Source organism: Nocardia sp. NPDC019219, assembly GCF_040632645.1.
GTDB classification, from domain to species: domain Bacteria; phylum Actinomycetota; class Actinomycetes; order Mycobacteriales; family Mycobacteriaceae; genus Nocardia; species Nocardia sputorum.
This window is the reverse complement of the sequence record NZ_JBEYCG010000004.1, coordinates 114,161-171,348: the sequence shown is the minus strand read 5'-3', so window position 1 is coordinate 171,348 and position 57,188 is coordinate 114,161. Positions and strand designations below refer to the sequence as shown.

The window sequence follows — 57,188 nt, the reverse complement described above, 5'->3', positions numbered from 1 at the left end:
TGGCCAAGTACGTCAGCGAGACACCGCTGCCCGCGTCGCTGCGGGTGAAGATGGCGGATGCGGAGCTCTACCCCACCATCTACGAGAAGTACTACGACCGCCCTGGCGTCGGCATGGTGCGCAACGACAAGGACATCGTGGACCGGTTGGTCAGCCTGTTCGACGGATTGCGCAACGCGGCGTTCGGTCTGGCCGTGCTGCAAGCGCTGGCGGCGGTGATGCTGATCGCGAACATGGTGCAGATCGCCGCGTTCACCCGGCGCACCGAGGTCGGCATCATGCGATTGGTCGGCGCGACCCGCTGGTACACCCAGTTGCCGTTCCTGCTCGAGGCCGTGGTCGCCGCGCTGGCCGGTTCGGTACTCGCCATGCTGGGCTTGCTCATCGCCCGCCCGCTGGTGATCGACCGGGCCCTCGGCGACCTGTTCGCCAGCAAGGTGTTCCCCCGCATCACCGGCGACGACATCGCGATGACCGCGCTGGTCATCGCCCCGGTCGGCGTCGTCTTCGCGGCCATCACGGCCTACGCGACGCTGCGGTACTACGTGCGCGAGTGATCGGCCGGGCCGGTGGCCCCAGTGCCACCGGCCCGCCCGCACAGCGGCCGACCCGATGGCGACTCACAACACAAGGTCGGTCAGTTCGTCCCAATCGAGTTGAATTCGGATCGGCAGGTCGACGGCGAACGCCGTCTGCGGCTTCAGGACACGGGCGAGCCGGTAGTGACCGACGCTGTGGTCGAGGCCGTAGGTCTCGATGACGGTCACCTCGGTGTCCGACACACTGACCAGCCAGTACCACGGAATTCCGGCCGCCGCGTATTCGCTCATCTTCTCGAGCCGGTCGGTTTTGACATGACTGGGCGAGATGATCTCGACAGCGATCTTCAAATGGCGCGCGGGCATCGGCCGGACATCCGCAGGCACGCACTCGAACAGTGCGATGTCGGGGCGACGAATAGTCGCCCGGGGCACTTCCCAGAGCACCACGTCGAAGTCATGGTTGGCGTCCAGGCATGCCGACGGATCTTCGGCCATGTATTCGCGAGCGGCCGATTCCAGCATTGCCAGTAGTCGGTGGACGGCTTTCTGATGTGCCCTGCTCGGAGACTCGCAACGGACCGCATCCCCGTTCACCACCTCGACCAAGCGGCAGAACTCTTCGGGCAGCTCGCGCCAGATGTCGACTGTGATCGGCTCGGGCTGTACGTTGTCCGGCCTGGCCCAGTCGAAGATCGCTGACATGCGTCGGATTGTAATCACGGCAACACCGCCACCCGGCCTCCGTCGGCATCCCTGTCGCCACCATGCGCGACCGCGCCGCTGCCCATGGCACCGGCGCCGTGTTCGAGCCTGCGCCGGGCCGGGCCGCATCGTTCACAGCCCATTCGTGGGACGGGATCTGCCCCTGCCGGATCCATAACGGTTCTGCATCGATCACCGCCATAGCCTTGGAGCGAGGCGAACATGCGGCGGTGAATCCGGCTATCCGGCCCGACACGTTCGTCCGTTTTCCCGAAAGCGCAGCTCATCGCGACGGGAGGCATAGCACGACGCGCGGCGGGGAAGCCTACCGACCCCGGGACGCAACTTTGGGCACTTGTCCAGCAAGGTGTGGATTCCGGGCGTATGCTGCACCTCGACGCGCTTCTTACTCGGCAGTAAGATAGCCTTACTCCGGAGTAAGATAGCTGGGGACAGACCGCACCAACCCATCCGAGAAAACAGGTGATGATGAGCACTCGAGACAGCGCGACGAAGCGACGTCCAGATACGTCCGCGGTCGGCCTGAACCAACCCAAGCGGGATTGGATGGGCGCGGCGATGCGGGTCATGACGACTCTCACCGGGTCGGAACTGGCCGAGAAATACAACCTGCGCAAGCCGATCGAGCGCGTCACCTACGAGGGCACGAAGACCGGCTTCCGCACGCTCGGCGCGGCGACCCGCGCGTTCGCGAAGGTCGCGGGCACCGGCGCCCCCAAGCGCCTGGCGGCCAACGAGGCGAAGAACAAGGACTTCTTCGACCTGACGCCGACCGACGAGCAGCAGATGATCGTCGAGACGGTGAAGGAATTCGCCGCCGAGATCCTGCGTCCGGCTGCCTACGAGGCCGACAACGCCGCCAAGGCGCCGCGCGACCTGCTCGAGCGCGCCGCCGAACTCGGCATCACCTTGATCAACGTGCCCGAGGAACTCGAGGGTGCGGCCTCCGAGCGTGGTGCGGTGACCAACTCGCTGGTCGCCGAGGCGCTGGCGCACGGTGACATGGGCTTGGCCCTGCCCATCCTGGCGCCCAGCGGCGTCGCGGTCGCGCTCTCGCAATGGGGCAGCGACGCACAGCAGAAGACCTACCTGCCCTCCTTCACCGGCGAGAACGTGCCGCAGGCCTCGGTCGTGATCAGCGAGCCGCGCGCGCTGTTCGACCCGTTCGCCCTGGAGACCAAGGCGGTGCGCTCGCCGAGCGGCTACCGCATCTCGGGCGTCAAGAGCCTGGTGCCCGCCGCGGCCGACGCCGAGCTGTTCCTGATCGCCGCCGAGCTCGATGGCCGTCCGGCGCTGTTCATCGTGGAGTCGGACGCGCCCGGCCTGGTCGTGGAGGCCGACCCGAGCATGGGTCTGCGCGCCGCCGGCCTCGGCCGGCTGATCCTGGACAACGTCGCGGTCGGCGCCGACGCCGTCCTGGGCGACGGTGACGCGGCGACCCGCGCCGAGGAGTACGCCGATGCCGTGCGCTTGGCCCGCCTCGGGTGGGCTTCCCTGGCGGCGGGCACCAGCCGGGCGGTGCTGGACTACGTGATCCCCTACGTCAACGAGCGTGAAGCGTTCGGTGAGCCGATCTCGCACCGCCAGGCGGTGGCGTTCATGGTCGCCAACATCGCGATCGAACTCGACGGCCTGCGGCTGGTCACGCTGCGCGGCGCTTCGCGCGCGGAGCAGGGCCTGTCCTTCGGCCGGGAGGCTGCGCTGGCCCGCAAGCTCGCCACCGACAAGGGCATGCAGATCGGCCTCGACGGCGTGCAGTTGCTCGGCGGTCACGGCTTCACCAAGGAACACCCGGTCGAGCGCTGGTACCGCGACCTGCGGGCGATCGGCGTCGCCGAAGGTGTCGTGCTCATCTAAACCGGCTCGTTCCGTTCTCCAGGAGACCTTCCCCATGATCAACCTCGAACTCCCCAAGAAGCTGCGGGCCAGCGCGAATCAGGCGCACCAGGTCGCGCAGGAGATCTTCCGCCCGATCTCGCGCAAGTACGACCTCGCCGAACACGACTACCCGGTCGAGCTGGACACCATGGCCGCCATGGTCGAGGGCCTGGCCGACTCCGGCACCCAGAAGATCGGCGGCGCCGCCGGTGGCCGCTCCGACGACGGTGACGCCGACCGCCACGCCACCGAGCTGCTCGGCAACACCAACGGCGGCAACATGTCCGCACTGCTGAACGCGCTGGAGACCTCCTGGGGCGATGTCGGCCTCATGCTGTCGATCCCCTACCAGGGCCTGGGCAACGCGGCCATCGCCGCCGTGGCCACCGACGAGCAGCTGAAGCGCTTCGGCAAGGTGTGGGCCTCGATGGCCATCACCGAGCCGTCCTTCGGCTCCGACTCCGCCGCCGTGTCCACCACCGCCGTGCTCGACGGCGACGAGTGGGTGCTCAACGGCGAGAAGATCTTCGTCACCGCCGGTCAGCGCTCGACCCACATCGTGGTGTGGGCGACGGTGGACAAGAGCCTCGGCCGCGCGGCGATCAAGTCGTTCGTCGTGCCGCGCGACGCGCCCGGCCTGTCGGTGGCGCGGCTCGAGCACAAGCTCGGCATCAAGGCCTCCGACACCGCCGTGCTGCTGCTGCAGGACTGCCGGATCCCGAAGGACAACATCCTCGGCAGCCCGGAAGTCAACGTGGAGAAGGGTTTCGCCGGGGTCATGCAGACCTTCGACAACACCCGTCCGCTCGTCGCCGCGATGGCGATCGGCGTCGCGCGCGCCGCGCTCGAAGAGCTGCGCTCGATCCTGACCGCTTCGGGCGTGGACATCTCCTACGACGTCCCGGCCAACAATCAGCACGCCGCCGCCGCCGAATTCCTGCGGATGGAAGCCGATTACGAGTCCGCCTACCTGCTCGCCCTGCGCGCCGCGTGGATGGCCGACAACAAGAAGCCGAACTCGCTCGAGGCGTCCATGTCCAAGGCGAAGGCGGGCCGCACCGGCACCGACGTCACCTTGAAGGCCGTCGAACTGGCCGGCGCCATCGGCTACTCCCAGCGCACCTTGCTGGAGAAGTGGGGTCGCGACTCGAAGATCCTGGACATCTTCGAAGGCACCCAGCAGATCCAGCAGCTCATCGTCGCCCGCCGCATCCTGGGCAAGACCAGCGCCGAACTGAAGTGACGCTGCGTTAGACGATCGACGACGAAATCCGGTGCGAGCTTCTCGGTCTCGCACCGGATTTCGTTTCCGCACCCGGCGACGAAACGAATGACGTGTCCTGAAACACATTCGGCGAGAATGGGCTATGGATTTCGTACCGGATGTTCCGTACCCTTCGCGCACATGTGGAGCATTGTTCTCATTTCGGTTGTCAGTTGTTTCGTGATCGCGGCCGGATTCGCGTGGGGGTTGCCAGGCGACTGAGGAAGCCTCCTCCGCGCCCTCCGAATAGTTCAGTTCGGCGGGGTCGACGTCCGGCGGGCGAGCCGGGCGGCGGTGACGTCGGCCGTCCACAGCGGCTGGAGCATGTGCCAGTCGGCGGGGTGGGCGGCGATGCCCGCGGCGAATCGGTCGGCCAGCGCCTGGGTGGTCTCGCGCACGCCACGGCTGGTGTCGACGGGGGGACTCACGTGAAATCCCCAGCCGTCGGGGGTGTACCAGCAGTGCACGGGAAGAAGTGGCGCGCCGGTGTCGATCGACAGGCGAGCCGGACCGGCGGGCAGCCGAGCGGGCTCACCGAAGAAGGTCACCGGTACGCCTGTGCCGGACAAGTCGCGTTCACCGAGCAGCCCGACTATCCGTCCCTGCCGGATCCGGGCGACCAGCTGGGGGAACGGCGGCGTCGCGGTACCGGTGAGCGGGATGATCTCGAATCCCAACCGTTCACGGAAACGGACGAAGCGCCGGAACAACGATTCCGGTGCGAGCCGCTCCGCGACGACCGTCGGCGAGCCCACGCGCTGCACCAGCCAGACGCCCGCCAGGTCCCAATTACCGCTGTGCGGTAGGGCGAGCACCGCACCGGTGCCGCGTTCGACCGCCTGGTGGATGTGTTCGAGCCCGGTCGCCACGGATTCGATGGTGTCGGCCAGTCGCACCGGATCCATCGACGGCAGCCGGAAGGCTTCGCGCCAGTAGCGGGCATAGGAGCGCAAACTCTCCCGGATCAGCGTCTGCGGCACCTGGTCCGGCGCTGTGCCCAATACTCGAGACAGGTTCCGGCGCAATTGATTCGGACCGCCGTTGCGGGCCGCTCGTTCGGCGCCCGCGTCGAAGAGGCGGACCGCCAACGGTTCCGGCAAGGCGCGGACCAGCCGCCAACCGGCGGCGTAACCCAGGTCCCATACCCGGCCGGAGGGGTGCACTAATCGCCGCCGGACTCGACCGGTCCCGCTTCGTCGGTCACCGCGGACGGCGTCGCGACGACGAGGTCACTGAATACGGGCGTGCGAACCACTCCGACCGCGGGTGCGCCGACCTCGGAGGGTTCATTCGGATGGCTGAACAACGGGGACCGGTCACTTCGATGCATTTCTGGATTCTCCGCTCACTCGCGATCGATGACGCCCGAATGGGTGGCGCACCGTATAGATACGGTCACCGCCGCCGCGGATTCGGCGGTCGCCTCGAGACCCACACTACCCTCGACCGGACCATACGGAACGGTTTATCGAGAAAGCGCTGTTCAGGGCCACGGTCGGCAGCCCGACGCTTGCGCCGGGACCTGACAAGCACGCCGTTGCATCGATGAGTCAACGACACGATCACGCCATTCGGCGTTCCCCTCTGGACAGGCGCGTAACTGACCGGGCAGCCTATCGCCCTGTCGCTGGATCGACCAATCAGCGGACGTATTTCACTCGCGCAGTACCAGAGAACTTCGAGGAGAACTGGTTATGCAACGACTGAGTCTTACGCGTCGCCTCGCCACCGCCGTCGCCGCCTCCGCGGTGTTCGTAGCACCGTTCGCCGGGCACGCCGCCGCGCAGCCGGCCGCGGTGGACTGGACCGCCGCCGCGCAGCAATTGCGTGCCGCCGCGGCCGGGAATCCGGCAGCCGAGCAGGCCGTGGATCGCCTGATCGCCTCCGGGCAGCTCGCGAAGGCCGAGCAGGTGGCCTTGCCCGCGCAACCGTTCCAGATCCCGGCGCAGTCGGACATCGGACGCGGTGAGGGCCCGGGCGTGTACGGGTCCGGAATCGCCCTGGGCATGGACGGATTCCGCCTCGGGTTCTTCGGCGGGCCGGGCACCATCTCGCCCAACCAGGGCGGCGCGAAGCTCGAGGTGCTCTGGATCAACCTGGCCAATGGGCGCAGTGGCACCGAGCTGCTCTACGAGCACAACGACGTTCCGGTGGACACCACCATTCGCACACGCGCCCTGGACACCGGCGCGGGCCCGGTGGTCGCCGCCGTGTACGGGTCGCTGTGGCACCGCTGGTCGGTGCCCGTCAGCGACGAGAACCCGGACGGGTACGCCTACCGGCTTGGCACCATCTCGGTGCCGTCGTTCGGCGCGGTCTACAACTGAGGGCGGCGGCTCCGGCTCCCGCCGCCACGGAGCCGGAGCCGTCGGTTTGTCGGACATTACGTAGTTCCGTAGCTTGGGGATTCGTGAGTCTGGAAGACCGAGTCGCCGAGTTGGAGCGGCGGCTCAGCGCGCTCGAAGAGAACCTACGGCCCGAGAGTCTCCCGCCGGGCACCGACGAGTGGGCGGTCGAGCGCCTGCGGGAGGAGTTCGCGGCGGCCGACGAGCCCAACGGCGGCGTCGTCTTCGCCGGGTCGGTCCGCTTGCCCAACGACCAGCAGCGCGAGTGGCAGGCCCGGTTCACCACCGGCGACCTCATCGAGGACGACTGGGCCGAGACCGCGGAATGCCTTGCGGCGCTGGGAAGTCCCGTCCGGTTGCGGCTGCTGCGCGAGATCATGGGCGGGCGCAGGACCGCGGCCGAGCTGGCCGGGGTGGACGGTGTCGGCAGCTCCGGCCAGATCTATCACCACCTGCGCCAGCTGGCCGCGGTGGGCTGGCTGCACACCGCGGGCCGCGGCCGGTTCGAGGTTCCCGCCGCCAGGGTGGTTCCGCTACTGGTCGCTCTGGCCAGCGCCCGGCGCTGATTCGGGGGGCACGCCGGCGGCCACGTATCCCGCGGTGGCGAGCATGCCACCGATCTGCTCGTACGTCGCCCGCTCCCGGGGCGCGACCGTCGCCAGGCCGTCCACATAGCGGTTGAACATGCAGAACGCCGCGGCGACGAGGACGGCGTCGTGGATGTCCTCGTCCTTGGCGCCCGCGGCACGTGCGTCCTCCACGTCCTCGGCGGTCACTTCGAGCCCCGACCGGCGCACCTTGTCCGCGATGCGCAGCAGCGCACGCAGTTTCGGCTCGATCGCGGCGGACTCCACGTCCTCGATGACGGCGTCGATCACGTCGCGGCCGCCGTCCACCAGCACCGCCGCGGTCGCCGCGTGCGACTGCGTGCAGAAATACGTTTCGTTGCGCGAGGAGACGTAGGCGGCTATCGTCTCGCGCTCCCCCGGCGTCAGTGGAGAAGTCCCGCGCAACAGGGTCTGCGCGAATTCGCTGAGCGCGGCTCCGGTTTCGGGCTTGAAAGCGAACAAACCCCGGATGCCGGGCAGATCGCCGGGAATGTCGATGAACGGTGCACGGTCCTTCGGATCGGACATCGGCCGCGTCTCCCTTCGAGCGGTCTCGAGACGCTGCGAGGATAACCCTACCGACCGGTAGCCGAGAGCGGAAAGGCCGGAATCGGCCCGCGGACGGTCTCGACCTGGGGCGGACGCAACCGAACCGAGACTGATTTGTCCGTTTCAACTGTGACCTGTCACACTCCGCACTGCTACGGTGGCAAGTCAACACGCCGTACCGGTTCGCTAGGTCGAGGACCGACGCGAGGGTTTTGTGGAGGTAATTCGACATGAACTTGGCCCACACGCTGGAGGCCGTCAAGGCGCTAGGGGTGCTGCGCAGCCGGGGTGTCACCGACCCCAAGAAGCCGCTGGAGACGCTGCGGACGATGAAGGAGTCGCGCATCCTCGGCCCCCAGGCGACCCTGATCCGGCACTCCGCGCGCGTGGCGCCGGACGCTCCGGGCATCGTGGACGAGGCGGGCGAGCTGACCTACCGCGAACTGGACGACCGGTCGACGGCCGTCGCGCGCGGCCTGCAAGCGGCGGGCATCACCGAAGGCCAGGTGATCGGGTTGCTGGCGCGCGACCACCGCGGGCTGATCATCGCCATGGCCGCCGCGGGCAAGCTCGGCGTGCGAGTGGCGCTGATGAACACCGGGTTCGCCAAACCGCAGTTCGCCGAGGTGTGCCAGCGCGAGAAGGTCAAGGCGGTGCTGCACGACAGCGAGTTCCTCGGCCTGCTCGACGCGCTGCCCACCGACCTGCCGCGCTACCTCACCTGGGTCGACGAGGGGACCGCGCTGCCGGAGGGGGCGCAGACGCTCGACGACCTGGTCGCCGCGAACTCCACCGAGCCGCTGCCCGCACCGAGCAAGCCGGGTGGCTTCATCATCCTGACCAGCGGCACCACCGGCCTGCCCAAGGGCGCCCCGCGCACCAAGGTCACTCCGCTGTCGACGGCGCAGATGGTCGACCGGATCCCGTTCCCGCGGCGCGGCACCCAGGTGATCGTCTCGCCGATCTTCCACAGCACCGGCCTGGCCACCTGGCTGGTCGGCGCGGCCCTGTCCAACAAGGTGGTGGTGCGCCGCCGGTTCGACGCCGAGGCGACGCTCGCGCTGGTGGCCGAGCACAAGGCCGACATGCTGGTGGCGGTGCCCACGATGCTGCACCGGATGGTCGAGCTGGATCCGGCGATCCGGGCGAAGTACGACACGTCCTCCCTGAAGGCGATCGTGCTGGCCGGTTCGGCGCTGTCGCCGGAGCTGACGATCAAGGCCACCGAGGCGTTCGGCCCGGTGCTCTACAACCTCTACGGCTCCACCGAATGCGCCGTCGCGACCGTGGCGAACCCGGAGGACCTCGCGCTCGCGCCCGGCACCGTCGGGCGCGCGCCGATCACCTGCGAAGTGCGGCTCTACGACGAGAACGACCAGCGCGTCACCGCGATCAACACCACCGGGCGCATCTTCATCCGCAGCGGCGCGCCGTTCGAGGGCTACACCGACGGCAGGCACAAGCAGATCATCGACGGCTACATGTCCAGCGGCGACGTCGGCCACTTCGACGAGAACGGCCTGCTCATGGTGGACGGCCGCGATGACGACATGATCGTGTCCGGCGGCGAGAACGTCTTCCCGCAAGAGGTGGAGAACCTGCTGCTGGAGCGGCCCGACGTCTTCGACGTGGCGGTTGTCGGCGTGGACGACGTGGAATTCGGTAAGCGCCTGCGCGCCTTCGTCGTTCCGGAGCCGGGTCACTCGCCCGACGGCGAGGAGCTCAAGGCGTACGTGAAGAACAACTTGGCGCGCTACAAGGTGCCGCGCGAGGTGGTCTTCCTCGACGACCTGCCGCGCAACGCGACCGGCAAACTGCTGCGCCGCGTGCTGGTGGAGTACGAGGTCAAGGCCTGATCGACGGCGGGCCGGGCCCTCGTGCCCGGCCCATTACCAGCGGGTATGGACCCGATGAGATACGTGACACAACCAGTTACACACGCTTGCTAGTGTTAGCACCAGCACTGGGTATATCGAGTTGCGGTCCGCACCACCCGGAGGATCACCGGGTGACACCGCCGGAAGGTTGTCGTCGATGTCTCTTTCCCTCCCCGCGCTGGGCGGTACCGCCCGCAAGGCGGGCGATCTGGCCCTTGGCGTGAACGTGATGGTCAAGCGGCGGCTGTTCAATCCGCTGCGGCCCGACCATGCGGCACGGTCTGCCTTCAATATCTTGAAGTTCGGCCCGTTCGCGGGTGTCGTCATGCACGCCGCGCAGACCAGGCCGCACGCCGTGGCGATCGTCGACGAACGCGGGGAGTTGACCTTCGGCCAGCTCAACGAGCAGTCCAACGCTCTGGCGCGGGGCTTGCAGAGCAGTGGCGTCGATCCCGGTGATGTGGTGGCGATCCTGGCCCGCGATCATCGCGGCATGGTGCTGAGCCTGCTGGCCACGGGCAAGCTCGGCGTGCGCGGGGTGCTGATGAACACCGGGTTCGCCAAGCCGCAGTTCGCCGACGTGGCCGAGCGGGAGAACGTCAAGGCGGTGCTGCACGACAGCGAGTTCATCGACTTGATGAGCGCCATCCCCGCCGCGATCCCGCGCATTCTCACCTGGGTGGACGAGAAGGACGGCGCCGATCCCGCGATCCCGACCGTCGACTCGCTGATCAGCGGACAGTCCGGTGCCGCGCTGCCCGCCCCGGCCAAGCCGGGCGGCATCGTCATCCTGACCAGCGGCACCACCGGCACCCCGAAGGGCGCCCCGCGCGACCGGGTGAGCCCCTTCGCGTCGGCCCAGTTCATCGACCGGGTGCCGCTGCCCAACAACGGCACCATGATCATGGCCGCGCCGATCTTCCACGGCACCGGCCTGTCGCAGTTCACCCTCGGTCTCGCGCTGGGCAACCGGGTGGTCTTCCAGCAGCGCCGGTTCAACCCCGAGCAGACGCTGGCGAACATCCAGAAGTACCGGGCGGATTCCCTGGTGGTCGTCCCGACCATGCTGCAACGCATCCTCGACCTGGACGCGGACGTGCTGGCGAAGTACGACGTCAGCAGCATCAAGGTGATCTTCGCGGCGGGCTCGGCCATCGCGCCCGACGTGGTGACCCGCACGCTGGATCACTTCAACGACAGCCTTTACAACCTCTACGGCTCCACCGAGTGCGCCGTGATGACCGTGGCGACCCCCGAGGATCTGCGTAAGGCCCCGACCACCGCGGGCAAGGCTCCGGTCGGCATCCGGATCGTGCTGCTGGACGAGAACCGCAAGCCGATCACCGAGCCGAACGTCACCGGAACCATCTTCGTGGACAACGGTTTCGCCTTCACCGGCTACACCGACGGCCGCACCAAGGAAATGGTCGACGGCATGATGTCCAGCGGCGACGTGGGGCATTTCGACGCCGACGGCCTGCTCTACATCGACGGCCGCGACGACGACATGATCGTCTCCGGCGGCGAGAACGTCTTCCCGCTCGAGGTGGAGAACCTCATCGCCGGCCGCGACGACATCTTCGAAGCCGCTGTCGTCGGCGTGGACGACCGTGAGTACGGCAAGCGGCTGCGCGCGTTCGTGGTGCCCGGTCCCGAGTGCAAGCGCGACCCGCAGGAGATCAAGGACTACGTCAAGGCGAACCTCGCCCGCTACAAGGTCCCGCGCGAGGTGATCTTCCTGGACGAGCTGCCGCGCAACGCGACCGGCAAGCTGCTGCGCAAGCCGCTGATCGAGATGGAGATCGACGCGGGCTGAGCGGTTCGCGTCCCGGGCCTGCCGGGCGGTGCGCCTGCCGCCCGCCCCGGGAGGCCGAAGTGAATTCCGGTCCGAAGCTGCGGCTTCGGTGCGATCCGATGCGGTCGGACCCGTGCAATCGGTCCGCTATCATCAGCGGGTGAGTTACGAGTTCGACCGGTCTGCCGCGGGACGTCGCGGCGCCGTCGCGCGGGTGCGCGGTGGCTCGGCCGGTGCGATCTCGGGGGCTATTTCGGTCGCGGCGCACGGCTGGGCCTCCGGCGGCATGCTGCCGGACACCACCGCGCTGGCGCTGCTGGCCGCCGCGTCCGCCGTGCTCGGCGCGTCGGTGTCGGGTCTGGCTCCGCTGCGCAAGACGTCGTCCGGGCTGGTCGCGGCGCTGGTCGCCGGGCAGCTGCTCGGGCACTTCACCATGGGGATCGGCTCGGGACACCTGCATCACGGTGACGCCCAGCTGACTCCGGCCATGCTCGTCGCGCACGTGTGCGCCGCGTTCGCGGCGGCCGTCGTGATCCGCGGCGCGGAAGCCGCGTACCGGATCGGAACCGCGGTGCTGCACCGCGTGCTCCCGCTGCGGCACACCCCGCCCGTAGTCGCGGACCGCGCTCCCCTGCGAACGCTCCACCGCGACCGGGTCGTCCTCCGTGTGTTCGCCGCCGAGGCGCTGCGCACCCGGGCCCCGCCTCTCGCGGTCGTTCTCTGAATTCTTCCTACACCCGGTGCACCCGCGCTGTGGCGTGAGTTGTCGCTCAGCGTCACGGTTTTCCGTGCAGCGCGGTGTCGCCGCGCACTCTCGTGCCCACGCCTGAGCGTGCCGACGCGACGCCGTCGTCCGGGTCGCAAACCCATCCTTCGGCGGTGTGATCGCCTTCGTGACGGGGACGGTCGACGCTCCGTGGCGAACGTCCCCGCGCGAGGTAGGTGCTTGTCGCCCGTGCCCTTCGGGACGTGGTTTGTGCCCCATCCGGGTTTCCGCCGTCAGAAACGAAACGACCGTGAGTACAACAGAAACCATTCCCGACGCCGACTTATCGGAGCCGTCGGACTCCCCCGGCCCACGCCGGACCACCGCGCGGAACAGCCTGTACGCGCTGGCCATGCGGCTGCACTTCTACGCCGGAGTGTTCGTGGGGCCGTTCATCCTCATAGCGGCCGTCACCGGCGCGCTCTACGCGATCTCGCCGACGTTGGAGTCGATCGCGTCGCGTGACCTGTTGACGGTCACGCAGAGCGGAACGCCGAAGCCGCTGTCGGAGCAGGTCGGCGCGGCCGTCGCCACCCGCCCGGACCTGTCGCTCGTCGCCGTCGCCCCGGCCGCGGGCGCCGAAGACACCACCCGGGTGCTGTTCAGTGACCCGTCGCTGGGCGAATCCGAGCGGCTGGCGGTGTTCGTGAACCCGTACACCGCGCAGCCGGTGGGCGATGCCGTCGTGTACGGCAGCTCGGGGGCGCTGCCGATGCGCACTTGGATCGATCGGTTGCACCGGGATCTGCACCTGGGCGAGCCCGGCCGGCTCTACAGCGAACTCGCCGCGTCCTGGCTGTGGATCGTCGCGCTGGCCGGACTCGTGATCTGGGTGCGCCGGGTGCGCAGCCGCCGGGGCCGCAACGGCTGGGGCTGGCTGTGGGCGGCCGATCGGTCGCAGCGCGCACGGGGCCGCACCCTGAACTGGCACGGCGCGGTCGGTATGTGGGTGCTTCCGCTGGCGCTGCTGCTGTCGGCTACCGGCATGACCTGGTCGACCTACGCGGGCGAAAACATCACCGCGTTGCGTGAGCAACTGAGCTGGACCACACCGGCGGTCAGCACAGCCCTGCCCGGAACCGCTGCCCCGAGCCACGATTCGAGTTCCGATCACCATGGCGGCGGCCATACGGAGCACGCGCCCGCGGACCCGGCCGACCGGATCGCCCAGTTGGATCGGGTGTATGCGACCGCCCGCGCCGAAGGCATCACGCAGGCGGCGGAGATCGCCGTCCCGGCCGCGCCGGGCACAGCGTTCGCGGTGAAGGAACGCCGGATGCCCGGCACCTACACCGTCGACTCCGTCGCCGTCGACGGTGCGACCGGCGCGGTCACCGACCGGCTCGCCTACGCCGACTGGCCGCTGATGGCCAAGCTCACCAACTGGGGCATCCAGTTCCACATGGGCCTGATGTTCGGGCTGCTCAACCAGTTGCTGCTGCTCGCGGCGATGATCGGCCTGATCACCGTGATCGTGCGCGGCTACCTCATGTGGTGGCGCAGGCGACCCACCCGGGGCGCGGGCCGGTTCGTTCTCGGCCGGGCTCCCCGGCGCGGCGCGTTGCGTAAGACCTCGCTGTGGCTGGTCGTGCCGTTGGTGGCCGCCGCGCTGGGGGTGGGCTGGTTCGTCCCGCTGGTCGGGGTGAGTCTGCTCGTCTTCCTCGCGATCGACGTGCTGCTCGGGCTCGCCGGACGGTTCCGCGCGGCCGCTTAACCACACATCCACGGGCGAAGGCCCGTTACTTCCACGACCTACCGAACGTCACTGGTATGGCCGTCGCTCCGCCATGCCTCGAAAACCAAGGATTCTCCATGCAGATCACGAAACTAGCCCTGGCCGCCGCGTTCACCACCGCTGCCGTGAGCATCGCCGCGGGCACGAGTTCCGCCGCTCCCGATGTCGCTACGGCGGACAGCACGTCCGTCGAAGCCACGTCCACGGAGGCCGCCGAGGCCATCGGTTTCACCACCCACGCCACCGAGACCGCCAGCATCATCACGATCGATTCCGGTTCGCTGGTGGTCGAGGACCAGGTGCTGAAGATCAAGGCCACCGACGGCACCGTCGTCGCGGGCACGCCGCTGACCTTCCTGGTCGACGAGTTCGAATTCCCCATCACCGCGGAGATCTCCGAGCGCACCGCGACGCTGACCCCGCAGTTCGACCTGGCGCACGCGACCTACAAGCCGGTCGCCCTGCCGTTCGAGGACAAGGCGCCATGGAAGACGGAGTACGACCGTGAACAGGCCGCTTGGTCCCGGATGACCAGCACCCTCTCCATGGGCGCCACCATCGGCACCCTGGTCGGCGGCATCGGCGGCGCGGCGGTCGGCTGCGTCCTCGGCGGCATCGCCGGAGCCACCGTCGCCGCCGCCACCATCGTCGGCATGTTCGGCCCGTTCATCCCGGCCGCCGCCGTCGGCTGCCTCGGCGGCATCGTCGCCGTCGGCGCCCTCGGCACGGTAGCGGGCCAGATCCTGGTGACCGCCCCGGTCGCCATCGGGGCGGCGATCATGTACTTCTCCACGATCAACTCGCCCATGCCCACTCCGCAGAAGTGATTCCAGGCCCGGCATCGGGAGCGGCTACCCGATGCCGGGCTTCCTCGGCGGTGTGAGCCGACAGGTGAGCCAGCTGTTGCGGCAGCAACCCGTTGTCGAGTGCGTGCTCCACGCTGCCGATCCTGTTATCCGGGCTGCTCCCTGCCCGCGTCGGTCCGCCGCGCGACGCGAACCGCATCACTAATGAGGGGCCGACCGCACTGGGAACGAGCGCGGGCGGTCATCGGTCGCGGGCTACTCCCCGTGAGCGGCCTTGTCCTCGTCCGGTGCCGCCACGCTCAACGCTCGGCGCATGACCAGGCAGCTCTCGCACGGCCGCTTGCGGGTGGGTCGCCTGGCCCAACCACACGAGTCTTTCCACCTCGGACAGACGCCCTTTCTCGTCCAACTCCTTGAACGCGGCGTCCCGCGCCTGGTCCTGCACTTTGATCGCGGCCTCTCGCTCCTTCTCGGCCGCTGCGCCGGCCGCTTGTTCCCCGGTGTCGGCGGTTTCGCGTTCCTGATACTGGCTGGGCATCGGGAATTCCTGCGCCACTCGTTCGGCGGCCTCTCGTTCGATCCGCGCACGTTCGGTTTCCGGCGTCTGGTGTGCTTGCCTGGCTCCCTCGGCCTCTGCTCGGACCTGCCATTCGCGTTCGATCTTCTGTGGCGCATCTGCCCGGCCACGTGCGACGGCTTCCCGGAATTTCTGCATCTTCCGGAACTTCTCGGCTCGGTCGCGTGCCTTCGCCAGCTCTGCGATCTTCTCCTGCCGCTTCGCCTTCTCCTGCTGTCGCTGCTGACGAGCCTTTTCGCCGACGCCGGGCAATTCGAGTTGTTGGCCCTGCTCCAACGCGCGCCCTCGCGCCCAAATCTCGCGGGCATCGGCTCGCGCTATGACTTGGTGTATGAACTGATCCGGGAAGTCTCGAAGCAATCCGACGATGAGTTCCTGCGCTTCCTTCGATATCGACTCACCTTGCACGGATCGCAATACATGCTGGTGGTTCTTATTCTTATCAAGAAGCTCTCGCACCGCTCTGAGTTGCTTTTCGTCTTTTCCTCCCCGGATTCTGCCCGACTTTTCTTCGATGGTGTAGGTGATACCGCGATCTTCCTTGATCTTGTCGAATTGAATCCGATCTTGCCCGACTTCGTAAGTTCGAGAGTGGATGACGTACCCATTCTCCCGGTCGCGGAAGAATCGATCGGCACCATTCTCGAAGATTCGCCCCCGTTCATTGTTATCGAATCCGTTGCGATCACTGTCATAGCCGTCACCAGGCAATCCCGCCCCCGAACTTACGAAGCAAATATCAATGTGTGGGTCACATGAAAGGAGGATGGCCCGAGAAGTTGGTGCTCAACTCGGACAACAATGGGGTGCTGCCCTTACGCAGTCTCCAGAACGCAACGGACACCAGTTCGATTATGTCTATGAACTCATGTTCTATAACGAAGTTCACAAGCAGTTCCGCGGTGCAGGTCTTCCAGTGCTGAAATTTGAAAGCTATACCCGGCTTGATGTCGTCGTATATGGAGAAATCTTCGCAGTCGTTGTAGCCGGGCGGCATATCGGCCAGGTCGAGCCATCGCGCATCGAGATACCGGATGAACCATTCTCCAATGAAGCACACCAGTTGATCGACGTTGTCTGCATTTTCGGGGAGCGTTACAGCCTTCACATCCGGAAACAGCTCCGCGATCTTATCGCTGATCTGGTCTGCTTCGTCCGATTCGAAGTCCCATGGTTCTTGCGGCAATGCAGGCAATCCGGCGCGATCGAGAAATTTCCGCACCTGTGCCGCATGCCGGTCAGGGGCAACCCATATACCCCACTTAGTCTGCTCGACGGGTACGCCGAGATCCATGATCATCTGCTCGTCATTCCCCACGTCTACCTCCTTCTCGTCATGATCGAAGCACTACAGTTTCGCGCCCCCGGACGACGGCCACAGGCGGCATGTCGCGATCGTGGGATGTCCTCCGGAATCATCATCGCTCTACATACAGCCGTTCACCGGGCAATCTCGGTAGGCGGTCGGATGCGTCACCAGCCACCGACACCCCGTCTGTGCGGTGCCGTACCCCTTCGTCCTGGACGAAGATCAAAGCGGCAGTGAGGCATGCCGCATAGTGCAGGTGGTAGCCGCGCAGCCGCACGACCAGGTGCACATCCGGCTCGTTCGGTAGCGGGGATGTCATCACATACCCCGCTTCGTACTGGGAGTGTGCATAGGCGGACCTTCCGCGAAAGGTAGTCACGCGGATAGCGATCGTTTTGTCGCTCAGTGTGTTTGAGGCGGATCGGGGGAAGGCTGGCGGCGCGTTCGGTTGGGCATACCGATGCGGAGTCCCGTTCGCGCAGCCTTCCCCCTTTCGGGTGCCCCGGCATGTGGGTGCTTCCCTGTGGCGCAAAGGGGGACCAGGGGCGCGTGGCGTGCCGGGGCGGTCTGTCGAGGTCGTTGTCAGGTGCCGATGATGTGCTGGCCGATGATCGCGGGTATCAGCAAGTCGAGAAGGGTGATGTCGTCAGCGGCGGGGATGTTCTCGATGATCGGATCGAGCACCGGCGCGGCATACAAGCGGCCGGTGTGCGGCGCCGCGGCATTGCGGGCGCTGCTGATCAGTTCATAGATCACCATCGCCATCACGCGAACACGGGTGGTGTCGCTCATTCCGTCCCGCACCGCGTCCGCGGTGGCGGCCACGAGGGTGCCGATCACATCGGTGAGGACGTCGAACTCGGCGTCGGCGCGCTCGGCGTCCTGGTCCCCGGTCACCGACCAGCCTGCGGCGGCGGGGCAGGCTGGGCGGCGAGGTCGGGATAGCGGGTGGGGTCGAACACGACGCGGATACCGATCCACGGGCATTTCTGGCCACCGAGCGCGATATCCATCGGGGAATCGTGGTCGGCCATGCGACCACGAACCACCTTCACCATCTGCCCGAAGCAATTCATCGACGGGCATTTGACCGACAGCACGTCCCCGGTCTGCTGGTCGAAGGTGAACAGACCGCACTGCTCGACGGTGATCCACGGCCCACACGCCGGACCACACCCGAACGGCACCACAGCGTTGGGTTGTTCAGGCATACGCCATCACCCGCCCTCGCTGCCGCACACGCTCTGCGACGCAGCCCCGGATCGCCTCGACCACCACCCGTCCCGAGGGCCGGTAGGCATCGCGAGGCGGATGCACCCACGCCCGGAACAAACCAGGCCGCTGACCCGGACCGGGCAACGCGATCTCCCCCGCACGAAGGATCGACACACCCAACCGCGACATCTCCGCGAACAACCGAATGTCCTCCGGCAGATCCGGCCCGGTCAGGAACGTCCAACGCTGCGAACGCGGATGCGTCAGAACCGGCCCGGACTGCTGACCGGTGCGGTGCATCCAGGCTTTGACTTCCGAGCCGATGAACGCGGGCATCATGACCCCGCACACCCGGCCCGCGCGTAGCGTTATGCGGCCTAGATGCGGTGGGTGAACTTCGGCGGGCAGGTCACACACGTGGCGGTAGAAGTGGCACAACGACAACGGCGTGTGCCCAACGTGTTTCGATGAATCCACAAGCGTCTCCCCTCGCTCGAACGATTGGCGTGCACCCGACGTCGAGGCTCAACCGCCGGCCGTCCATCATCGGGCGACCAGCAGGGCCGGGATGAGGAACTGGCGGCACCCGGCGTCGGGGCTGTCTATGAGCGTGGTTCATGGCCAATGCGATCGGAACACGCGGAGTGCTACGGAAGCGCTACGCTCGTCTCCACCAGGGACCGGTGTGCACGATTGGACGGATGCGATGATCGTGACCAGGTGGACGGGTGTTGAAGTGCAGCTGCTGCGTACTGAAGCGCTTCGTCTCACGCAGAAGGAGCTTGCGGCACTGTCCGGGTTCTCTCTAGCTGCCGTTCGAAAGTGGGAGCGTCGCGGACCAACCATCACGCTTGCGAGTGAGTTCGCCGAGGGGATGGACACCTTGCTGCAACGTCTCGATGACCGGCAGCGGGCGCGCTTTCTGTCTGCGCTCGCCAACGTGCGAGACGGCAATCGACCCGCGGTGAGTTCGGGCGACGAAAGTGACAGCGTGCACCGCACTGCTTCTGCCGAGAAATTCGATGTGACCACCATCGAGCTTATCCGAGGTCACATCTACGATCTCAACGCGTCCTATGACATCGAGCCTTCGACATCTCTTCTCGGGCAAGCTGGACAACATCTCGGACATGTCAGATTCTTGCACAATCAGGTGACCACTGAATCTGCCCGGAAGAAGTTACTTGCCGTGGAAGCGCAGGGCGCGACACTCATGAGCCGTCTTGTCTGGGATGCTTCTCAGCGACGGGACAATGCGACGGCGAACTATTACCTCGACCAATCAATCGCGGCAGCGCAGGAGTTGGGCGATCCCATTACGGAAGGGCAAGCGCTTCTGCGGAAGATCTACGTATCGCTCTACGGCGAAAAGAACCCTTCCCGTGCATTGAGCTTGACGATAAGGCTCCTCGCTACAGTGGAGAAGTTCAGTCGAGAGCTGGCGTTTGTAGCGTTGCTTCATCAAGCCGAAGCCTTCGCGATGATGGGTAGGAAGATCGACTGCGAACAGGCTTTGAGTCGTGCCGATGGTGTGCATCGTGCAGTTTATGAAGAGGAAGTGATCCTTGGTATAGATTTCGTGGCGGAATACAACAGACTTGCTGGATCATGCTATCTCTTCCTTGGGCAGCAGAAGCGTGCTCAGGCAATTCTAGAGGAAGTGCCGTGCATGGTTGGGAAGAAGCCCAAGACCGATGCCATCGTCATGGGAAATCTGAGCCTGGCCCAAATTCGGCAACATAAATTTGAAGAAGGTGCACACTTCCTCAATAAAGCAATTGATTCCGTGGAAAAGGCCCGTGGCGGCGCGGGGCTGAACATCGTGTTCAACGCATGTCGGGAGCTTAGGCCTTACCGTAATTCTGCGGTTTTGCGTGAAGTGTACGATCGCGTTCTCGAGCTGATGACGAGATAGGAGTGGGCGCAGTGACTACCGAGCAGCGGAAGCAGGCATTCCGCGAACAAGTCTGGGATTTGCTCGAACGCGAAGGAGTCACGCGCCAGGGCGCACCTCGCCACATTCCCGCATTCTCCGGCGCAGAGGCTGCCGCTGAACGCTTGGCCGGTCTGGACGAGTGGAAGTGCGCCAACGTCATCAAAACAGTTCCAGACACCGCACAATTACCGGTGCGAGTTCGCGCGCTCAGCGAGGGGAAAATAGTATATATGGCCGTCCCGCGCCTGAATGCGCCGAAGCCTTTCTACTTTCTCGATCCCGCCACGTTGGATGAGCCCCCCGAACGCGCGGCTCAGAAGGAAATCGCATCCGTGATCGGCCGAAACGTTGAAGTTGATGAGATACGCCCGGTCGACATGGTAGTAATCGGCAGCGTTGCAGTGAACCGCAGTGGCGCTCGCTTGGGTAAGGGCGCAGGATATTCCGACATTGAGCTTGCACTTCTGCAAGAAGGTGGCCGCATCGGTCCAGACACAGTGATCGCGACAACCGTACACCGACTGCAAGTGCTCAGTGAGTCACTTCCCGAGGGCGAGCACGACTTCCGCGTCGACTTGATCGTCACGCCGGAGGATGCGATCTGGTGCGACGAACGTCGCCGTCCCGCTGGAATTATCTGGGACTCACTGCCACAAGGAAAAATCGCGGCGATCCCAGCTCTCGCGGCCCGACAGTCGGCGGGGGCGAGGCTGGATTGAGGCTTGAACACGTGGGCACATGAGCGGTTCATGTCGAAACCTTTGAGTACGCCGTCCCACTGATGGACGAGATCGTGGGGTGAAGGGCTGAGCCGATGGAAGAGACGAACGCACACCGCAGCCCGGTACTGTACGCGCTCGTGACGGGTTCACCCGCTGCGCGCGATGTCGGCAAACTGGTCGAATTGGCTCAACGTGACGGCTGGGATGTCTGCGTCATCGCCTCCCCGGACGGTCGGCGATTCATCGACGCTGATGGACTGGCCGCACTGACCGGTCACACAGTTCGCAGCGAGTACAAAGACCCCGACGCGCCAGACGTGCTGCCACCTCCAGACGCGATGATCGTCGCTCCGATCACCTGCAACTCGCTGGCCAAATGGGCCGCAGGGATCTCGGACACACTGCCGCTGGGGCTGCTGGTCGAAGGTGTGGGCAAGCAGCTGCCCATCGTCGCAATGCCGTTCTCGAACTGGGCACAGATCAGGTTTCCTGCGGTACAGGAAGCGATGGCAAAGCTCGAACGATGGGGTGTAACCGTTCTCGTCGGCGACAACGTATACCGCCAGCACGATCCTGGGACGGGAGAACGGTACATCGACCAGTTCCCTTGGGCGCTCGCATGGAAGACCCTCGTCGACAGGTGGTCGCGGACACGCTGACTGCCCGCCACTGTTGACGAGCGGGGGCCTGTTCGCGATGCGAGTCCCCGATCGATCCGTCGGATTCCGGTCGGTGATGTGGACCCGCTCTAAATGCCTGTTCACCCGCACGGTGCATCCATGCCATACCGGCTGTAGCTGGCGCTAATCCTTCCACGCTCTGCCGAGCCGGGAGATGATCGCGGTATGGGTGTGGGCGAGTTGATCCGTGAGCTTCGGAAGGCTCGGGGATGGTCGCAGGGGCGGCTGGCGGACGAGCTGGCCGCCCACTCGGGGGCGAGTATTTCTCGGGGGTACATCTCGAGGCGTTGGGAGAACGGAGACACGGTGCCCAGCCGGTTCTGGCTACGCCATCTCTCGGCCGTGCTGGACGTGCCTCTGGCTGTCTTCGAGGACGATGGCATGAACAGACGGAAGTTCTTGGCTCAGGTTGCCGCGACCAGCATCGCGCCGGTGGTGGCATCCGATCTGCTGGCGGCTGGATTCTCGGCGCGGTTGGCTCATGCCGGGCCGAATGTCGAGGCGTGGCAGGCGAAGCTCAGCGCCTATGGCACAGACTACATGTCGTTGGGTGCGGCGGATATCCAACGACGCCTGGCCATCGACCTGGCGATCCTGCAACAGCAGTTGGACAACCCGCGGATGTGGGCTGCGGCAGCGCGGCTGATGACTCTGTATGCGAAAACGTTTCCGGGGTCGGACGGCACGAAGGCGGTCACCTGGTATCGCATGGCCGCTGAGGCCGCAGACCGCTCCGAGGACGAGCAGACACGAGTATGGGTGCACGGGCGTGCCGCCATTGCCCTCGGTTACGAAGGTGCGGCGCTGCGGGTCGCGGATGTCTTCGCTGACCAAGCACTAGCACTGTCGGACAAGCCGAGCCTGGGGCGTCTCAACGCGATTATGGGCAAGGCGCATGCGGCAGTGCTGCGCGGAGACCACGGGGCGGGGCGTGCTCTCGTGGAAGAGGGACGCCGGGTGTTCGACAAGTCCGGCTCGTATGAGCAAACCTCCGACTACGCCGTCCCCTGGTGGCGCATGAACGTGTTCCTCTCCTTGCTGGCCGCACGGCTCGGGGACGAGAAAGCAGCGGTGGCAGCGCAAGAGCAAGCGCGAAGAGAACTTCCGGCCGAACTGCCGCGCTTCGCGACACATCTGGAGATGCATCGGGGTCTGATGCTGGTGAGAGCCGGTGATCGAGCCGAGGGTGTCCGAGCGGCGCGTAATGCGTTGGACGCGCTTCCGCCCGAGAAGCACTCACTCACGCTGCGGATGTTGATGGACGAGATCTCCGGAACAAAGGACACAGTAGCCGGTGTCACGCGCGGGTAGCCCATGCACTAGCTAACGCATGGTGCGGGCTTGGGCTCCCGGGGAGGTTGCTGTGCGGCGCTGAGGATATTCCCCTATAGATAACCATCTATGTCACATTGACAGGTTAGATTTATGCGGACACCCTTAACCACTGAAAGATGTTTGAAGGGTTATAGGAGGGACATGAGGCGCGAAGCCGGGTCGGCGACATCCGCTGCCACGACCGACCCCGAGTGTCCGTTCGATGAACACGACCAGGAGAAACACGATGAACGCAGTGCGTCACAACACCGTCGAGGTCCAAGGGCTGCCGGTCTTCTACCGGGAGGCGGGAGATCCGAGCAAGCCGACGCTTGTGCTGCTGCACGGCTTTCCGACGAGTTCGGCGATGTTCCGCAATCTGCTGCCGGAGCTGGCCGCAGACTATCACCTGATCGCGCCGGACCATATCGGGTTCGGGCAGTCGGCCATGCCGTCCGTGCTCGCCTTCGACTACAGCTTCGAGAAGCTCACCGAGGTCACCTCGGAACTGTTGGACGTCTTGGGCGTGCAGCGGTTCGCCCTCTACATCCAGGATTACGGTGCACCGATCGGGTTGCGCATCGCCTCCCGCAATCCGGACCGTGTCACCGCGATCATCACCCAGAGCGGCAACGCATACCTGGAGGGCTTCACCCCCTTCTGGGAGGTGCTGTTCGCACATGCCAACGACCGGGCGGCACACGAGCCCGAGGTGCGTAAGCTGCTCGAACTCGACGCCACGAAATGGCAGTACACCCACGGCGTCCCGGCCGACCGGCGGACGCGGATCAGCCCCGACACCTGGACCTTGGATCAGCACTACCTGGACCGGCCAGGCAACAAGGAGATCCAACTCCAGCTCTTCGCCGACTACAAACTGAACCTCGATCGCTACCCCGAGTTCCAGAAGTACTTCGCTGAGCACCGGCCTCCCGTCCTGATCACCTGGGGCGAGCACGATGAGATCTTCGGAGCCGACGGCGCGCGCGCCTACCTGCGCGATCTGCCGGACGCCGAACTGCACCTGCTGAACACGGGCCACTTCGCCCTGGAAACGCACGGCACCGAGATCGCCGCACTAATCCGCGACTTCCTCACCCGCACGCTCGGCTGACCGGCCCAAGGCCGAGCCGGGCCGACAGCGCGCTGGAGCGAAACCGCACTGAGCCTCGAAAAGCGGACGGGGTATGCCCGGGACCGGACATACCCCGTCCCGCGCCGGGGTCCACGTCCAGCTCGTCGAACCGATGGCATCATCGGTTGCCGATTCTGTCGGGCCTGGCCGACGAGGGTTGGACCGTCGGCATGCGGTGAGATCCGGTGAAACAGCCCGGCGACGCGACGAAGCGCTGCCGATGGTGTCGGACACTGGTGCCAGACTCGGGGACGTGAGGTGGGCGGTGGCGGAATCGGGCGAGGGGGGCGCGTATCTGTGTCCACTCGATCCGGACGGCCGGCCCGCTGGGGCGGTGGTCTACGAGCCGTCGATCGCCGAGGCAGTGCGTTCCCGCCCCGAGGTCGAGCGGTGGGTGTGGCGGTCCACCGCCGAGATCTACCGACGCCTGCTGGCGGCGGGCGTGCGGGTCGAGCGCTGCTACGACGTGGAGGCCGCGGAGGCATTGCTGATCGGGTATGAGGAGGGGCAGTCGGGTCAGCCTCGTTCGCTGGCGGCCGCTTGGGCTCGCCTGCACAACCTGCCCGTTCCGCCGGATGCCCCCGCACGGGCCGCCGAGAGCCAGCCGTCGTTGTTCGAGTCGGGCCCGGTGCCGCTGCCGGCCGGTACGAATGAATTCACCGCCCTGTTGCAGGTCTACGCGGGTCAGATCGCCCGGACGGCGGCCACCGAGCATCCGGAGCGGATGCGACTGCTGCTCGCCGCCGAATCGGCGGGCATGCTGGTTGCCGCGGAGATGTCGCGGTCGGGGATCCCGTGGCGCGCGGACGTCCACCGCGAGTTGCTGGACACACTGCTTGGTGAGCGCTACCCGGGCGGGTCGGAACCGCGCCGGATGGCGGAGTTGGCCGAAGAAGTGTCGCGGGCTTTCGGCAACGGAGTGCGGGTCCGTCCGGACTTGCCCAACGACATCATCAAGGCCTTCGCCCGCGCCGGAATCGAGTTGTCTTCCACGCGGAAATGGGAACTCCAACGCATCGATCACCCCGCGGTAGCGCCACTGCTGGCCTACAAGTCGCTGTATCGCTTGTATACCGCCCACGGCTGGTCCTGGCTCGAACAGTGGGTGCACGGCGGACGCTTTCGTCCCGAATACCTGCCCGGCGGCACGGTTTCCGGTCGCTGGACCACCAATGGTGGTGGAGCACTTCAGATCCCGAAAGTGATCCGCCGGGCGATACGTGCCGATCCGGGCTGGCGCCTTGTGGTCGCCGACGCCGATCAAATGGAGCCACGGATACTCGCCGCCGTCTCGCGGGATCCAGGGCTGATGGAGGTGGCCGGTCGAGGTGAGGACCTGTACGCGGATCTGGCGGCCCGTGGCTTCGGCGGCGACCGCGCGCAAGCCAAACTCGCCCTCTTGGGCGCCATCTACGGTCAGACCTCCGGCGATGCGCTGACCCACTTGGCCGGTCTGCGTCGCCGATATCCGGCCGCGGTGGCCTATGTCGACGACGCGGCGCGCGCCGGTGAGGAGGGTCGTCTGGTACGCACGTGGCTGGGGCGGACGTGCCCGCCGGTATCGGCCGCGCCGCCCGACCATCAGGACCTGTCCGGGGAGAAACCCGGCGAGTACGGCAGTACCTCGGCGGCGCGTGCCCGTGGCCGCTTCACTCGTAACTTCGTGGTGCAGGGTAGCGCCGCCGACTGGGCCCTGCTGGTCCTGGCGGCCCTGCGTCAGGCGATGGCTCGTGCCGGGCTCCGTGCCGAGCTGGTCTTCTTCCAGCATGACGAGGTGATGGTGCACTGCCCGTCGGAGGAGGCGACGACGGTCGCCGAGATGATCGCCACCGCGGCCGATACCGCGGGCCGGCTGGCCTTCGGACCGACACCGGTTCGGTTTCCTTGCACCACGGCGGTGGTGGAATGCTACGGGGACGCCAAATAGGGGCTCGAGCCCGACGGGGGTGAGACGTGACGGTACTTCCTGTGCCACTGGGGTTCACACCGAGTCGTCACAGTGACTCGCGGCATTTCGGCCCCGGCATCGAGGTCGACTCGATGCCGGGCCGTCGATTGCGGGTGGGCTCGACCAACGGATTCGCTGCGGTAGCAGGAGCTCGGCTGTCGACGAGGGCCGTGCGGACGCCCGAGGGCACAGTCGGGGACGTGCTCCGCACGATGCCGAAATCAGGTGCCGTGGATCTCGAACTCACTTCGGCAGGGCGGTGACGCATTCGTACATGTGGCCGTCGAAGGAGCCCAGCGGGGCCACGCTCCAGAGCATTCCGGTTTCCTCCATGCTAGGCGTATAGATTTCGCTGCCTGCGCTGTTGAAGTAGCCGAATGAGGTTCCGGGGAAATTCTTGCCGGAAGAGTTCAGGTATCGCGACATCGAGTCGACGAACGTGGCGAATCGCGCCGAGTCGGTGGATTCCTCTTCCGCTACCGCGGCGGCGTTCTGCGACCAATCGTCGTACTGCTCCATCATCGAACCGGACGGCGCCGGTGTGCCGGACGGAAAGGCGATGGCCTCGTAGATTCGGGAACGGTCCCGGAACCCGGACAAGGTCCAATAGATCGACGACGCGTCGCCCCGATCGGTGCTGTCGACATCCGACATGTGGCAGACGCCGTACGCGTGGACGTCCAGTTTCAAGCCGAGACGGCTCAACCAGCCGGGTAGCGCGTCTTCGAACTGGCTGAGGCAGGACTCGTCGTCGCTTCCGTCCTCTTCCGCCTCGGTGGCGGCCATCAGGCAGGCGAGCTGATACGCGCCGTAGGCGTCGTCCCGGCCGCCGTTGGAGGCCGCTATGCGCTTCTTCACCGCCTCGGGATCGCGCATCTCGCTTCGGGTGGGCATCTCGAAAATTCCGACCTTCTTCATTTCGGACCCTCCTTCACTCGATGGTCAGGTGCGGTCACCATGACGAAAGTGTGATTGCCGCAGCAGCAAGAATGTCGCGACGCGTCGGCGGATGTCCTCGCACGTTTCGGGTGGTCCTCGCATTCGAGGGCGAAGGCACGAGGACCGGATTCGGCGGATCGACCGGCGGCGCCGAGCGTGGGTAGCGGGACCGCCGCCTGTTTGCCCCCCAACGCCCCGGGTAAGCGATCAATGTCCCGAGTCGCCCCACAAGGGAGCGCTTGTCAACCGAGAGACGCCGGCCCGCGAATGGTGCGGGCAGGCGAGGAAAGGGGTAGCAAGTGAGCACAATGGCCGCCACGGTGGACGTCGAGGTTCCGGTTCGCACCGCCTACAACCAGTGGACGCAGTTCGAGTCGTTTCCGCAGTTCATGGAGGGTGTCGAAGCGGTACAGCAGATCGATGACCGGCATATGCACTGGCGTGTCCATGTCGGCCCGTCGACGCGGGAGTTCGACGCGACCATCACCGAGCAGCATCCCGACGAACGCGTCGCCTGGAAGTCCGACAGCGGGCCCAAGCACGCGGGCGTCGTCACGTTCCATCGGCTCGACGACACCCACACCAGGGTGACCGCGCAGATGGACGTCGACCCCGAAGGCTTCGTGGAGAACGTCGCCGACAAGCTCGGCGTGCTGAAGCACCGGGTGAACGGTGACCTGGAGCGCTTCAAGCACTTCATCGAGCACCAAGGCCGCGAGACCGGCGCTTGGCGCGGTGACATTCCGCGGCCGGACGCCGGTAGCACCGCCACGGAGCGCGGCGCGACCGGCACTCCGGGCGCAGGCACGACCGGCACGCCTGGCGCAGGCGGAACCGGCATGCCGGGTGTCGGCGGGACCGGCACCCCGGGTGTCGGCGGAACCGGCACCGGCGGAACGGGCACCTGGCCCGGCGGAACCGGTACTCCCGGCGTCTGACCCGTGTGACAACCGGCGCCCCCTGGGAATCTCCCAGGGGGCGCCGGGCGTGTCAGGCGGAGCCGGACTCCTCATCGGCGTGCTCCGCCGGGTGCGACTCCGGCGGCACCTGGACCGGACGCCACAGCGCCCATGCCACGAAGACCAACGCGACCACGCCCATGCCGAGCCCGGCCCAGAGGTTCACGTTCACCCCGCCGGTCTTGGCCTGCTCGGCGGCGGTGTCGTGCACCAACCCGGTGATCACGAGGACGATCGCGTAGCAGCCGAGCAAGCCGCCGACGATGGTGCGGATATCGAAAAGCATGGCGGCGGTTCCTTATCCGACGACGATGTTGAGCAGGATGACGAGCACGAACGCGATGCCCGCCAGCAGGACCGGGCGCTGGTACCAGGGCAGCGTGCCCGCCTCCGGGTCGGTGCGCACTTCCTTCGGCGTCTCCGAGTACACCAGCCCGACCAGTTCCGCCGCCGGTTTCGGCCGAGTGACCTGGGTGACGGCGACGCTGACGACGATGTCGACGACGAAGGCGACCCCGGCGGCGACGAAACTGGCGCCCTGGCCGGACAATTCGAAGACCTTCGTCTCGTGCAGGATGAAAACGAAGATGGCCGAAGCGGTTCCGCAAACCAGCCCCATCCAGCCCGCGGTGGGCGTCATCCGTTTCCAGAACATACCGAGGATGAACGTGGCGAACAGCGGCGCGTTGAAGAAGCTGAACAGGGTTTGCAGGTAGTCCATCATGTTGCTGAACCCGGAGGCGATGAACGCGGTGAAGATCGCGGCCACGGTCGCGCCGACGGTGGCCAGCCTGCCCACGCCGAGGTAGTAGCCGTCCGGGCGCTCCCGCCGCACGTACTGCTGCCACAGGTCGTAGCTGAAGACGGTGTTGAACGCCGAGATGTTGGCCGCCATGCCCGCCATGAAGGCCGCCAGCAGACCGGCCAGCCCCACCCCCAGCAGGCCGTTGGGCAGGACGTCCTTCATGAGGTACAGCAGCGCCTGGTTGTAGGTGGTGTCGCTCTCGAAGTCCGGATTCGCGGTCACCGCCGCCTTGTACTCCGCCATCTGCGGCACCAGCACGGCGCTGATCATGCCGGGGATCACCACGATCAGCGGGATGAACACCTTCGGGTAGGCGCCGATGATCGGGGTGCGCCGCGCCGCCGAGATGGAGTGCGTCGCCATCGCGCGCTGTACCTCGACGAAGTTCGTGGTCCAGTACCCGAAGGAGAGCACGAACCCCAGGCCGAACACGATGCCGAGGATCGAGAGGAAGTCGTTGCCGAATCCGCTGAGCGCATTGCCCGGCCAGGACTCCAGCTGTTGCGCACCACCCGGCGAGGCGGAGACACGGTCGCGCAGCCCCTCCCAGCCGCCGATCTTGTGCAAGCCGACCAGGGTGAGCGGCAGCAGCGCGGCCACGATGACGAAGAACTGGAGCACCTCGTTGTAGATCGCGGCCGACAGACCGCCGAGGGTGATGTAGGACAGCACGATCACCGCGGCCACGATCACCGAGACCCACAGCGGCCACCCCAGCAGCACGTTCACGATCGAGCCGAGCAGGTACAGGTTGACCCCCGCGATGAGGATCTGCGCGATGGCGAAACTCAGCGCGTTCACCAGATGGGCTCCGGTGCCGAAGCGGCGGCGCATGAACTCCGGCACGCTGCGCACCTTGGAGCCGTAGTAGAACGGCATCATCACCACGCCGAGGAACAGCATGGCGGGCACCGCGCCGATCCAGAAGTAGTGGAAGGTCGGGAACCCGTACTCCGCGCCGTTGGCGGACATGCCCATGATCTCCACCGCGCCGAGGTTGGCGGAGATGAACGCCAGACCGGTCACCCACGCGGGCAGCGAGCGCCCCGACAGGAAGAAGTCGATGCTGGAGGACACCCGCTGCCTGGCCAGCAGGCCGATGCCGAGCACGAACACGAAATACAGCGCGACCAGCGCGTAATCGACGGGCTGAGCGTCCAGCCGGAGGGTCTCGGCGGCTACCAGCTGCGGCGGCGGGGCGGCCGGGTGCAGTCCGGGCACGGCGGCGAGAACGGACGGATCGGCGAGCGGCACAGCGTTCCTCCTGGCGGGTACAACCGGGGCGGCGAGCGGGATCGCTCGTCGTGCGACAGCGTGCGTCGTGCTGGGCCTGCCCGGCGCGCGCGACCTCTTCGTCGCCCGCCGAATGGTGTCGGCAGACACCACTCTGCGCGATCATGCCCTACCGGCGGGGCACATTCGCGCACAAATCCGGCCGGGCACTCAGCCGATCCGATGCGCTCCGGCGGCGGGGACCACCACGAACGTGCGCGGACCGGGAAGACCCGCGGCGGCGAAGCGCCGCCGGACCGCCTCGACCACCGTCGCGGTGCGGTCCTGGTCGACCAGCGCGACGACGCTTCCGCCGAACCCGCCGCCGACCATCCGCGCGCCGTGCGCCCCCGCGGCCAGCGCGGCGTCGACCGCCGCGTCCAGGGCCGGGGTGGACACCTCGAAGTCATCCCGCAGCGACGCGTGCCCCGCCGTCAGGATCGGGCCGATGCCCCGTGGATCGGCGCCTTCTCGCAATTTCTCGGCAACCGCGAGCACCCTGGCGTTCTCCGTCACCACGTGCCTGGCGCGGCGGCGCAGCACGTCGTCGGCGATCCGGCCTGTGTCGGTCGTCGTCACATCCCGCAAGGTGCCTGCGCCGAGCGCCGCGGCGGCCGCGGCGCATTCGTCGCGCCGCTCGCCGTAGCGGCCGTCGACCAGTTCGTGCGGCTGGCCGGTATTGATCACGAGTAGTTCGAGTCCGAAGGCGGCGAGGTCGAAGGGGATCTGCTCGTGCCCGGTACCGCGCGGCGCGGTGGTGTCGGCGGCGAAGGCCCGCACGTCCAGCAGCAGCGCGTGCCCGGCAGTGCACAGCAGCGCGGCCGATTGGTCCAGTAAGCCGGTCGGCGCGCCGACGTAGTCGTTCTCTGCGGTGCGGGCCACGTCGATCAACGATCGGTCGGTCAGGCCGGGGGCGAACAGATCACGCAGCGCGACCGCCACCGCGCAGGACAGCGCCGCCGAGGACGACAGGCCCGCGCCGATCGGCACCTCACCGTCGAGGTCGAGATCCACGCCGGGAATCCGATGCCCGCGCCGGGTGAACTCCGCGACCACCCCGAGCGGATAACGCGCCCACCCGGGCATCCGGGCCCGCTCCGCGGCGAGGTCGGACACCGCGACCAGCACCGGCTCGCCGGGCCGCTGCCGCGAGCCGACTCGCACCGCCCCGTCGGCGCGCGCCGCCGCCGTACATCGCATCACCAGCGGCAACGCGATCGGCAGGACGTAGCCGTCGTTGTAATCGGTGTGCTCGCCGATGATGTTGACCCGGCCCGGCGCCACCCATGTCCGCACACTCGCTCCTCGCTGTCTCGGTCGGTGCAAGGGTACGAGACACGCGCGCGAGCATTCTGTCCGCGCGCTCGGCCGCGTGATCGGCGTTCGTGGACGCACCATCGATTGCGGCGGAAGACCGGCCTGCGATATCTCGTGCCGCGTCCGTGCCCCCACCCGCGCGAAGACATTCGGGCCGCGGGCGAATGCCGTCGCCCGGCAGGTAGCGCATGCCGCGGAGTTCCGGGCGGGATGGCCGACCCCGCCTGCGGAAGTCACGGCGCACGTCGACGGGTTTCACCCTTGTTGCGCAACTGCCCGCGAAGAAGCGGCATTCCATGCCATGATCAAATCAGTTGTCCAGGTATTGGTTGCCGAGCGCGCAGCGGTCGGTTGGGACATCTGCTCGTACAACAACACTCGGTTAGCGTTCGCCGACAGCATCCGGGCGGTGCTCGGCGAACAGGCGAACGTCGAAGTCGCGGTGGAGGATTCCCAGATCTGTTACGCGGCCCGGTGCACCGGGGACGGAGCGACCAAGGGGGGCTGATGACACCCAGTGAACAGCCACAGACCAACTGTCGGCGCAGTATCGGAACGGGCTGGTACGCGGTGCTTCTGGGGGGAAGCGGGGCCGCGATCGCGGTCCACCTGGCGCTCGACTCGCAACTGGTGGCGTTCGTGACGATGGTGGTCATCGTCGGCGAGACCGTAGCCATGGTCGCCGTCGGGATGCGTACGCACCGGCCCGCGCATCCGCTGCCGTGGTATCTGCTGTCCGGTTCGGCGGTGCTGTTCGCCACCGGCACCACGCTGCGTGACGTCGGCGACCACGCGGTGCACCCGCTCGACGACGCGTTCAGCCTGCTCGGTTATCTCGGTGTCGGGTTCGCCGCGCTGATCTGGCTGTGGCCGCGCCAAGTGCACGGCAATTACGACCTGATGCTGGACTCGGCCCTCATCGGACTCGGCGCGCTGCTCGCCTCCTGGACCTTCCTCATCTCACCGATCCTGCAGTCCACCGTGACCGGACTGGACGCGCTGGTGGCGGCGGCCTACCCGGTGCTCGACGCGCTGCTGCTCACCTTGGTGGCGCACTCGATGGCCACCTCCACGCGCGCGGAGACTTCACTGTGGCTGTTGCACGCCGGATTGATCGCGGTGCTGCTCGGCGACCTGGGCTACACCTTGGAGACCGCGGGCGCGACCGCGCTCGGGCGCGAGGTGCTGCTGGCTCCCCTGCTCGCCGCCTATGCCACCGTGGGCGTCGCGGCGCTGCACCCGACCATGGCCACGCTGGGCACGCCGCGGCGCATCCACCCGCACCATTCCAGACAGCGCGCCAGCCTCATCGCGATCGCGCTGATCGTGGCCTCGCTGGTCCCGGTGGTCGGATCCAGCCTGCGGCCGCTCGACCGCGTGGTGGTGTCGTCGCTGTTCGCGCTGCTGCTGATCGGCATGCTGGTGCGCAGCGAGCGCGCGATCGTGCGCAGCGCGCGCAGCGAGCGGCGCGCGCAGTACCAGGCCGACCACGACATGCTCACCGGTTTGCTGAACCGGGCCGCGCTGCTGCGCGCCCTGCGCCAGCGCGGGGAGCAGTGGGCCGAGCAGCCGATCTGTCTGCTGTTCATCGATCTCGACGGCTTCAAGCGGGTCAACGACAGCTACGGCCACGCCGTCGGCGACGAGCTGATCGCGACAGCGGCGAGCCGGATCCGGCGGGTGGTGCGCCGCGAGGACGTGGTGACCCGCTACGGCGGCGACGAATTCGTCGTGCTCGCCCCGCTCGCCCGGCCGGACGCCGCCGTGCTGGCCGAACGGCTGCTCGGCGCGTTCGTCCGGCCGTTCGGGCTGAGCGCGGGCGAGATCCCGATCACCGCGAGCGTCGGCGTGGCATGCGCCGGTCCGCGCAGCTCGGACACCGACATGCACCGCCTCCTGCGCGACGCGGACGCGGCCATGTACCACGCGAAGCAGCACTCGCTCGGCTACGCGTTCCACGACGACGTGCGGCGCGCGTCGCCCGACACCGAACGCCGGATCTGGCGCGCCGCCGCCCGATCCGCCAGTCCGGCGGTGTGACTCAGTCGCTCAGCTCGTCGAGCAGGCGCCTGGCTTCCTCGAGCTCGGCCTGTAACTGCTGCACCTTGGCCTCCTGCACCCCGCGCAACGCCTCCAAGACCCCGGAGACCACCTCGGCGACCTCGGGATGCAGGATCTTCGCCGCCTGCGCCACGGCGGAGCCGGCCACCGGGATACCGCGCAGGGTGCGCTTCTTTCCGCTGACCACGTCGATCGTCCACTCGCCGTCGGCGGTGCCGGTGAGCGTCACGGTGACCTCGGGCGCCTTGGCCTTGCGGGCGGCGGCGGTCTTGGCGGGCTTGGGCGCGGGCGCCGCCGGGGCTTGCTTGCCCGCGCGGCCCGCTTCCCCGGACGCCTCGGCCGGCTTCGGGGCGGCCGGAGGCTCGGGTGCGCTCGCCGGTTCGGGTCGCGCGGTGGTGTTCGTCGTGGTCGACGACTGGGTCACAGAAGATTCCTTCCTGGTCGACTTCGGCTGGGCGGTAGCGCCCGCCGCCCCTCGCGGCGGCTTGGTCAAGGTCACCTCGATGGGAGAGAAGGACAGTACATCCTTCGATCCGGTCGGCCGGACCTGCAGGAAGTCACCGTCGGCCGGATCGCCGAGCGCGATCACCTTGCCCGAGCGCCCTTCCGGAACGCCGACCGCGGCGGCGGTGAACCACACCATGGGCGGACGGCCACCGGCTATGTCCGTGGCGATCTGCTGAATCTCGCTGTCCGACAAAGGTTGCGGCTTGGTTCGTGGGGACGGCATGGTGACTCCGAGCGATTCGTGGTTGGCTGCGTGCACAGATGATGCCCCACGACGCCGACAGATTTGCGGGCCACCGTCGAATCCGGCCTGCGGACACCTCGGTTCGCGCATTCAGCGAATATCTGGCAATAGCCCCGAAGTCCCCGCGTCGGCACGAGCGTCGTCACCGCGTCGGCCGCCGGTGTGCTCGCGATCAGGATGATCGCCGGAACACCTGAGGCGCGATCGCCTTTCGACAGCGCACGGCCGCTCCGATTCCCACGCCGCCACCGGTTCACGCGGGATAGGCGCAGCGATGCCTAGCGGGCGACCAGGCGCGATCAGCTCGTCGTCGGCGCGCGCAGAGCGGGAAACCAGATGTCGGTGAGCACCTCGACGGCTTGGTCCACCGAGACGTCGATGGTGCCCTGCATCGCCCAGCGGGTGAAGAACCTTTCCAGTTGAGCGACAAGCAATTCCACGCGCAGCCGCGCCTCGTCGCGCCGGTCGGCGGGCCACCCGGCGAGATAGGCGGTCATCGCGTTGGGCAAGGCGAGGATGCCGGTGCGCGCGATCTCGCGGAACTCCGGTTCCAGTGCGGTCGCCTCGTCCCAGGCGGGCAGCAGGTCCTTGTACTCGTGAAACCACTCGATCGCTCGGGCCACCCAGCCCGCGAACTCGGCGCGCGAACCGGTCTCCAGCACCCGGTCGAGGTCCTGATAGAAGTGCAGCGCGGTGGGCACGGTGCCCTGTTCGGCGATCGCGCGCAAGATCTCCTGCTTCCCCGCGAAGTGCAGGTAGAACGTGGCCCGGCTGCAACCGACCGCGGCGGCGATGTCGTCCACGCGCACGGCCGCGTAGCCGCGGGCGGCGAACAGCTCCTTGGCGGCCTCCGTCAGCCGGGCCCTGGTCTGCTGCTTCTGCTCGTCCCGCAGGTTCGTGTTCGCGTTCGTCCGCATGGTGGACAAGTACCTCGAATTCGTAAAAGCCGTCCTGACGTGCTGCTTCCGTTAAGGGAGTCTACGCATCGAAGGCTTGGATGGACAGCTCGTCACTCACTAGACAGTATGTCTAGTGAGTGTTAGTTTGTTGCCTACGTCACTCCGGTGCGGGTTCCGCGCCGGACGGTTCGGCCGTCGTCGAGGACGGCCCTCCAGCACGAGGACAGTGAATGACGTCAACCGCACTCCCCCGCGTCTGCGTGATCGGGGCGGGCCCTTCCGGGATCACCGCCGCCAAACGCCTGAACGACCACGGCATCCCCTTCGACTGCTACGAGGCGTCCGACGAAGTAGGGGGCAACTGGTACTACAAGAACCCGAACGGCATGTCGGCTTGTTACCAGAGCCTGCACATCGACACGTCCAAGTTCCGCTTGGCCTTCGAGGACTATCCCGCGCCCGACGAGTGGCCGGACTTCCCGCACCATTCCCAGCTGTTCCAGTACTTCCGCGACTACGTGGACCATTTCGGCATCCGCGACCGGATCGTGTTCGACACCGAGGTGACCGCCGCCGAACGCGCGGCCGACGGCCGCTGGCTGATCACCACGAGCGAGGGACGCACCAAGGACTACGACGCGCTCGTGGTCTGCAACGGGCATCACTGGGACCCCCGCCTTCCGGACTATCCCGGGACATTCGACGGCACGCTGCTGCACAGCCACGCCTACAACGACCCGTTCGACCCCGTCGACATGCGCGGCAAGCGCGTCGTGGTGGTCGGCATGGGCAACTCGGGCCTGGACATCGCCTCCGAGCTGTCGCAGCGGTTCATCGCCGCGAAGCTCTTCGTCTCCGCCCGGCGCGGGGTGTGGGTGCTGCCGAAGTACGTCAACGGCAAGGTGGGCGACAAACGTTCGATGCCGCGCTGGATGCCGCCGAAGCTGGGGCTGAAACTCAAGCAGCGCTTCGTCCGGAAGTTCCGCGGCAACATGGAGGACTACGGCCTGCCCAAACCCGACCATCTGCCCTTCGAGGCGCATCCCTCGGCGAGCGAGGAGTTCCTGCATCGCGCGGGCTGCGGCGACGTCACGTTCAAGCCCGCGATCACCGCGCTGGAGGGGCCGCGGGTGCGCTTCGCCGACGGCAGCGTCGAAGAGGTGGACGTGATCGTCTGCGCCACCGGTTACCGTATCTCCTTCCCGTTCTTCTCCGATCCCGAACTGCTGCCCGACGCCGACAACCGCTTCCCGCTGTTCAAGCAGATGATCAAGCCCGGCGTCGACAATCTGTTCTTCCTCGGTCTGGCTCAGCCGCTGCCCACGCTGGTGAACTTCGCCGAGCAGCAGAGCAAGCTGGTCGCCGCCTACCTGACCGGGCGCTATCACCTGCCGTCGGCGGAGGAGATGCGGGCGGCCATCCGGTCCGCGGAGTCGGCCCGGACGGGCCGCTACTACGACTCGCCCAGGCACACCATCCAGATCGAATTCGAACCGTATGTGCGGGACATGCAGCGGGAATTGGCGCGCGGTGCGAAACGCGCGGCCGCGGCGGGGAACGCGCTGCCGGTTCCGGCCCGCACGCTCGAACGCGTGTGAGGCGGCGATGACCACTACCACGGGAACCGCCACGTCGGGATTCTGCGCGGAGCGATTCGAGCAGGTCCGAGCGGAACTGGAGACCCGGCTCGCCTCCGGGGACGAACTGGGCGCGTCGATCTGCGTCACGGTCGACGGCGAACCGGTCGTCGATCTCTGGGGCGGCTACCGCGATCCGGGACGCACCGCGCCATGGACCGAGGACACCTTGGTCAACGTCTTCTCCCTCACCAAGACCATGACCGCGCTGAGCGCGCTGCTGCTGGTCGAGCGCGGCGAACTGGACGTGCACGCGAAGGTCACCAGGTACTGGCCGGAGTTCGCGGCGAACGGCAAGGGGGACATCGAGATTCGTCATCTTCTCGCGCACACCTCCGGAGTCTCGGGCTGGCAGCCGCCGATCGAGCTGGCCGACATCTACGACGCGGAAGCCTCCGCCGCCCGCCTCGCGAGCCAACCGCCGTGGTGGGAGCCGGGCACCGCGTCGGGGTATCACGCGCTGGCCTACGGCCACCTGATCGGCGCGGTGGTCCGCCGCGTCACCGGACGCTCGCTGGGCGAGTTCTTCGCCGAAGAACTCGCCGGGCCGCTGGGCGCGGACTTCCACATCGGCACCGCGCCCGAGCACCACGGGCGCATCGCCACCTTGATCCCGCCCGCCGTGCCGGAATTCGACCTGGCCGCCCTCGACCAGGACAGCGTGCTGGTCAAGACGCTCACCAGCCCGCTGCTCGACATCGCCGAGACCGCGAGCGCGGGCTGGCGGCAGGCCGAGATCGGCGCGGTGAACGGCCACGGCAACGCCCGCTCGGTGGCGCGGGTGCAATCCCTGGTGTCCTGCGGCGGCGAGCTGGACGGGCGGCGGCTGCTGTCGGAGAAGACGATCGACCTGATCTTCCAGCAGCAGTCCGACGGCGTGGATCTCGCGCTCGCGGTGCCGCTGCGGTTCGGCATCGGTTACGGTCTGCCGCAGCGGCAGACCGCCCCGGAAGTGCCCGACGGCCGGGTGTGCTGGTGGGCCGGGTACGGAGGCGCGATGGTGGTCAACGACCTCGAGCACCGCACCACGTTCGCCTACACCATGAACCGGATGGCCCCCGGCCTCATCGGCTCCGACCGCGCCGACGCCTACCTGCGCGCGACGTTCGCGGCGGTACGCGGATGATGCGGGCACTGCAGCTCACCGCGCCCGGGGTGCTGGAACTGCGCGAAGTACCGATCCCACGGATCGGACCCACCGACCTGCTGCTGCGCGTGGGCGCGGCGGGCATCTGCCATTCCGACCTGCACGTGCTGCACATCCCCTTCCGGATGCGCGAGGAGCCGCTGACCCTCGGCCACGAGATCGCGGGCACCATCGAGGCCGTCGGCGACGCGGTGGACGGCCGCCGGGCAGGTGAGCGCGGCATCGTGTATCTGTGCTGGTCGTGCGGGGTCTGCCGGGAGTGCACCGGCGGTAACGAGAACGTCTGCCGCGCCGCGGGCCGCACCGCCATGCCGCCGTGCCCCGGTCTCGGGCCGGACGGCGGAATGGCCGACTACGTCCGGGTGCCCGCGAGTTCGTTCGTGCCGATCGGCGACCTGGATCTCACCGAAGCCGCGCCGCTGGCCGACGCCGCGCTGTCGAGCTATCACGCCATCCGCGGCGCGCGCGAGCAGCTCGGGCCGGGATCGGTGGCGGTGGTGATCGGGATCGGCGGGCTCGGTCACGTCGCGGTGCAGATTCTCGCCGCGACCACGGCGGCCCGGGTGCTGGCGGTGGACGTCAGCACCGACAAACTGGAACTCGCCGCGCGCTGCGGTGCGGCGGAAGGACTCCTGGCGGGCGACGACACCGCCCGCGAGATCCTCGACCGGACCCAGGGCCGCGGCGCGGACGCGGTGTTCGACTTCGTCGGCGTCGACGCGACCGCACGACTCGCGGTGGAGTCGGTGGCGCCCAACGGGGCGTACCGCATGATCGGCCTGGGCGGCGGCGCGCCGGAGATCACGGCGGCGCCGGCCGGTGGCGCGGGCTGGCCGTGGGGCGCGTCGGTGCGCAAGTCCTACGGCGGCACCAAGTCCGACCTGATCGACTCCGTGGCGCTGGCCGCGGCGGGAAAGCTCCGCGTCGAGGTGGAGCGTTATCCGCTGGCCGAGGGCCGCGCCGCCCTCGACCGGCTGGAACGCGGCCTGATCACCGGCCGCGCGGTCCTGGTCCCGGAACCGTGATGAATCGACCCCGCGCAGTGACGAGGAAGTACCCGATATGACGAAACCCTTCGACCCGCAGGCGTACGTGGCGGAAGCCGCGGCCCGGCTCACCGGACCCGGCGGCCGATTCGAGATGGTGGTCGAGGACGTGCTCGGCGCGCCCATGCCGGTGGTGCGCCACCGCAAGTCCTCGCTGCGCGAGATGCTCGTCGCCGCGGCCGAGCACGGCGACCGGGACTACCTGGTCACCGCCGAGCGCAAGATGTCCTTCGCCGAGCACGCCGCCGCGGTCGCGGCACTGGCCACGGCCCTGCGTGACCGATGCGGAGTCCGCAAGGGCGACCGGGTCGGCATTCTCGCGGCGAACACACCCGAATGGGTGCTCACGTTCTGGGCGGCCCAAGCGCTCGGCGCGATCGCGGTGGGCTACAACGCGTGGTGGGCGCCGCGCGAGATCGCTTACGGCGTCGAGCACACCGCACCGGCCGTGCTCGTCGTCGACGCCAAACGCGCCGCGCTGGTGGCGGAGCTGGACATCCGGATCCCGGTCCTCACGATGGAGCACGACGTATCCGCGCTCATCACCGAATACCGGACCGACGAGCTGCCCTACGCCGAGATCGACGAAGACGATCCCGCGGTGATCCTGTACACCAGCGGCACCAGCGGACGGCCCAAGGGGGCGGTGCACTCCCACCGGAATCTGGTGGCCGTCACCGACTATCACGTGTTCAACGACGCACTGGCCGCCGCGCTGACCGGGGCGACCGAACTGCCCAGCGGGCGACGCTTCCTGCTCACCTCACCGCTGTTCCATATCGCCAGCCTGCACAACCTCGTGGTCCCCCGGTTGGTCACCGGCGACGCGGCGGTGATCCACCAGGGGTCGTTCGACGCCGATCGGGTGCTGCGTTTGATCGAGGCCGAACGCGTCACCAACTGGGGCGCGATGCCGACCATGGCGACCAGGATGCTCGAACTGGACCTGTCCGGCTACGACCTGTCCTCGCTGGCCGCCTTCTCGCTGAACTCGGCGCCGTCCTCGGCCGCGCTGCAACAGAAGTTGCGCGATCAGCTGCCCGTCGCGCGCAACGCGCTGGTCACCAGCTACGGTCTCACCGAATGCAGCACCGCCGCGACGCTGGCGAGCCCGGCCGAGCTGGCGGCGTTCCCGGACACCGTGGGACGCCCGGTCGTCGGGGTCACGCTGGAGATCCGCGACAGCGCGGGCAACGCGGTCCCCGACGGCGCCGAAGGCGAGATCTGGGTGCGCAGCCCGTATGTGATGCTCGGGTACTGGCAGGACGATGCCGCCACCGCCGCGGCGATCACCCCGGACCGCTGGCTGCGCACCGGCGACATCGGGGTGCTGGAGGACGGGCGACTGCGTTTGTCCGGGCGCCGCTCGGATCTCATCCTGCGCGGTGGGGAGAACGTCTACCCCACCGAGATCGAGCAGTGCCTCGAGGAGCATCCCGCGGTGCGCGAATGCGCGGTCCTCGGCGTGCCCGACGCCGACCTCGGCCAGCAGGTCGCCGCCCTGGTGGTGGTCGAAAGCGGCACGGCCACCAGCGAAGCGGAGCTGCGCGCGTTCACCGCCGAGCGGCTCGCCTACTACAAGGTGCCCGCCCGCTGGCGGCTCACCACCACCGCCCTCCCGCGCAATGCGACCGGCAAGGTCGTGCGGGCCGATCTCGAGGTGTAGACCCATGTACGACACGATCATCGCGAACGGCCGCTGGTTCGACGGCACCGGCGCGCCGTCCGCGATCCGCCACCTCGGCATCCACGACGGGCGGATCACGACCATCTCGGCGGAGCCCATCGACGACCCCGCCTGTCCGAATGTCGTGGATGCCACCGGGAAGTGGGTGATCCCGGGCATGCTCGACATCCACACCCATTACGACGTGGAGGTGCTGCAACATCCGGCGCTGACCGAATCGGTCCGCCACGGCATCACCACGGTGCTGCTCGGCTCGTGCTCGTTGTCCACCGTGCACGTCGACGCCTCCGACGCGGGCGACCTGTTCGCGCGGGTGGAGGCGATCCCGCGCAAGCACGTCGTCGCGGCGGTGGGCGAGCACAAGACCTGGCGCTCGGCGCACGAGTACGCGGACGCGCTGGAGCGACTGCCGTTGGGCCCGAACGTCGCCGCGTTCATCGGGCACTCCGACATCCGCGCCGCCGAAATGGGCCTGGACCGCGCGACGCGCAAGGATGTCCGTCCCGACACCGCCGAACTGGCCGGGATGGAAGCGAAACTGACCGAGGCGCTGGACGCGGGGTTCGTCGGCATGTCCTCCCAGCAACTGTTGTTCGACAAACTGGACGGCCAGGTGTGCCGCTCCCGCACACTGCCGTCCACCTACGCGACGGCCAGGGAACGGCGCCGGCTCAATTCCGTGCTGCGCCGGCGCGGCGGGGCGTTGCAGGGCGGACCCGACGTATCCCGGCCGCACAGCCTGGTCACGATGGCGGCAGGCAGCCTCGGCCTGTTCCGCAGGCCGCTGAAGGTCAGCCTGCTCTCGGCCGCCGACATCAAAGCGATTCCCGGTGTGGTGCACGTGTTTCCGCTGATCGCGCGGGTCCTGAACGCGCTCGGCGCCGACTTCCGCTGGCAGCATCTTCCGGTGCCCTTCGAGGTCTACGCCGACGGCATCGACCTGGTGGTCTTCGAAGAGTTCGGCTCCGGCGCCGAGGCGCTGCACCTGGCCGATCAGGTGGACCGACGCCGCGAACTGCTGCGCGACGAACGCTATCGGCGCCGCTTCCGCGCGGACTACGACAAGAAATTCGGTCCACGGGTCTGGCACCGCGACTTCTTCGACGCGCGGATCGTCGAATGCCCCGACCCAGCGGTGATCGGCAAGACCTTCGGTCAAGTGGGCCTGGACCGCGGCGGCGCGCATCCGGTGGACGCCTTCCTCGATCTGGTGGTGGAGCACGGCAACAAGGTCCGTTGGCGGACAACGATTTCCAATCATCGACCCGCGGTCCTCGATCGGCTCGCCGCCGACCCCGGCGTGCAGCTGGGCTTCTCCGACGCGGGGGCGCACCTGCGCAACATGGCGTTCTACAACTTCGGGCTCCGCTTCCTGCGCCGGGTGCGCGACGCCGCGGATGCCGGTCGTCCGTTCCTCTCGGTGGAACAGGCGGTGCACCGGCTCACCGGCGAACTCGCGGACTGGTACGGCCTGGACGCCGGGCACCTGCGGGTGGGCGACCGAGCCGATGCCGTGGTGCTGGACCCGGCCCGCCTGGACGACTCGCTCGACGCCTATCACGAATCCCCGATCGCCCCGTTCGACAACCTGCCGCGCATGGTGAATCGCAACGACGAAGCGGTCACCGCGGTGTTCGTCGGCGGGGTGCCGGTCTTCGGCGACGGCACTCCCGCCCCGGCGCTCGGCAGCCGCCGGACCGGCCGGTTCCTTCGCGCGGCGACCGCGGTCCGCTGATCCGATCGGCCCTGCCCGGGCGGACGGCCACGTAGAATCGCGGGATATCGCCGGCTCGCTCGCCGACGGTTCGTAGGAGTCGGCGTGGACGTTTTCCAACATCGGGGCAGGGCCGTGGTCTTCGACCGCACCGGCAGCGGATCCCCGGTCGTGTTCCTGCACAACGCCGGCACGCAACGCCGCATCTGGGACGACCAGGTCGCCGCGTTACGGGACGACCACGAGGTCTACGCGCTCGATCTGCCCGGCTACGGGCAATCCGACCAGCCCGCCACGGGCTACCGCCTCACCGATTACGTCGACATGCTCACCGCGTTCCTCGACGCATACCGCCTCACCGACGTGGTGCTGATCGGCAACTGCCTCGGCAGCGCCACCTCGCTGCGCTACGCCATGGGCCACGCGCCGCGGGTGCGCGCGCTCGTGCTGCTCAATCCACTCACGCTGGACACCGTCAGCTCCGGGCAGTCGGCGGGCCTGGCCTGGCTGGACGCGCGGCTGCCGCTGGCGCCGCTGGCCCGCCGGATCACGCTGCCGAGCCCGGTCGTCTCCCTGATCGTCGGCAATCAGCTCGGCCCCCGCGGACGGGCCCGCAAGAACCAGCACGAGCCGCGCGTGCGGGCGCACTGGACCGATCGGGGCAGGCTGCAAGCCCTGCACGGCCTGGTGCAGGATTTCCCGTCCTACCGCACGCTGGACACGTTCGATCCGCCCGAAGGATTCCCGCCGATCTGCACCATCTGGGGGCGGCGCAATCGCATTCTGTCGGCGAAGGCGGGCGGGCGGCTCAACCGCAGGCTGCGCCCGCATACGGCGGTGGAACTCCCGGACTGCGGTCATCTTCCGATGGTGGAGGCCCCCGAGCGGGTCACGTCGATCATCACCGATTTTCTCGCCGCCACGGACGTGCTCGTGCCGAAGCAGTCCGGCGGCCACTGAACCGCCCTCACAGCGGAGCCGCGGTCGGGCAGAGCTCGGCGAAACTGGCCGAGTGCACGCCGCAGCCGGTGCATTCGAACACCACGCCGATATCGAGCATCCAGTGGATGCGGGTATGGCAGGTTTCGCACAGGAAATCCACGCCCGCAGGGTGGCAGCAGGATCGTTTACGGATGAACCATTCCGCGCGATGACGGCAGGGCACCGAATCGAACCGGAACGTGCAGGTCGGCGCGGCGGGCAACTCGGCGACGACGGCGTCGAAAGCCGTTGTGGCCGTACGGGTGTTCACAGCAGATACCTTCCGGCGGGACAGGGCGGGAGGCGAGAGCGCAGGCCGGTGCGGGCCGCGGTGCCTTTCCCCCTGGATCGATCTCTCTCCATTAGCTGTTACCCGGATGAGGTGGCTTTCACACGGCGGCGGACCGGCTTGTTTGGTCACGAATCGCGCGGGAATCCGAAACATGACGACATCAAGGGAAGGGGTTCTGTCATGTTGTTGCGCCGACTCGCCCGGCCGCTACTGGCCACCGCGTTCGTAGTGGACGGGGTCGATACGCTGCGGCGCCCGGACGAGCGGGTCAAGGCCGCGAACGCACTACTGGAACGGGGGCACCGGCAGCTCCCCGAAGAAATCGCCACGAAGTTGCCGTCGAATCCCACGACCGTCGTGCAGGTCAACGCCCTCGCCCAGGTGAGCGGCGGTGTCCTGCTGGCCCTGGGAAAGGCGCCGCGCCTGGCCGCCCTGGTGCTCGCGGCGACCGTCGTGCCCGCGGCCGTCACCGAGCAGGACTTCTGGAACGAACAGGACCCCGCCCGCAAGTCGGCGAAGCGGAACGCGTTCCTCAAGGATCTCGGGCTGCTCGGCGGCCTGATGATCGCCGCGGCCGACACCGAGGGCAAGCCGTCGCTGGGCTGGCGCGGCCGCCGGGCCGCACGCGACGCCGCCGCCGCGGTCACCGCCGCGCTGCCGTTCGGCGCTGCCTCGGACACCAACACCGGCGCGGGGTTGCGCAAGCACGCGCACGAGGCCGCCGAGCGAGCGCGCGCGCTCGGCGCGGTGGCCGCGAGCAAGGGCTCCGAGCTCGCCGAATCGGCCCAGCGTCACGGCCCGGGGTGGGCGGAAGCGGCCAAGGAACACGGCGGCGACCTGGCCGAGACCGCCAAGGCACACGGGTCGGAGTGGGCCGAGATCGCCAAAGAGCGCGGCAGCGACTGGGCCGAAGTCGCCAAAGAGCGCGGCAGCGACTGGGCCGAAGTCGCCAAGGAACGCGGCGCGGAGTTGGCTGAGATCGCTAAAGAGCGCGGCGCGGAGTGGGCCGAAATCGCCAAAGAGCGGAGTGCACAACTCGCGGATCTGGCCAAGCAGCGCGGGACCGAATGGGCGGAGATCGCCAAAGAGCGCGGACCGGAGATCGCCGACGCCGCGCGGGAACGCGGCGCGCACACCGCGCAGCTGGCCCGCGAGCGTGGAGCACAGACGGCACACGCGGCCCGCGAGGCGATCGAATCGCGTCGCCACTGACCCTCGGGACGCCGCCTCGCTCCGGCGCGGCGGCGAACCCAGGCGCTACGGCGGTCCACCGGGTCGCCGTAGCGTTCTGCTGGTTCACCGACGTGCGGCGGTCGATCCGACGGTTCGCGGCACCGGTCGCACCGGACGCGTGACGTAAGCACTCGGCGGGGTCACCGACGTGCGGCAGTCCATCGGACGGTTCGCGGCACCGGTCGCCGCCGGTCTCGTGCGTAGCGTTCTGCCTCCCCGCTGAGGCGCTCCCTTCGGCACTCGGCCCGCCGACCCTGACGGACCGGACAGTCGCTGTGAGCCCCTGCGCCTTCCGTATCGCCGACTCCTGGCACGGCACGTCGGGAAGGACCCCCGGGTCAGGCGGTCTCGTCGTAGCCGGGTCCCAGAACCACGAGGGCGGCGTCGAGTGAGGCCACCCGTTGGAACCGGTCGGCGAGGCCGGTGACGTCGATGGCGCGGTCCACCGGTCGCACGGTGGTGATCAGCAGCATCCGGCGGCGTGCGCGCGTGGCTTCGGCCTGCGCCTCGACCAGAACGCTCAAGCCCGCCGCCGCGAGGAAGGTGACCGGAGAGAGGTCGAGCACGAGCGTGGCCGCGTGGCGCACGTATGCGCACGAGAGTTCGGCACGGAAGCTCGGCGCGGTCGCCGCATCGATATCGCCCGCGATCATCAGCATGGTGACGTCGCGCCGCGGGCGGCACACCGAAAACTGCAGCGGAACAGCCCATTCGGCGTGACGTGACATGCGCTGACTCCTGGCCGGAAGCTGGCAGTGCACAGACGTTGCGCTTCCAGTGAAGCACGGTGCCGCAGGTCTGTACAGGCGCGAACCGCGTTCGGCGACCGCGCTTTCCGGGCCATGACTCGCGGCTCTAGGACGTGCCGGCGCTCCCGCCGCAGGAGATGGTGACAGCCTCTCCGTTGAAATGGCGGCCGTGCTCGGAGACCAGCAGCAACACCGCCTCGGCCACCTCGGCGGGCTGGATGAGATCGCCGTTCGGCGGGCCGGATTCGATGATCGCCATCCAGTCCTCCTTGGTCGGGTTCTCCTTGTCCGGCACCATGAGCCGCCAAGTCGCCGGATTCTGGATCATGTCGGTGTCCACGCCGGACGGCAGCAGGGCGTTCACGGTGATCCCATACTCGGCCACCTCCAGCGACAGCGACTTCACCAAGCCGAGCACACCCCATTTGCTCGCGGCGTAATGGGCCGCGTTGCGCACGCCCATCTTCGCCACGATGGACGAGGTGGCCACCACACGGCCCCAGCGGCGTTCGATCATGTGCGGCACGACCGCACGGAAGCTGTGGAAGACGCCGGTCAGGTTGGTGTCGATCATGTCCCGCCACAACTGCTCGTCCATCTCGGCGACGGGCGAGTTGGACGCGATGCCCGCGTTGGCGATGAGGATGTCGATGCGGTCGAATTCCTCGAGCGCGCGCTCGGCGACCATCCGCATCTGCTCCAGGCTGCGCACGTCGGCCTGGACGGCGACGCAGCGGCGGCCGGTCCGCTCGACGAGGGCGGCGGTCTCGGCCAGGTCGTCGGGAGTGCTCAACTCGTAGGGAAGACCGGGCAGGGGTGCGGCGATATCGCACACCACGATGTCCGCACCCGCGTTCGCCAGCGCCACGGCATGCGCGCGCCCCTGTCCGCGGGCACCACCGGTGATCACGGCTACCCGGTCGTCGAGGTTTCCCATGACTGGCCTCTCCTCGGTCGGTCCCTGCTTCGGCCGCCACCATCGTGTCATGCGCGGCCGACGTGAGCTCGCGTTTTTCCGGTGGGCCGGGCCGTCGGCGGGCGATTTCCCAGAGCTGGGGACGGGCCGGCGGTGATACATTTCGGCGCGCACAGCGGTGGACCGCGCGTCCGCGACCTACGCCGACGGGGTCCTTTTCCGAATTCCGCAGGGAGAGTGGAACAATGAGTGCGGTCTCGGCACCGGAGCGGGCACGGCCACGGCACGGACGAACCGACCCGACTGCGGCACGGAGGCCACCTGTAACCATTCCGACCCGGTCCAGCGACCAATTGTGCGCGATGTACGCTGCGCCCCGGAACGATCCCGCCCGTGCCCACGCGTCGTTCCGGGTGCGGACGGCGCATCGACAATGGTTTCTGGGGGCCCGATGACCGATTGTGAGTACCTTCCCGTGAATCTCGACCGACAGCTCGACGCCGAACCGACCGAGCACGACAGCACCGTGGCCGACCGGCTCACCAGCCCGCGGTTGCGCAGGCTGCTACACACGGCCATCGGCCTCTCCGAGGATTCCGTCGATCTGCTGACGACCATGACCACGCGCCTGCGCGCCGCCGAGGGCATGATCCTGCGCGACCCGCTCGACGACTGCTGACCCGCGCGCGGGCGGGTAGGGGCCGCGCGGGACGAGCACCGACGCCGGTGCGGTTGCCGGATCGGCAACGATATTTGCCGATCCGGCCAAGTCGATGGATGGTGGGACACATGAGCGCCACACACCACCACGCCGATCGGACGACGCCCACGACGGTCGAATACTGGGAGTCCTTCTACCAGGAGCGCGAGCAGGTCTGGTCGGGCCGGCCGAACTTCCTGCTGGTGCGGGAAATCGAAGCGGTCGCGCCGGGCCGGGCACTGGACCTGGGCTGCGCCGAGGGCGCCGACGCGATCTGGCTGGCCGAACGCGGCTGGCGGGTCACGGCGGTGGACGTCTCGGAGACCGCGCTGGCTCGCGCCAGGGCCCACGCCGAACGACAGGAACTTTCCGGCGAAATAGATTGGCAGCGGCACGATCTCGACCACACCTTCCCGGCCGGACGATTCGACCTCGTCTCGGCGCAATTTCTGCACTCGCCGCTCGCCCGGGACGGCGAACGGACGCGGATCCTGCGCCGGGCCGCCGAGGCGGTGGCGCCCGGCGGGCTGTTGCTGATCGTCGGGCATGCGGAATGGCCGACCTGGGTCGCGGAACCACCCGCCGACGTACACTTTCCGACCACCGCCGAGGTGCGTGCCGATCTCGCGCTCGACCCGACCGAATGGCGGGTGGAAGTCGAGGAGGTCGTCGAGCGCGAGCATCCGGGCCCCGAAGGGCAACCGGGCACGCGAAAGGACAACATCCTACGAATTCGCCGCGACTGACCGGGGCGCAAATAACGGGCGAATCTCCTTGCACTCGAGGAGAATTCGAATAACCACCGCATGGAATTAACTCCGATATTACCCAGGATTCATGGCGGCGATACCGATTTCTCGCTACTGTGGACGGTGCCTACAGCGCGGTGGGAATCGAGAATCTCACGTCGGTCGGGGGGATAGTCGCCCGTAGGAGAGTTCCCAGTGAAGTATCCAGTTTGCGCTCGCGTGTTAGGCCCGTTGACGCTTGCTCTGAACAATCACAACGCGACGCCGACTGCGCAGAAGCAGCGGCAGTTGCTGGCCCTACTGTTGGTCCGGCACGACACCGTTGTTCCGGTCACGACCCTCATCGAAGAACTGTGGAACGACGATCCGCCGCGCAGCGCGGTGACCGTCGTGCAGACCTATGTACTCGGAATTCGCAAGAAGATAGCGGAGCGACTCGGGGTGGGGCAGGCCGAGGTGGCCGAGCGCTTTCTGCGCACGCGCAGCAAAGGCTATTCCTTCGACGTCAAGGACTGCGTGTTCGATCTCCGCGATTACCAGTCCATGTCCGAGGCCGCCCGGTGCGCCGCCAAGACCGGCGACGACCAGCGGGCGGTGGATCTGTTCAGCGCCGCGGAGGCGCTGTGGAGCGGTCCGGCGCTGGTCGACGTGGAGGGCGGCATTCCGCTCGCCGCCGAGATCTCGCATCTGGACCACCTGCGGCTGACCAACATCGAACTGCGCGTGGAGGCGGAGTTGCGGCTGGGCAGGCACCGCGAGGTGTGTCCCGATCTCGCGCGGCTGACCATGCAGCATCCGCTGCACGAGCGACTCCAGGCGTACTACATGTTCGCCTTGTGCCGGTCGGGCCGGCGCGACCGCGCCCTGACCTCGTATCAGCGGTTCAGCAAGTCCATGCAGGCCGAACTGGGGCTCGACCCGTGCCAGAAGCTGCAGAAACTGCACCGGGACATCCTGGCCGCCTCCGACGTCTCGGTGAGCGCGATGCTCAACAGCCGCCACGCCCGTTACCTGATCGGGTGGCACTCGCCCGAATTCAGCGCGGCGGCCGCCGAGCCCGCCTGACCGGCTCCGAAATGCGGGGCGGCCGGGCGCACGGGCCGCGGGCTCACTCCCGTCCGAGGAGTTCATCGACCAACCCGGTGGTGTGCGTCGCGGCGCGCATGGCCGGATGGTCGAGCACCTCGCGCAGGAAATCCCGGGTGGTCGCGACGCGGGCGCCGGAGATCCGGAATTCCTCCAGTGCCCGCCGCATCCGGGCGAGCGCCCGATCGCGGTCCGGCGCCCACACCACCAGTTTGGCCAGCAGCGAATCATAGTGCGGAGGTATCGAATAACCGGCGTGCGCGTGGGTGTCGACGCGCACGAACGGCCCGCCTGGCGGGGTGAATTCCGCCAGGATTCCCGGGGCGGGCGCGAACTCTGCGGCGGGATCTTCGGCATTGATGCGGCATTCGATCGCCGCGCCGTGTGCAATGATGTCTTCTTGCGTAATGCCGAGAGGTTGCCCCGCCGCGATACGGATCTGTTCGGCGATCAAATCTATGCCGGTCACCATTTCCGTGACCGGATGTTCCACTTGAATACGGCAGTTCACCTCCATGAAATAGTGGTTACCGTCCCGGTCGACCAAGAATTCCACGGTTCCGGCGCCGACATAGCCGGCCTCCAGCACACCGTGCACAGCGGATGCGCCCATTCGCGCGGCAAGCCCTTCGGGCAGCAGCGGAGCCGGTGATTCCTCGATCAATTTCTGATGCCTGCGCTGCACCGAGCAATCGCGTTCGCCCAGGTGCACGCCCGTGCCGTGTCCGTCGCACAGCACCTGGATCTCGACGTGCCTGGCCGCGGCGAGATATTTCTCCAGGTACACCCGGCTGTCGCCGAACAGCATCCGCGCCGTCGCCCTGGTCTCCTGATAGGCGCGCGGGAACGCCGCGCTCGCGTGCACCACCTGCATGCCGCGCCCGCCGCCGCCCGCGGCCGCCTTGATGATCACCGGGAAGCCGATCGAATCCGCGAGCGCGTGCGCCTCGTCGAGCTCGAGCGGATCGAGGCTGCCCGGCAGTAGCGGCAGTCCCGCCTTCGCCATCAGCGTGCGCGCCGACTGTTTGTCGCCCAACTGGGCCATCACGTCGGCGGGCGGGCCGATCAGCGTTATGCCCGCCGCACGGCACGCGTCGGCGAAATCCGGTGACTCCGAGAGGAATCCGTATCCGGGATGAATCGCGTCCGCGCCGGTGAGCTCGGCGGCGGCCAGGATCGCCGCGGCGTTCAGGTAACTGCGCTTGGCCGCGGACGGGCCGATCTGCACCGCCTCGTCGGCGAAGCGGACCACCGCCGACTCGGCGTCGGCGACCGAGTGCACCGCCACCGTGCGCACGCCGAGTTCACGGCAGGTGCGCGCGACGCGCAGCGCGATCTCGCCGCGGTTGGCGATCAGGATCTTTTCGAACATTCCGCCACCCTCACGCGACCGACCGGACCAGGACCTGCTGCCGCGCGCCGAAGCGCCGGAAACGAGCGCGGCGCTCCTCGGCCAGCTCCGCGCCGCCGCGCTCGGCGAGCTCACCGAGGGTCGCGGCCAGGGCGCGGCGCAGCTGCTCGGCCGCGGCCATCGGCGCGGCGCCCACGTCGTCGCCCGGCTCGGGCAGCACCGCGTCGACCACTCCGAGACGCAGCAGGTCCCGCGCGGTGAGCGCCAGCGCGGCGGCGGCCTCGGGCGCGGCGGCCGGGTCGTTCCACACGATCGCCGCGCAGCCCTCCGGGCTGATCACCGAGTACGTGCCGTTGGCGAACATCAGCACCCGGTTGGCGACGCCGAGCGCCAGGGCTCCGCCGCTGCCGCCCTCGCCGATCACCACGCTGACCACCGGCACCCGCAGCGCGGACATCAACCGGATGTTCTCCGCGATGACGATCGCCTGCCCCTGCTCCTCGGCGGTGGCGCCCGGGTACGCGCCGGGCGTGTCGATCAAGGTGACGATCGGCAACCCGAGCTTCTCGGCCAGCCGCATGAGCCGTGCCGCCTTGCGATAGCCGGCCGGGGTCGGCATGCCGAAGTTGCGCTCCATCAACTCCTTCGGATCGTGGCCCTTCTGGTGGCCGATCACCATCACCGGGCGCCCGCCGAGCCACGCCGTTCCGCCCACCACGGCGGCGCAGTCGCCCGAGACCCGGTCGCCGCGCAGTTCGCGGAACTCGTCGAAAGCGAGGGCGAAATAGTCGAGCGCGGTCGGCCGCTGCGGAGAGCGGGCCCGGCGCACCTGCGTCCAGGGATCGGTCGCGGGGATGCGGTCCGGATCGGTGATCGCTCCGGCGTCCGCGGGGACGAAGGTCCCGGCGGGATCGACCGGTCCCGCGGCCCGCAGCAGCGCGCCGAGCGCCTGGCGCAGGCCCGCGCGGGGCACGATCATGTCGATGAGCCCACGTTCCAGCAGGAATTCGGCGGTCTGGAACTTCGGCGGCAATTGCTGCCGGATGGTCTGCTCGATCACCCGGCGTCCGGCGAAGCCGAGGCGCGCGCCCGGCTCGGCGATCAGCACGTCGGCGAGGGTGGCGAAGGAGGCCGCCACGCCGCCGTAGGTGGGGTCGGTGATCAGGCTGACGGTGAGGATGCCCGCCCGGTCCAGTTGCTCCAGGGCCGCGCTGGTCTTGGCCATCTGCATCAGCGACAGCGGGCCCTCCTGCATCCGCGCGCCGCCCGACGCGGTGACGACGATCAGCGGAAGACGCCGCGCCAGCGCGGTCTCGGCGGCGGCGGTGATCATCTCGCCCACCGCGGTGCCGAGGCTGCCGCCCAGGAAACGGAAGTCCATGGCGGCGATCAGCACCGGCCTGCCCTCGATCGCGGCCTGCGCGCACAGCACCGCGTCGTGCATGCCGGTGCGGGCGCGGGCGGCCGCCAGCCGGTCCGGATAGGACTTGGTGTCGGTGAAGGTCAGCGGGTCGTCGTCGGTGGCGGCGATCGGCAGCGGCTCGAAGCGTCCGTCGTCGGCGAGTTGCTCGATGCGCTGCCGCGCGGTGATCGGGGTGTGCCTGCCGCACTCGCCGCAGACACCGAGATCGCGGGCGAACCGCTTGCCGTACAGCGGGATCAGGCAGGCCGGGCAGAGCACCCAGTCCGCGGCGCCGTCCTGGCCGTGTGGTGACTTCATCACGCGTGTCTCCTGTGCTCGGGAACGGGTGATCGGTCCGGACGGCGCCGGCCGGGCGATCACAGCGTCAGCCTGCGCCGCGCCGCTCGAGAACAACTCGACCCGCTCGCTCGAGCGAGGTTCGAGGGTCGTCCCCGATGCTCGATCGCACCATCGAAGGGAGAACGCCATGAACACCAATGCATCCGGTGGTCCGCGATGAGCCGCCGCGTTGTCGTCACCGGGCTCGGCGTCCGCGCGCCCGGCGGGTCGGGCAAGGACGAGTTCTGGAAGCTGCTGTCCGAGGGCCGCACCGCGACGCGGCGGATCTCGTTCTTCGACGCCTCGCCCTACCGGTCCCAGGTGGCCGGCGAGGCGGACTTCGACCCGGCGCGGGAGGGTCTGTCCCCCAGGGAGATTCGGCGCATGGACCGCGCGGTGCAGTTCGCCGTGGTCTGCGCGCGGGAGGCGGTGGCCGACAGCGGGCTCGACCTCGCGGCGGTCGATCCGCACCGGCTCGGCGTGAGCCTCGGTAGTGCGGTCGCTGCGGCCACCAGCCTGGAGCGCGAGTACTTGGTGCTGTCGGACTCCGGGAAGAACTGGCTGGTCGACGAGACGTATCTCTCCCCGCACATGTTCGACTACATGATCCCCAGCGTGATGCCCGCGGAAGTGGCCTGGAGCGTGGGCGCCGAGGGACCCGTGGCGATGGTCTCCAACGGGTGCACGTCGGGTCTGGACTCGGTGGGCCACGCGGTGCAGCTGATCCGCGAGGGCTCCGCCGACGTCATGGTGGCGGGGGCGTCCGACACGCCCATCACGCCGATCGTGGTGGCCTGCTTCGACGCGATCAAGGCGACGACGCCGCGCAACGACGAGGCGGAGGTCGCCTCACGGCCGTTCGACAACTCGCGCAACGGGTTCGTGCTCGCCGAGGGCGCCGCGATGTTCGTGCTGGAGGAGTACGAGAGCGCGCGCAAGCGGGGTGCGCACGTCTACGCCGAGATCACCGGCTACGCGACCCGGTGCAACGCCTACCACATGACGGGGCTCAAAGCGGACGGCCGCGAGATGGCCGAGGCGATCCGGGTGGCGCTCGACGAATCCAGGATCGACCCGACCGGCGTGGACTACATCAACGCGCACGGCTCCGGTACCAGGCAGAACGACCGGCACGAGACCGCCGCGGTGAAGCGCAGTCTCGGCGCACACGCCTACGCCACGCCGATGAGTTCGATCAAGTCGATGGTCGGACACTCGCTCGGGGCGATCGGCTCGGTCGAGATAGCCGCCTCACTGCTGGCGCTGGAGTACCAAGTGGTGCCGCCGACGGCGAACCTGCACGAACCCGACCCCGAATGCGATCTGGACTACGTGCCGCTGGTCGCCCGCGACCATCGGATGGACACCGTGCTCACCGTAGGCAGCGGGTTCGGCGGCTTCCAGAGCGCGATGGTGCTGCGCAAGGCGGAAGCGGTGGCGGCATGATCCTCGTGACCGGAATGGGCGTGCTCGCGCCGAACGGTGCCGGCGTGGAACGTTTCTGGGACGCCGTGCTGGCCGGCCGCGGCGGGATCGCGCCGCTCACCCGATTCGACGCTTCCCGTTCGGCGGCCCGCCTGGCCGGCCAGGTGACCGATTTCGACGCCGGTGAACACCTGCCGAGCCGGCTGCTGCCGCAGACGGATATCTCCACGCGAATGGCGCTGGTCGCCGCGCAGTGGGCGCTGGACGACGCCAAGGTCGACACCACGACGATGACCGACTACGACATGGGCGTGGTCACCGGAAACGCCTCTGGCGGTTTCGAATTCACCCATCGGGAGTTCAACAAGCTGTGGTCGCTCGGTTCCGAGCACGTCAGCGTGTACGAGTCCTTCGCGTGGTTCTACGCGGTCAACACCGGCCAGATCTCCATCCGGCACGGCATGCGCGGGCCGAGCAGCGCCTTGGTCGCCGAGCAGGCAGGCGGCTTGGACGCGATCGGCCACGCGCGGCGCACCGTGCGGCGCGGGACGCCGCTGGTGGTCACCGGAGGCGTCGACTCGGCACTGGATCCGTGGGGCTGGGCCTCGCATCTGTCCAGCGGCGGGGTGAGCACCGCGACCGACCCCGACCGCGCCTATCTGCCGTTCGACGCCGCAGCGGCGGGATACGTGCCGGGTGAGGGCGGTGCCATGCTGGTCGTCGAGGACGCCGCCGCCGCGCGCGCCCGCGGTGTGCCCAAGGTGCACGGCGAGATCGCGGGCTACGCCTCGACCTTCGACCCGCCGCCCGGTTCCGGCCGGCCCTCGGGCCTGCGCCGCGCCGCCGAACTGGCGCTGGCCGACGCCGGGATGACACCGGCCGACATCGATGTGGTGTTCGCCGACGCCTCCGGCATCCCCGACCGCGACCGCGACGAAGCCGCCGCCATCGAGGCGCTGTTCGGGCCCGGCGGCGTTCCGGTCACCGCGTCGAAAGCGCTGACCGGGCGGCTGTTCTCCGGCGCGGGCCCGCTCGACGTCGTCACCGCGCTGCTGACGATGCGGGACTCGGTGATCCCGCCGACCGCCCGCACCACCGCGCTCGCCGAGGACTGCCGGATCGACCTGGTCCTCGGCGCCCCGCGCACCGCCACCGTCGGCGGCGCGCTCGTCCTGGCTCGCGGACGCTGGGGTTTCAACTCCGCGGTCGTCGTGCGCGCCGTGTCCGACCGAGATCTGCCGAGGAGCGACTCATGACCATGACCATCACCGAACTACGCCGGATTCTCGTGGACTGCGCGGGCGGCGAGGACCTCGCCGAACTCGACGGCGACATCGCCGCCGTGGAATTCGAGGAGCTGGGCTACGACTCGCTCGCGCTCATCGAAACCGCCGCGCGCATCCAGCGCGACTTCGGCGTCACCATCCCGGAGGAACAGCTCGTCGAGGTGAAGACGCCGCAAGAGCTGGTCGACATCGTCAACACCCAGCTGCAAGGTGCGGCATGAGCGGTCAGGCCCGGAGGCGGCAGCGCAGCGTAACCACGGAGGGCCCCGCTCATGCCGGAATCGGACACGGCATGAGCGGTCAGGCCCGGAGGCGGCAGCGCAGCGTGACCACGCAGGGCCCCGCTCATGCCGACAACAGACACAGCATGAGCGGTCAGGCCCGGAGGCGGCAGCGCAGCGTGACCACGGAGGGCCCCGCTCATGCCGGAGAGGACAGAGCATGAGCGCCGAAGTGATGACCCACACCACAGTGGTGCAAGCCGCGCCCGAGGTCGTCTACGACCTGGTCGCCGACGTGACCAGGTGGCCGGTGATCTTCGAGCCGAGCGTGCTGGTGCGCCACCTGCACCGCGGACCGGACGAGGAGCGCTTCCGGCTGTGGGCGACCGTCGGTGGTGCGGTGCGGAACTGGACGTCGCGGCGGGTGCTGGACGCCGGGCAGCGCCGCATCGGCTTCGAGCAGGAGCGCAGCCAGGCGCCGATCGCGTCGATGGGCGGCGCCTGGTCGTTCCGTGCGATCGGTCCGGGCAGCACCGAAGTCACCCTGGATCACCACTTCACGGTGGTGGACGGGGTCGATCCCGGGCAGGTGGCCGCGGCGGTGGACCGCAACAGCGAAACCGAGCTCGCCGCGCTGGCCCGCATCGCCGAACTCGGTCACCCGGTGGACGAGGTGATCCACACCTTCGCGGACACGGTGACGCTGAACTGCTCGGCCGCCGAGGCGTACGACTTCGTCTACCACAGCGAACGGTGGCCCGAGCAGGTGCCGCACGTCGGCCGCATCGAGCTCACCGAGGACGCCGAGGGCGTGCAGCTGATGGAGATGGACACGGTGACCGCGGGCGGGATTCCGCACACCACCAAGTCGATCCGGGTGTGCTTCCCGGGCGAGCGGATCGAGTACAAGCAGCTGGTGCCGCCCGCGATACTGTTCGGCCACAGCGGTGGGTGGGAGTTCGCGGACGGACCCGACGGCGCGGTCGTGACCGCACGGCACACGGTCGCGATCAATCCCTCCGCCGCGCGCGAGATCCTCGGCGCGAACACCGATCTCGCCGACGCCCGCGCGTACCTGACCGACGCGCTGTCCAGCAACAGCCGCAACACGCTGCGGTGCGCCGAGCGCTACGCCGCCACGACGAAGTCGCCGACATGACCGCCACCGAGACGGCCGCCGCCCCGCGCGTCCAGGAGCTCGCCGACGGCGTCTACGCCTACACGCACAGCCGCGGCGGCTGGTGCGTCAGCAACGCCGGGGTGCTGACCGCGCCGGGCGGCGCGGTGGTCATCGACACGCTGGCGACCGAGGGACGCACCCGCGCCCTCGTCGAGTTCGTCGACGGGCTCGGTACCGGCCCCGCCCGCACCATCGTGAACACCCATCACCATGGCGACCACAATTTCGGCAATCACCTGTTCGGACCGGCCGCCGTCGTCGTCGGCCACGACCGGATCCGGCCGGAGATGATCGAGACCGGCCTGGCACTGACCAAGCTGTGGCCGGACGTGGAATGGGGTGACGTGCGAGTCACGCTGCCGAGCATCACGTTCAGCTACCACCTGACTCTGCACCGGGGCGAGCGCCGGGTGGAGCTCATCCACTTCGGGACCGCCGCGCACACCACCAACGACGTGGTGGCGTGGCTGCCCGAGGAACGCGTGCTGTTCGCCGGCGACCTGGTGATGGCGGGCGCGGCGCCGTTCTGCCTGATGGGTTCGGTCAGCGGTTCGATCACCGCGGTCCGGCGGCTGGCCGCGCTGGGCGCGGAGACGGTGGTCGCGGGGCACGGCCCGGTCACCGGGCCGGAGATCTTCGACCAGACGCTGCGGTATCTGCGCTGGGTGCAGGAGCTGGCCGCGGAGGGACGCGCGCTCGGGCTGACGCCGCTGGCGATCGCGCTGGAGGCCGACCACGGCGAGTTCACCGAGCTGGTCGACCAGGAGCGGCTGGTGGGCAACCTCTATCGCGCGGACGCGGAACTGACCGGCGGCCCGCCCGGTGAACCGCTGGACGTGCTGGCGATCTTCGACGAGATGGTGCTCTACAACGGCGGGCAGGTGCCGACATGCCTGGCGTGAGGACCGAATCGGTACGGGTCTGCGTGATCGGCGGCGGCCCCGCCGGACTGATGACGGGGTTGCTGCTGGCCCGCTCCGGCGTGGAAGTTCTCGTGCTGGAGAAGCATCCGGATTTCCTGCGGGATTTTCGCGGCGACACCGTGCACACCTCGACGCTGCTGGCGATGAACGAACTCGGCCTGGCCGAGGAGTTCCTCGCGCTGCCGCACGTCGAACTGCCTCGATTGCCGATGGCGACCGCGACCGGTCCGGTGGTGTTCGCGGATTTCAGTGCCCTGCCCGGACCTTTCCCGTTCGTGGCGTTCATGCCGCAGTGGGATGTGCTGAACTTCCTCGCCGAGGCGGGCCGCCGCTACCCCGGCTTCCGGCTGGTGCAGGAAGCCGAGGTCACCGAACTGATCCAGCGCGACGGCGCGGT

General features: G+C 68.2%; 53 protein-coding genes and 1 pseudogene (2 of these 54 running past the window's edge). 36 read left to right on the top strand and 18 right to left on the bottom strand.

Features of this window, described 5'->3' with window-relative positions:
- Positions 1–557: the 3' portion of a permease-like cell division protein FtsX gene (ftsX, locus tag ABZ552_RS10200; RefSeq protein ID WP_281878106.1), read on the top strand. 349 nt of this gene lie to the left of the window's left edge; only the last 557 of its 906 coding nucleotides appear in the window; the start codon falls outside the window, past its left edge; its stop codon occupies positions 555–557.
- 63 nt (positions 558–620) lie between these two features.
- Here the strand turns inward: ftsX and ABZ552_RS10195 are convergent, their stop codons facing one another.
- Positions 621–1,139: a Uma2 family endonuclease gene (locus ABZ552_RS10195; protein WP_281919514.1), complete on the bottom strand. Its 519-nt coding sequence runs from the start codon at positions 1,137–1,139 to the stop codon at positions 621–623.
- A 591-nt stretch (positions 1,140–1,730) separates the two neighbouring features.
- Here ABZ552_RS10195 and ABZ552_RS10190 point away from each other — a divergent pair.
- Both ABZ552_RS10190 and ABZ552_RS10185 read left to right on the top strand, forming a co-directional pair.
- Positions 1,731–3,122: an acyl-CoA dehydrogenase family protein gene (locus ABZ552_RS10190; protein WP_281878105.1), complete on the top strand. Its 1,392-nt coding sequence runs from the start codon at positions 1,731–1,733 to the stop codon at positions 3,120–3,122.
- A 34-nt stretch (positions 3,123–3,156) separates the two neighbouring features.
- A complete protein-coding gene (locus ABZ552_RS10185) occupies positions 3,157–4,386 on the top strand; it encodes an acyl-CoA dehydrogenase family protein (RefSeq protein ID WP_281878103.1) in 1,230 nt (409 codons plus the stop codon).
- Positions 4,387–4,658: 272 nt separating this feature from the next.
- Here ABZ552_RS10185 and ABZ552_RS10180 read toward each other — a convergent pair whose 3' ends face one another.
- Positions 4,659–5,570, bottom strand: a complete 912-nt coding sequence (locus ABZ552_RS10180; protein ID WP_281878102.1) for a phosphatidylinositol mannoside acyltransferase — start codon at positions 5,568–5,570, stop codon at positions 4,659–4,661.
- A gap of 531 nt (positions 5,571–6,101) precedes the next feature.
- Between ABZ552_RS10180 and ABZ552_RS10175 the strand changes: the two genes are divergently transcribed.
- Positions 6,102–6,734: a hypothetical protein gene (locus tag ABZ552_RS10175; protein WP_281917528.1), complete on the top strand. Its 633-nt coding sequence runs from the start codon at positions 6,102–6,104 to the stop codon at positions 6,732–6,734.
- 83 nt (positions 6,735–6,817) lie between these two features.
- Positions 6,818–7,318 (top strand): winged helix-turn-helix domain-containing protein, encoded by a 501-nt coding sequence (locus ABZ552_RS10170; RefSeq protein ID WP_357436472.1) that lies wholly within the window; start codon positions 6,818–6,820, stop codon positions 7,316–7,318.
- Here ABZ552_RS10170 and ABZ552_RS10165 read toward each other — a convergent pair.
- A complete protein-coding gene (locus ABZ552_RS10165; protein WP_281878096.1) occupies positions 7,286–7,888 on the bottom strand; it encodes a carboxymuconolactone decarboxylase family protein in 603 nt (200 codons plus the stop codon). The two genes, ABZ552_RS10170 and ABZ552_RS10165, sit on opposite strands and share 33 nt — an antisense overlap.
- Positions 7,889–8,139: 251 nt before the next feature.
- Between ABZ552_RS10165 and ABZ552_RS10160 the strand changes: the two genes are divergently transcribed.
- The 6 genes from ABZ552_RS10160 (at position 8,140) to ABZ552_RS10135 (ending at position 16,224) form a co-directional block, all read left to right on the top strand.
- Complete coding sequence (locus ABZ552_RS10160; protein WP_281878094.1) at positions 8,140–9,765, top strand: acyl-CoA synthetase; 1,626 nt, start codon at positions 8,140–8,142, stop codon at positions 9,763–9,765.
- Positions 9,766–9,943: 178 nt separating this feature from the next.
- Positions 9,944–11,602 carry an acyl-CoA synthetase gene (locus ABZ552_RS10155; RefSeq protein WP_281878092.1) on the top strand — a complete coding sequence of 553 codons (1,659 nt, stop codon included), beginning with the start codon at positions 9,944–9,946 and terminating at the stop codon, positions 11,600–11,602.
- A 139-nt stretch (positions 11,603–11,741) separates the two neighbouring features.
- Positions 11,742–12,305 (top strand): hypothetical protein, encoded by a 564-nt coding sequence (locus tag ABZ552_RS10150; protein WP_281878090.1) that lies wholly within the window; start codon positions 11,742–11,744, stop codon positions 12,303–12,305.
- 292 nt (positions 12,306–12,597) lie between these two features.
- Positions 12,598–14,061 carry a PepSY-associated TM helix domain-containing protein gene (locus tag ABZ552_RS10145; RefSeq protein WP_357436469.1) on the top strand — a complete coding sequence of 488 codons (1,464 nt, stop codon included), beginning with the start codon at positions 12,598–12,600 and terminating at the stop codon, positions 14,059–14,061.
- Positions 14,062–14,159: 98 nt separating this feature from the next.
- The gene (locus ABZ552_RS10140; RefSeq protein WP_357436467.1) at positions 14,160–14,909 is read left to right on the top strand and encodes a hypothetical protein; all 750 of its coding nucleotides are present in this window, start codon (positions 14,160–14,162) and stop codon (positions 14,907–14,909) included.
- 292 nt (positions 14,910–15,201) lie between these two features.
- Positions 15,202–16,224 (top strand): hypothetical protein, encoded by a 1,023-nt coding sequence (locus ABZ552_RS10135; RefSeq protein ID WP_357436465.1) that lies wholly within the window; start codon positions 15,202–15,204, stop codon positions 16,222–16,224.
- Here the strand turns inward: ABZ552_RS10135 and ABZ552_RS10130 are convergent.
- The 4 genes from ABZ552_RS10130 to ABZ552_RS10115 all read right to left on the bottom strand — a co-directional run bounded on the left by ABZ552_RS10130 (position 16,217) and on the right by ABZ552_RS10115 (position 18,328).
- On the bottom strand, positions 16,217–16,783 hold the full coding sequence (locus ABZ552_RS10130; protein WP_357436463.1) for a hypothetical protein: 567 nt from the start codon (positions 16,781–16,783) through the stop codon (positions 16,217–16,219). The two genes, ABZ552_RS10135 and ABZ552_RS10130, sit on opposite strands and share 8 nt — an antisense overlap.
- A gap of 573 nt (positions 16,784–17,356) precedes the next feature.
- Positions 17,357–17,671 (bottom strand): hypothetical protein, encoded by a 315-nt coding sequence (locus tag ABZ552_RS10125; RefSeq protein ID WP_357436461.1) that lies wholly within the window; start codon positions 17,669–17,671, stop codon positions 17,357–17,359.
- Positions 17,668–17,985, bottom strand: coding sequence for a hypothetical protein (locus tag ABZ552_RS10120; protein ID WP_357436459.1), 318 nt, complete (start codon positions 17,983–17,985; stop codon positions 17,668–17,670). The genes ABZ552_RS10125 and ABZ552_RS10120 overlap by 4 nt, the downstream gene beginning before the upstream one ends.
- Positions 17,978–18,328, bottom strand: a complete 351-nt coding sequence (locus tag ABZ552_RS10115; RefSeq protein WP_357436457.1) for a hypothetical protein — start codon at positions 18,326–18,328, stop codon at positions 17,978–17,980. Before ABZ552_RS10115 ends, ABZ552_RS10120 begins: the two co-directional genes overlap by 8 nt.
- Before the next feature lie 346 nt (positions 18,329–18,674).
- On the opposite strand from ABZ552_RS10115, the gene ABZ552_RS10110 reads away from it, so the two are divergent.
- The 6 genes from ABZ552_RS10110 (at position 18,675) to ABZ552_RS10085 (ending at position 25,703) form a co-directional block, all read left to right on the top strand.
- The gene (locus ABZ552_RS10110) at positions 18,675–19,904 is read left to right on the top strand and encodes a helix-turn-helix transcriptional regulator (RefSeq protein ID WP_357436455.1); all 1,230 of its coding nucleotides are present in this window, start codon (positions 18,675–18,677) and stop codon (positions 19,902–19,904) included.
- A gap of 11 nt (positions 19,905–19,915) precedes the next feature.
- Positions 19,916–20,644 (top strand): 5-formyltetrahydrofolate cyclo-ligase, encoded by a 729-nt coding sequence (locus ABZ552_RS10105; RefSeq protein WP_357436453.1) that lies wholly within the window; start codon positions 19,916–19,918, stop codon positions 20,642–20,644.
- Between the two features lie 95 nt (positions 20,645–20,739).
- Positions 20,740–21,306 carry a flavoprotein gene (locus ABZ552_RS10100; RefSeq protein WP_357436451.1) on the top strand — a complete coding sequence of 189 codons (567 nt, stop codon included), beginning with the start codon at positions 20,740–20,742 and terminating at the stop codon, positions 21,304–21,306.
- Between the two features lie 186 nt (positions 21,307–21,492).
- Positions 21,493–22,638: a helix-turn-helix transcriptional regulator gene (locus ABZ552_RS10095; protein ID WP_357436449.1), complete on the top strand. Its 1,146-nt coding sequence runs from the start codon at positions 21,493–21,495 to the stop codon at positions 22,636–22,638.
- 250 nt (positions 22,639–22,888) lie between these two features.
- Entirely contained in the window at positions 22,889–23,755 is an 867-nt protein-coding gene (locus ABZ552_RS10090) for an alpha/beta hydrolase (protein WP_281917521.1), read from the top strand.
- 274 nt (positions 23,756–24,029) lie between these two features.
- Positions 24,030–25,703, top strand: a complete 1,674-nt coding sequence (locus tag ABZ552_RS10085) for a bifunctional 3'-5' exonuclease/DNA polymerase (RefSeq protein ID WP_357436447.1) — start codon at positions 24,030–24,032, stop codon at positions 25,701–25,703.
- A gap of 264 nt (positions 25,704–25,967) precedes the next feature.
- Here ABZ552_RS10085 and ABZ552_RS10080 read toward each other — a convergent pair whose 3' ends face one another.
- Positions 25,968–26,642, bottom strand: a complete 675-nt coding sequence (locus ABZ552_RS10080) for a hypothetical protein (RefSeq protein ID WP_281917519.1) — start codon at positions 26,640–26,642, stop codon at positions 25,968–25,970.
- A gap of 320 nt (positions 26,643–26,962) precedes the next feature.
- On the opposite strand from ABZ552_RS10080, the pseudogene ABZ552_RS10075 reads away from it, so the two are divergent.
- A pseudogene (locus ABZ552_RS10075) lies at positions 26,963–27,418 on the top strand (SRPBCC family protein); the annotation flags it as partial.
- Between the two features lie 235 nt (positions 27,419–27,653).
- On the opposite strand, the gene ABZ552_RS10070 reads toward ABZ552_RS10075, so the two are convergent.
- The 3 genes from ABZ552_RS10070 to galK form a co-directional block, all read right to left on the bottom strand.
- The gene (locus tag ABZ552_RS10070) at positions 27,654–27,908 is read right to left on the bottom strand and encodes a hypothetical protein (RefSeq protein WP_357436445.1); all 255 of its coding nucleotides are present in this window, start codon (positions 27,906–27,908) and stop codon (positions 27,654–27,656) included.
- A 12-nt stretch (positions 27,909–27,920) separates the two neighbouring features.
- Entirely contained in the window at positions 27,921–29,612 is a 1,692-nt protein-coding gene (locus tag ABZ552_RS10065) for a sodium:solute symporter family protein (protein ID WP_357436811.1), read from the bottom strand.
- A gap of 258 nt (positions 29,613–29,870) precedes the next feature.
- A complete protein-coding gene (gene galK, locus ABZ552_RS10060; RefSeq protein ID WP_357436443.1) occupies positions 29,871–30,995 on the bottom strand; it encodes a galactokinase in 1,125 nt (374 codons plus the stop codon).
- A gap of 322 nt (positions 30,996–31,317) precedes the next feature.
- Here galK and ABZ552_RS10055 point away from each other — a divergent pair, with 322 nt between their 5' ends.
- Both ABZ552_RS10055 and ABZ552_RS10050 read left to right on the top strand, forming a co-directional pair.
- Positions 31,318–31,524, top strand: a complete 207-nt coding sequence (locus ABZ552_RS10055) for a hypothetical protein (protein WP_281878078.1) — start codon at positions 31,318–31,320, stop codon at positions 31,522–31,524.
- Positions 31,524–33,056, top strand: coding sequence for a GGDEF domain-containing protein (locus ABZ552_RS10050; RefSeq protein WP_281917516.1), 1,533 nt, complete (start codon positions 31,524–31,526; stop codon positions 33,054–33,056). Before ABZ552_RS10055 ends, ABZ552_RS10050 begins: the two co-directional genes overlap by 1 nt.
- Before the next feature lies 1 nt (position 33,057).
- Here the strand turns inward: ABZ552_RS10050 and ABZ552_RS10045 are convergent, their stop codons facing one another.
- The gene (locus tag ABZ552_RS10045) at positions 33,058–33,807 is read right to left on the bottom strand and encodes a DUF6319 family protein (protein WP_281917515.1); all 750 of its coding nucleotides are present in this window, start codon (positions 33,805–33,807) and stop codon (positions 33,058–33,060) included.
- A 320-nt stretch (positions 33,808–34,127) separates the two neighbouring features.
- Positions 34,128–34,745, bottom strand: coding sequence for a TetR/AcrR family transcriptional regulator (locus ABZ552_RS10040; protein ID WP_281878075.1), 618 nt, complete (start codon positions 34,743–34,745; stop codon positions 34,128–34,130).
- A gap of 212 nt (positions 34,746–34,957) precedes the next feature.
- Here ABZ552_RS10040 and ABZ552_RS10035 point away from each other — a divergent pair, with 212 nt between their 5' ends.
- The 6 genes from ABZ552_RS10035 (at position 34,958) to ABZ552_RS10010 (ending at position 42,918) form a co-directional block, all read left to right on the top strand.
- Positions 34,958–36,325, top strand: a complete 1,368-nt coding sequence (locus ABZ552_RS10035) for an NAD(P)-binding domain-containing protein (protein ID WP_281878073.1) — start codon at positions 34,958–34,960, stop codon at positions 36,323–36,325.
- A gap of 7 nt (positions 36,326–36,332) precedes the next feature.
- Positions 36,333–37,490 carry a serine hydrolase domain-containing protein gene (locus tag ABZ552_RS10030; protein WP_281917514.1) on the top strand — a complete coding sequence of 386 codons (1,158 nt, stop codon included), beginning with the start codon at positions 36,333–36,335 and terminating at the stop codon, positions 37,488–37,490.
- The gene (locus ABZ552_RS10025) at positions 37,490–38,536 is read left to right on the top strand and encodes an NAD(P)-dependent alcohol dehydrogenase (protein ID WP_281880794.1); all 1,047 of its coding nucleotides are present in this window, start codon (positions 37,490–37,492) and stop codon (positions 38,534–38,536) included. The genes ABZ552_RS10030 and ABZ552_RS10025 overlap by 1 nt, the downstream gene beginning before the upstream one ends.
- A gap of 37 nt (positions 38,537–38,573) precedes the next feature.
- Positions 38,574–40,223, top strand: a complete 1,650-nt coding sequence (locus ABZ552_RS10020) for a class I adenylate-forming enzyme family protein (protein ID WP_281917513.1) — start codon at positions 38,574–38,576, stop codon at positions 40,221–40,223.
- Positions 40,224–40,227: 4 nt separating this feature from the next.
- Positions 40,228–41,979, top strand: coding sequence for an amidohydrolase family protein (locus ABZ552_RS10015; RefSeq protein WP_357436439.1), 1,752 nt, complete (start codon positions 40,228–40,230; stop codon positions 41,977–41,979).
- An 84-nt stretch (positions 41,980–42,063) separates the two neighbouring features.
- Positions 42,064–42,918, top strand: a complete 855-nt coding sequence (locus ABZ552_RS10010) for an alpha/beta hydrolase (RefSeq protein WP_281917511.1) — start codon at positions 42,064–42,066, stop codon at positions 42,916–42,918.
- Positions 42,919–42,925: 7 nt separating this feature from the next.
- On the opposite strand, the gene ABZ552_RS10005 is transcribed toward ABZ552_RS10010, so the two are convergent.
- Complete coding sequence (locus tag ABZ552_RS10005) at positions 42,926–43,210, bottom strand: hypothetical protein (protein ID WP_281878067.1); 285 nt, start codon at positions 43,208–43,210, stop codon at positions 42,926–42,928.
- Between the two features lie 201 nt (positions 43,211–43,411).
- Here ABZ552_RS10005 and ABZ552_RS10000 point away from each other — a divergent pair, with 201 nt between their 5' ends.
- Entirely contained in the window at positions 43,412–44,443 is a 1,032-nt protein-coding gene (locus ABZ552_RS10000; RefSeq protein WP_281917510.1) for a DoxX family membrane protein, read from the top strand.
- Positions 44,444–44,802: 359 nt separating this feature from the next.
- Here ABZ552_RS10000 and ABZ552_RS09995 read toward each other — a convergent pair whose 3' ends face one another.
- Together ABZ552_RS09995 and ABZ552_RS09990 are read right to left on the bottom strand one after the other, a co-directional pair.
- A complete protein-coding gene (locus ABZ552_RS09995; RefSeq protein WP_281917509.1) occupies positions 44,803–45,192 on the bottom strand; it encodes an STAS domain-containing protein in 390 nt (129 codons plus the stop codon).
- A 127-nt stretch (positions 45,193–45,319) separates the two neighbouring features.
- Positions 45,320–46,150: a mycofactocin-coupled SDR family oxidoreductase gene (locus ABZ552_RS09990; RefSeq protein WP_281878064.1), complete on the bottom strand. Its 831-nt coding sequence runs from the start codon at positions 46,148–46,150 to the stop codon at positions 45,320–45,322.
- Between the two features lie 454 nt (positions 46,151–46,604).
- Between ABZ552_RS09990 and ABZ552_RS09985 the strand changes: the two genes are divergently transcribed.
- From ABZ552_RS09985 to ABZ552_RS09975, 3 genes are all read left to right on the top strand, one after another.
- Positions 46,605–46,808 (top strand): hypothetical protein, encoded by a 204-nt coding sequence (locus ABZ552_RS09985; RefSeq protein ID WP_159848000.1) that lies wholly within the window; start codon positions 46,605–46,607, stop codon positions 46,806–46,808.
- Positions 46,809–46,918: 110 nt separating this feature from the next.
- Entirely contained in the window at positions 46,919–47,575 is a 657-nt protein-coding gene (locus ABZ552_RS09980; protein WP_281917508.1) for a class I SAM-dependent methyltransferase, read from the top strand.
- Positions 47,576–47,809: 234 nt separating this feature from the next.
- The gene (locus ABZ552_RS09975; RefSeq protein WP_281878061.1) at positions 47,810–48,643 is read left to right on the top strand and encodes an AfsR/SARP family transcriptional regulator; all 834 of its coding nucleotides are present in this window, start codon (positions 47,810–47,812) and stop codon (positions 48,641–48,643) included.
- Positions 48,644–48,686: 43 nt separating this feature from the next.
- Here the strand turns inward: ABZ552_RS09975 and ABZ552_RS09970 are convergent, their stop codons facing one another.
- Positions 48,687–50,036, bottom strand: a complete 1,350-nt coding sequence (locus ABZ552_RS09970; RefSeq protein ID WP_281917506.1) for an acetyl-CoA carboxylase biotin carboxylase subunit — start codon at positions 50,034–50,036, stop codon at positions 48,687–48,689.
- A gap of 10 nt (positions 50,037–50,046) precedes the next feature.
- Positions 50,047–51,735, bottom strand: a complete 1,689-nt coding sequence (gene accA, locus ABZ552_RS09965) for an acetyl-CoA carboxylase carboxyl transferase subunit alpha (protein ID WP_281919513.1) — start codon at positions 51,733–51,735, stop codon at positions 50,047–50,049.
- A gap of 198 nt (positions 51,736–51,933) precedes the next feature.
- On the opposite strand from accA, the gene ABZ552_RS09960 reads away from it, so the two are divergent.
- The 6 genes from ABZ552_RS09960 to ABZ552_RS09935 form a co-directional block, all read left to right on the top strand.
- The gene (locus ABZ552_RS09960; protein WP_281878058.1) at positions 51,934–53,202 is read left to right on the top strand and encodes a beta-ketoacyl-[acyl-carrier-protein] synthase family protein; all 1,269 of its coding nucleotides are present in this window, start codon (positions 51,934–51,936) and stop codon (positions 53,200–53,202) included.
- Complete coding sequence (locus ABZ552_RS09955; protein ID WP_281917505.1) at positions 53,199–54,437, top strand: ketosynthase chain-length factor; 1,239 nt, start codon at positions 53,199–53,201, stop codon at positions 54,435–54,437. Before ABZ552_RS09960 ends, ABZ552_RS09955 begins: the two co-directional genes overlap by 4 nt.
- Positions 54,434–54,688: an acyl carrier protein gene (locus tag ABZ552_RS09950; protein WP_236567302.1), complete on the top strand. Its 255-nt coding sequence runs from the start codon at positions 54,434–54,436 to the stop codon at positions 54,686–54,688. Before ABZ552_RS09955 ends, ABZ552_RS09950 begins: the two co-directional genes overlap by 4 nt.
- Positions 54,689–54,908: 220 nt before the next feature.
- Positions 54,909–55,847, top strand: coding sequence for an aromatase/cyclase (locus ABZ552_RS09945; RefSeq protein ID WP_281878056.1), 939 nt, complete (start codon positions 54,909–54,911; stop codon positions 55,845–55,847).
- A complete protein-coding gene (locus ABZ552_RS09940) occupies positions 55,844–56,770 on the top strand; it encodes an MBL fold metallo-hydrolase (RefSeq protein ID WP_281878055.1) in 927 nt (308 codons plus the stop codon). Before ABZ552_RS09945 ends, ABZ552_RS09940 begins: the two co-directional genes overlap by 4 nt.
- Positions 56,758–57,188: the 5' end (the start) of an FAD-dependent oxidoreductase gene (locus ABZ552_RS09935; protein ID WP_281917504.1), read on the top strand. Its footprint extends 829 nt past the window's final position; only the first 431 of its 1,260 coding nucleotides appear in the window; its start codon is at positions 56,758–56,760; its stop codon lies off the right edge, out of view. Before ABZ552_RS09940 ends, ABZ552_RS09935 begins: the two co-directional genes overlap by 13 nt.

Coding starts and splice junctions, on each gene's coding strand:
- ABZ552_RS10070 (WP_357436445.1), bottom strand. CDS start 27,908: ATGCTTTTCGATATCCGCACCATCGTCGGCGGCTTGCTCGGCTGCTAC.
- ABZ552_RS10190 (WP_281878105.1), top strand. CDS start 1,731: ATGATGAGCACTCGAGACAGCGCGACGAAGCGACGTCCAGATACGTCC.
- ABZ552_RS10030 (WP_281917514.1), top strand. CDS start 36,333: ATGACCACTACCACGGGAACCGCCACGTCGGGATTCTGCGCGGAGCGA.
- accA (WP_281919513.1), bottom strand. CDS start 51,735: ATGAAGTCACCACACGGCCAGGACGGCGCCGCGGACTGGGTGCTCTGC.
- ABZ552_RS10090 (WP_281917521.1), top strand. CDS start 22,889: ATGAACGCAGTGCGTCACAACACCGTCGAGGTCCAAGGGCTGCCGGTC.
- ABZ552_RS09945 (WP_281878056.1), top strand. CDS start 54,909: ATGAGCGCCGAAGTGATGACCCACACCACAGTGGTGCAAGCCGCGCCC.
- ABZ552_RS10140 (WP_357436467.1), top strand. CDS start 14,160: ATGCAGATCACGAAACTAGCCCTGGCCGCCGCGTTCACCACCGCTGCC.
- ABZ552_RS10185 (WP_281878103.1), top strand. CDS start 3,157: ATGATCAACCTCGAACTCCCCAAGAAGCTGCGGGCCAGCGCGAATCAG.
- ABZ552_RS09960 (WP_281878058.1), top strand. CDS start 51,934: ATGAGCCGCCGCGTTGTCGTCACCGGGCTCGGCGTCCGCGCGCCCGGC.
- ABZ552_RS10045 (WP_281917515.1), bottom strand. CDS start 33,807: ATGCCGTCCCCACGAACCAAGCCGCAACCTTTGTCGGACAGCGAGATT.
- ABZ552_RS09990 (WP_281878064.1), bottom strand. CDS start 46,150: ATGGGAAACCTCGACGACCGGGTAGCCGTGATCACCGGTGGTGCCCGC.
- ABZ552_RS09970 (WP_281917506.1), bottom strand. CDS start 50,036: ATGTTCGAAAAGATCCTGATCGCCAACCGCGGCGAGATCGCGCTGCGC.
- ABZ552_RS10035 (WP_281878073.1), top strand. CDS start 34,958: ATGACGTCAACCGCACTCCCCCGCGTCTGCGTGATCGGGGCGGGCCCT.
- ABZ552_RS09940 (WP_281878055.1), top strand. CDS start 55,844: ATGACCGCCACCGAGACGGCCGCCGCCCCGCGCGTCCAGGAGCTCGCC.
- ABZ552_RS10040 (WP_281878075.1), bottom strand. CDS start 34,745: ATGCGGACGAACGCGAACACGAACCTGCGGGACGAGCAGAAGCAGCAG.
- ABZ552_RS10025 (WP_281880794.1), top strand. CDS start 37,490: ATGCGGGCACTGCAGCTCACCGCGCCCGGGGTGCTGGAACTGCGCGAA.
- ABZ552_RS10115 (WP_357436457.1), bottom strand. CDS start 18,328: ATGATGCCCGCGTTCATCGGCTCGGAAGTCAAAGCCTGGATGCACCGC.
- ABZ552_RS10055 (WP_281878078.1), top strand. CDS start 31,318: ATGATCAAATCAGTTGTCCAGGTATTGGTTGCCGAGCGCGCAGCGGTC.
- ABZ552_RS10120 (WP_357436459.1), bottom strand. CDS start 17,985: ATGCCTGAACAACCCAACGCTGTGGTGCCGTTCGGGTGTGGTCCGGCG.
- ABZ552_RS10155 (WP_281878092.1), top strand. CDS start 9,944: ATGTCTCTTTCCCTCCCCGCGCTGGGCGGTACCGCCCGCAAGGCGGGC.
- ABZ552_RS10135 (WP_357436465.1), top strand. CDS start 15,202: ATGACCAGGCAGCTCTCGCACGGCCGCTTGCGGGTGGGTCGCCTGGCC.
- ABZ552_RS10050 (WP_281917516.1), top strand. CDS start 31,524: ATGACACCCAGTGAACAGCCACAGACCAACTGTCGGCGCAGTATCGGA.
- ABZ552_RS10020 (WP_281917513.1), top strand. CDS start 38,574: ATGACGAAACCCTTCGACCCGCAGGCGTACGTGGCGGAAGCCGCGGCC.
- ABZ552_RS10160 (WP_281878094.1), top strand. CDS start 8,140: ATGAACTTGGCCCACACGCTGGAGGCCGTCAAGGCGCTAGGGGTGCTG.
- ABZ552_RS09950 (WP_236567302.1), top strand. CDS start 54,434: ATGACCATGACCATCACCGAACTACGCCGGATTCTCGTGGACTGCGCG.
- ABZ552_RS10015 (WP_357436439.1), top strand. CDS start 40,228: ATGTACGACACGATCATCGCGAACGGCCGCTGGTTCGACGGCACCGGC.
- ABZ552_RS10100 (WP_357436451.1), top strand. CDS start 20,740: ATGGAAGAGACGAACGCACACCGCAGCCCGGTACTGTACGCGCTCGTG.
- ABZ552_RS10175 (WP_281917528.1), top strand. CDS start 6,102: ATGCAACGACTGAGTCTTACGCGTCGCCTCGCCACCGCCGTCGCCGCC.
- ABZ552_RS10080 (WP_281917519.1), bottom strand. CDS start 26,642: ATGAAGAAGGTCGGAATTTTCGAGATGCCCACCCGAAGCGAGATGCGC.
- ABZ552_RS09995 (WP_281917509.1), bottom strand. CDS start 45,192: ATGTCACGTCACGCCGAATGGGCTGTTCCGCTGCAGTTTTCGGTGTGC.
- ABZ552_RS10095 (WP_357436449.1), top strand. CDS start 21,493: ATGGGTGTGGGCGAGTTGATCCGTGAGCTTCGGAAGGCTCGGGGATGG.
- ABZ552_RS10000 (WP_281917510.1), top strand. CDS start 43,412: ATGTTGTTGCGCCGACTCGCCCGGCCGCTACTGGCCACCGCGTTCGTA.
- ABZ552_RS09955 (WP_281917505.1), top strand. CDS start 53,199: ATGATCCTCGTGACCGGAATGGGCGTGCTCGCGCCGAACGGTGCCGGC.
- ABZ552_RS10165 (WP_281878096.1), bottom strand. CDS start 7,888: ATGTCCGATCCGAAGGACCGTGCACCGTTCATCGACATTCCCGGCGAT.
- ABZ552_RS09980 (WP_281917508.1), top strand. CDS start 46,919: ATGAGCGCCACACACCACCACGCCGATCGGACGACGCCCACGACGGTC.